At 35.6% G+C, this 57,671-nt stretch carries 63 protein-coding genes and 1 riboswitch (1 of these 64 only partly in view); of the genes, 61 read left to right on the forward strand and 2 right to left on the reverse strand.

Annotation, left to right across the window (positions count from 1 at the left end; all coding sequences use genetic code 11):
* The 10 genes from MKX39_RS07315 to MKX39_RS07360 all read left to right on the forward strand — a co-directional run.
* On the forward strand, window positions 1-452 hold the 3' end of the coding sequence (locus MKX39_RS07315; RefSeq protein ID WP_340768952.1) for a D-alanyl-D-alanine carboxypeptidase family protein. Its footprint begins 508 nt before the window's first position; 452 of the gene's 960 nt are visible here — the last part of the coding sequence; its start codon lies beyond the left edge, outside the window; it ends in the stop codon at window positions 450-452.
* A 106-nt stretch (window positions 453-558) separates the two neighbouring features.
* Window positions 559-1,293 (forward strand): pseudouridine synthase, encoded by a 735-nt coding sequence (locus MKX39_RS07320; protein ID WP_093534815.1) that lies wholly within the window; start codon window positions 559-561, stop codon window positions 1,291-1,293.
* A 99-nt stretch (window positions 1,294-1,392) separates the two neighbouring features.
* On the forward strand, window positions 1,393-1,929 hold the full coding sequence (resA, locus tag MKX39_RS07325) for a thiol-disulfide oxidoreductase ResA (RefSeq protein ID WP_245762618.1): 537 nt from the start codon (window positions 1,393-1,395) through the stop codon (window positions 1,927-1,929).
* Between the two features lie 14 nt (window positions 1,930-1,943).
* Entirely contained in the window at window positions 1,944-3,602 is a 1,659-nt protein-coding gene (resB, locus tag MKX39_RS07330) for a cytochrome c biogenesis protein ResB (protein ID WP_093534811.1), read from the forward strand.
* 4 nt (window positions 3,603-3,606) lie between these two features.
* Complete coding sequence (gene ccsB, locus MKX39_RS07335; protein WP_093534809.1) at window positions 3,607-4,791, forward strand: c-type cytochrome biogenesis protein CcsB; 1,185 nt, start codon at window positions 3,607-3,609, stop codon at window positions 4,789-4,791.
* Window positions 4,792-4,962: 171 nt separating this feature from the next.
* The gene (locus tag MKX39_RS07340; RefSeq protein ID WP_093534807.1) at window positions 4,963-5,679 is read left to right on the forward strand and encodes a response regulator transcription factor; all 717 of its coding nucleotides are present in this window, start codon (window positions 4,963-4,965) and stop codon (window positions 5,677-5,679) included.
* Window positions 5,672-7,456 (forward strand): ATP-binding protein, encoded by a 1,785-nt coding sequence (locus tag MKX39_RS07345; RefSeq protein WP_340768954.1) that lies wholly within the window; start codon window positions 5,672-5,674, stop codon window positions 7,454-7,456. Before MKX39_RS07340 ends, MKX39_RS07345 begins: the two co-directional genes overlap by 8 nt.
* A 45-nt stretch (window positions 7,457-7,501) precedes the next feature.
* Window positions 7,502-8,038: an RNA polymerase sigma factor SigX gene (gene sigX / locus MKX39_RS07350; protein WP_093534803.1), complete on the forward strand. Its 537-nt coding sequence runs from the start codon at window positions 7,502-7,504 to the stop codon at window positions 8,036-8,038.
* A complete protein-coding gene (locus MKX39_RS07355) occupies window positions 8,031-9,278 on the forward strand; it encodes a hypothetical protein (protein WP_340768956.1) in 1,248 nt (415 codons plus the stop codon). Before sigX ends, MKX39_RS07355 begins: the two co-directional genes overlap by 8 nt.
* Window positions 9,279-9,542: 264 nt before the next feature.
* Window positions 9,543-9,675: riboswitch (FMN riboswitch) on the forward strand.
* A 153-nt stretch (window positions 9,676-9,828) separates the two neighbouring features.
* On the forward strand, window positions 9,829-10,422 hold the full coding sequence (locus tag MKX39_RS07360) for an ECF transporter S component (RefSeq protein WP_093534799.1): 594 nt from the start codon (window positions 9,829-9,831) through the stop codon (window positions 10,420-10,422).
* A 728-nt stretch (window positions 10,423-11,150) separates the two neighbouring features.
* Here MKX39_RS07360 and MKX39_RS07365 read toward each other — a convergent pair.
* Complete coding sequence (locus tag MKX39_RS07365) at window positions 11,151-11,399, reverse strand: ferredoxin (RefSeq protein WP_093534797.1); 249 nt, start codon at window positions 11,397-11,399, stop codon at window positions 11,151-11,153.
* 110 nt (window positions 11,400-11,509) lie between these two features.
* On the opposite strand from MKX39_RS07365, the gene MKX39_RS07370 reads away from it, so the two are divergent.
* From MKX39_RS07370 to MKX39_RS07395, 6 genes are all read left to right on the forward strand, one after another.
* Window positions 11,510-12,544: a helix-turn-helix domain-containing protein gene (locus MKX39_RS07370; protein WP_340768957.1), complete on the forward strand. Its 1,035-nt coding sequence runs from the start codon at window positions 11,510-11,512 to the stop codon at window positions 12,542-12,544.
* Window positions 12,537-13,952: a RecQ family ATP-dependent DNA helicase gene (locus MKX39_RS07375; protein WP_340768958.1), complete on the forward strand. Its 1,416-nt coding sequence runs from the start codon at window positions 12,537-12,539 to the stop codon at window positions 13,950-13,952. The genes MKX39_RS07370 and MKX39_RS07375 overlap by 8 nt, the downstream gene beginning before the upstream one ends.
* An 80-nt stretch (window positions 13,953-14,032) precedes the next feature.
* Window positions 14,033-14,641 carry a LysM peptidoglycan-binding domain-containing protein gene (locus tag MKX39_RS07380; protein ID WP_093534791.1) on the forward strand — a complete coding sequence of 203 codons (609 nt, stop codon included), beginning with the start codon at window positions 14,033-14,035 and terminating at the stop codon, window positions 14,639-14,641.
* A 74-nt stretch (window positions 14,642-14,715) separates the two neighbouring features.
* Window positions 14,716-15,348, forward strand: coding sequence for a CBS domain-containing protein (locus tag MKX39_RS07385; protein ID WP_093534789.1), 633 nt, complete (start codon window positions 14,716-14,718; stop codon window positions 15,346-15,348).
* 71 nt (window positions 15,349-15,419) lie between these two features.
* Entirely contained in the window at window positions 15,420-16,187 is a 768-nt protein-coding gene (locus MKX39_RS07390) for a metallophosphoesterase (protein ID WP_340768960.1), read from the forward strand.
* Complete coding sequence (locus MKX39_RS07395) at window positions 16,188-17,198, forward strand: YpdA family putative bacillithiol disulfide reductase (RefSeq protein ID WP_340768961.1); 1,011 nt, start codon at window positions 16,188-16,190, stop codon at window positions 17,196-17,198.
* 211 nt (window positions 17,199-17,409) lie between these two features.
* On the opposite strand, the gene MKX39_RS07400 is transcribed toward MKX39_RS07395, so the two are convergent.
* Window positions 17,410-18,375 (reverse strand): asparaginase, encoded by a 966-nt coding sequence (locus tag MKX39_RS07400; RefSeq protein WP_093534785.1) that lies wholly within the window; start codon window positions 18,373-18,375, stop codon window positions 17,410-17,412.
* Window positions 18,376-18,447: 72 nt separating this feature from the next.
* Between MKX39_RS07400 and prsW the strand changes: the two genes are divergently transcribed.
* From prsW to rraA, 45 genes are all read left to right on the forward strand, one after another.
* Window positions 18,448-19,140, forward strand: a complete 693-nt coding sequence (gene prsW / locus MKX39_RS07405) for a glutamic-type intramembrane protease PrsW (RefSeq protein WP_093534783.1) — start codon at window positions 18,448-18,450, stop codon at window positions 19,138-19,140.
* Between the two features lie 43 nt (window positions 19,141-19,183).
* Complete coding sequence (gene sleB / locus MKX39_RS07410) at window positions 19,184-19,999, forward strand: spore cortex-lytic enzyme (RefSeq protein ID WP_419958320.1); 816 nt, start codon at window positions 19,184-19,186, stop codon at window positions 19,997-19,999.
* A 9-nt stretch (window positions 20,000-20,008) separates the two neighbouring features.
* Window positions 20,009-21,292 carry a PepSY1/2 domain-containing protein gene (locus MKX39_RS07415; RefSeq protein ID WP_340768963.1) on the forward strand — a complete coding sequence of 428 codons (1,284 nt, stop codon included), beginning with the start codon at window positions 20,009-20,011 and terminating at the stop codon, window positions 21,290-21,292.
* 76 nt (window positions 21,293-21,368) lie between these two features.
* Window positions 21,369-22,016, forward strand: coding sequence for a flagellar brake protein (locus MKX39_RS07420; RefSeq protein WP_340768965.1), 648 nt, complete (start codon window positions 21,369-21,371; stop codon window positions 22,014-22,016).
* Window positions 22,017-22,164: 148 nt separating this feature from the next.
* Window positions 22,165-22,839, forward strand: coding sequence for a (d)CMP kinase (cmk, locus tag MKX39_RS07425; RefSeq protein WP_175496167.1), 675 nt, complete (start codon window positions 22,165-22,167; stop codon window positions 22,837-22,839).
* Window position 22,840: 1 nt separating this feature from the next.
* Window positions 22,841-23,428, forward strand: a complete 588-nt coding sequence (locus MKX39_RS07430) for a lysophospholipid acyltransferase family protein (RefSeq protein ID WP_093534775.1) — start codon at window positions 22,841-22,843, stop codon at window positions 23,426-23,428.
* A 93-nt stretch (window positions 23,429-23,521) separates the two neighbouring features.
* Window positions 23,522-24,670 (forward strand): 30S ribosomal protein S1, encoded by a 1,149-nt coding sequence (gene rpsA / locus MKX39_RS07435; protein WP_093534773.1) that lies wholly within the window; start codon window positions 23,522-23,524, stop codon window positions 24,668-24,670.
* 101 nt (window positions 24,671-24,771) lie between these two features.
* Complete coding sequence (gene der, locus MKX39_RS07440) at window positions 24,772-26,082, forward strand: ribosome biogenesis GTPase Der (protein WP_340768967.1); 1,311 nt, start codon at window positions 24,772-24,774, stop codon at window positions 26,080-26,082.
* A 30-nt stretch (window positions 26,083-26,112) separates the two neighbouring features.
* Window positions 26,113-27,132 carry an NAD(P)H-dependent glycerol-3-phosphate dehydrogenase gene (locus MKX39_RS07445; RefSeq protein ID WP_093534769.1) on the forward strand — a complete coding sequence of 340 codons (1,020 nt, stop codon included), beginning with the start codon at window positions 26,113-26,115 and terminating at the stop codon, window positions 27,130-27,132.
* 261 nt (window positions 27,133-27,393) lie between these two features.
* A complete protein-coding gene (locus MKX39_RS07450) occupies window positions 27,394-27,573 on the forward strand; it encodes a DUF2768 family protein (protein WP_340764432.1) in 180 nt (59 codons plus the stop codon).
* Between the two features lie 13 nt (window positions 27,574-27,586).
* Complete coding sequence (locus tag MKX39_RS07455; RefSeq protein WP_340762082.1) at window positions 27,587-28,297, forward strand: LptM family lipoprotein; 711 nt, start codon at window positions 27,587-27,589, stop codon at window positions 28,295-28,297.
* A gap of 355 nt (window positions 28,298-28,652) precedes the next feature.
* Entirely contained in the window at window positions 28,653-30,131 is a 1,479-nt protein-coding gene (gene spoIVA, locus MKX39_RS07460) for a stage IV sporulation protein A (RefSeq protein WP_093534765.1), read from the forward strand.
* A 172-nt stretch (window positions 30,132-30,303) separates the two neighbouring features.
* On the forward strand, window positions 30,304-30,576 hold the full coding sequence (locus MKX39_RS07465; protein ID WP_093534763.1) for an HU family DNA-binding protein: 273 nt from the start codon (window positions 30,304-30,306) through the stop codon (window positions 30,574-30,576).
* Window positions 30,577-30,814: 238 nt separating this feature from the next.
* Entirely contained in the window at window positions 30,815-31,384 is a 570-nt protein-coding gene (folE, locus tag MKX39_RS07470; protein ID WP_093534761.1) for a GTP cyclohydrolase I FolE, read from the forward strand.
* Window positions 31,385-31,451: 67 nt separating this feature from the next.
* Entirely contained in the window at window positions 31,452-31,673 is a 222-nt protein-coding gene (mtrB, locus tag MKX39_RS07475; protein ID WP_093534759.1) for a trp RNA-binding attenuation protein MtrB, read from the forward strand.
* Window positions 31,674-31,729: 56 nt separating this feature from the next.
* Window positions 31,730-32,491, forward strand: a complete 762-nt coding sequence (locus tag MKX39_RS07480; protein WP_340762083.1) for a heptaprenyl diphosphate synthase component 1 — start codon at window positions 31,730-31,732, stop codon at window positions 32,489-32,491.
* A gap of 3 nt (window positions 32,492-32,494) precedes the next feature.
* Window positions 32,495-33,199: a demethylmenaquinone methyltransferase gene (locus MKX39_RS07485; protein WP_093534755.1), complete on the forward strand. Its 705-nt coding sequence runs from the start codon at window positions 32,495-32,497 to the stop codon at window positions 33,197-33,199.
* A gap of 27 nt (window positions 33,200-33,226) precedes the next feature.
* Entirely contained in the window at window positions 33,227-34,192 is a 966-nt protein-coding gene (gene hepT, locus MKX39_RS07490) for a heptaprenyl diphosphate synthase component II (protein WP_340764434.1), read from the forward strand.
* Between the two features lie 143 nt (window positions 34,193-34,335).
* Window positions 34,336-34,782, forward strand: a complete 447-nt coding sequence (ndk, locus tag MKX39_RS07495) for a nucleoside-diphosphate kinase (RefSeq protein ID WP_093534753.1) — start codon at window positions 34,336-34,338, stop codon at window positions 34,780-34,782.
* Window positions 34,783-35,235: 453 nt separating this feature from the next.
* Complete coding sequence (locus tag MKX39_RS07500; RefSeq protein ID WP_093534751.1) at window positions 35,236-36,006, forward strand: CheR family methyltransferase; 771 nt, start codon at window positions 35,236-35,238, stop codon at window positions 36,004-36,006.
* Between the two features lie 256 nt (window positions 36,007-36,262).
* Complete coding sequence (aroC, locus tag MKX39_RS07505; protein WP_093534749.1) at window positions 36,263-37,444, forward strand: chorismate synthase; 1,182 nt, start codon at window positions 36,263-36,265, stop codon at window positions 37,442-37,444.
* Between the two features lie 3 nt (window positions 37,445-37,447).
* Window positions 37,448-38,539: a 3-dehydroquinate synthase gene (gene aroB / locus MKX39_RS07510; RefSeq protein WP_340768968.1), complete on the forward strand. Its 1,092-nt coding sequence runs from the start codon at window positions 37,448-37,450 to the stop codon at window positions 38,537-38,539.
* Window positions 38,536-38,898 carry a chorismate mutase gene (gene aroH, locus MKX39_RS07515; RefSeq protein ID WP_093534745.1) on the forward strand — a complete coding sequence of 121 codons (363 nt, stop codon included), beginning with the start codon at window positions 38,536-38,538 and terminating at the stop codon, window positions 38,896-38,898. The genes aroB and aroH overlap by 4 nt, the downstream gene beginning before the upstream one ends.
* Window positions 38,899-38,920: 22 nt before the next feature.
* Window positions 38,921-40,021 (forward strand): histidinol-phosphate transaminase, encoded by a 1,101-nt coding sequence (hisC, locus tag MKX39_RS07520; protein WP_093534743.1) that lies wholly within the window; start codon window positions 38,921-38,923, stop codon window positions 40,019-40,021.
* Window positions 40,021-41,121, forward strand: coding sequence for a prephenate dehydrogenase (locus tag MKX39_RS07525; protein WP_093534741.1), 1,101 nt, complete (start codon window positions 40,021-40,023; stop codon window positions 41,119-41,121). The genes hisC and MKX39_RS07525 overlap by 1 nt, the downstream gene beginning before the upstream one ends.
* Window positions 41,122-41,136: 15 nt before the next feature.
* Window positions 41,137-42,426, forward strand: coding sequence for a 3-phosphoshikimate 1-carboxyvinyltransferase (gene aroA, locus MKX39_RS07530; RefSeq protein WP_340768969.1), 1,290 nt, complete (start codon window positions 41,137-41,139; stop codon window positions 42,424-42,426).
* A 132-nt stretch (window positions 42,427-42,558) separates the two neighbouring features.
* Window positions 42,559-43,803 carry a tetratricopeptide repeat protein gene (locus MKX39_RS07535; protein WP_093534737.1) on the forward strand — a complete coding sequence of 415 codons (1,245 nt, stop codon included), beginning with the start codon at window positions 42,559-42,561 and terminating at the stop codon, window positions 43,801-43,803.
* Between the two features lie 20 nt (window positions 43,804-43,823).
* Window positions 43,824-44,375 carry a ReoY family proteolytic degradation factor gene (locus MKX39_RS07540; protein WP_093534735.1) on the forward strand — a complete coding sequence of 184 codons (552 nt, stop codon included), beginning with the start codon at window positions 43,824-43,826 and terminating at the stop codon, window positions 44,373-44,375.
* A 12-nt stretch (window positions 44,376-44,387) separates the two neighbouring features.
* Entirely contained in the window at window positions 44,388-44,834 is a 447-nt protein-coding gene (locus MKX39_RS07545) for a YpiF family protein (protein ID WP_340762089.1), read from the forward strand.
* Between the two features lie 158 nt (window positions 44,835-44,992).
* On the forward strand, window positions 44,993-45,496 hold the full coding sequence (locus MKX39_RS07550) for a QcrA and Rieske domain-containing protein (RefSeq protein WP_090561754.1): 504 nt from the start codon (window positions 44,993-44,995) through the stop codon (window positions 45,494-45,496).
* A 20-nt stretch (window positions 45,497-45,516) separates the two neighbouring features.
* On the forward strand, window positions 45,517-46,191 hold the full coding sequence (gene qcrB, locus MKX39_RS07555) for a menaquinol-cytochrome c reductase cytochrome b subunit (RefSeq protein WP_093534731.1): 675 nt from the start codon (window positions 45,517-45,519) through the stop codon (window positions 46,189-46,191).
* 41 nt (window positions 46,192-46,232) lie between these two features.
* Entirely contained in the window at window positions 46,233-47,012 is a 780-nt protein-coding gene (locus tag MKX39_RS07560) for a menaquinol-cytochrome c reductase cytochrome b/c subunit (protein ID WP_093534729.1), read from the forward strand.
* A 69-nt stretch (window positions 47,013-47,081) separates the two neighbouring features.
* Window positions 47,082-47,678 (forward strand): DUF1405 domain-containing protein, encoded by a 597-nt coding sequence (locus tag MKX39_RS07565; protein WP_093534727.1) that lies wholly within the window; start codon window positions 47,082-47,084, stop codon window positions 47,676-47,678.
* 56 nt (window positions 47,679-47,734) lie between these two features.
* Window positions 47,735-48,415: a zinc metallopeptidase gene (locus tag MKX39_RS07570; RefSeq protein ID WP_093534725.1), complete on the forward strand. Its 681-nt coding sequence runs from the start codon at window positions 47,735-47,737 to the stop codon at window positions 48,413-48,415.
* Between the two features lie 403 nt (window positions 48,416-48,818).
* The gene (locus tag MKX39_RS07575; RefSeq protein ID WP_340768970.1) at window positions 48,819-50,030 is read left to right on the forward strand and encodes an MFS transporter; all 1,212 of its coding nucleotides are present in this window, start codon (window positions 48,819-48,821) and stop codon (window positions 50,028-50,030) included.
* Window positions 50,031-50,338: 308 nt separating this feature from the next.
* Complete coding sequence (locus MKX39_RS07580; protein WP_340768971.1) at window positions 50,339-50,824, forward strand: GNAT family N-acetyltransferase; 486 nt, start codon at window positions 50,339-50,341, stop codon at window positions 50,822-50,824.
* Window positions 50,825-51,199: 375 nt separating this feature from the next.
* Entirely contained in the window at window positions 51,200-51,424 is a 225-nt protein-coding gene (locus MKX39_RS07585) for a DUF3953 domain-containing protein (protein ID WP_340768972.1), read from the forward strand.
* Between the two features lie 203 nt (window positions 51,425-51,627).
* On the forward strand, window positions 51,628-52,587 hold the full coding sequence (locus tag MKX39_RS07590) for a DUF3885 domain-containing protein (protein WP_340768973.1): 960 nt from the start codon (window positions 51,628-51,630) through the stop codon (window positions 52,585-52,587).
* Between the two features lie 161 nt (window positions 52,588-52,748).
* A complete protein-coding gene (locus MKX39_RS07595) occupies window positions 52,749-53,099 on the forward strand; it encodes a DUF1428 family protein (protein ID WP_093534709.1) in 351 nt (116 codons plus the stop codon).
* A 720-nt stretch (window positions 53,100-53,819) separates the two neighbouring features.
* On the forward strand, window positions 53,820-54,191 hold the full coding sequence (locus MKX39_RS07600) for a YxiJ family protein (protein WP_340768978.1): 372 nt from the start codon (window positions 53,820-53,822) through the stop codon (window positions 54,189-54,191).
* An 87-nt stretch (window positions 54,192-54,278) separates the two neighbouring features.
* Entirely contained in the window at window positions 54,279-54,611 is a 333-nt protein-coding gene (locus MKX39_RS07605) for a hypothetical protein (RefSeq protein ID WP_340768979.1), read from the forward strand.
* A gap of 151 nt (window positions 54,612-54,762) precedes the next feature.
* Window positions 54,763-55,125, forward strand: coding sequence for a hypothetical protein (locus MKX39_RS07610; RefSeq protein ID WP_340768981.1), 363 nt, complete (start codon window positions 54,763-54,765; stop codon window positions 55,123-55,125).
* 454 nt (window positions 55,126-55,579) lie between these two features.
* Window positions 55,580-56,395, forward strand: a complete 816-nt coding sequence (locus MKX39_RS07615) for a CPBP family intramembrane glutamic endopeptidase (protein ID WP_340768982.1) — start codon at window positions 55,580-55,582, stop codon at window positions 56,393-56,395.
* A gap of 236 nt (window positions 56,396-56,631) precedes the next feature.
* Window positions 56,632-56,907, forward strand: a complete 276-nt coding sequence (locus tag MKX39_RS07620) for a YesK family protein (protein ID WP_340768983.1) — start codon at window positions 56,632-56,634, stop codon at window positions 56,905-56,907.
* A 136-nt stretch (window positions 56,908-57,043) separates the two neighbouring features.
* Window positions 57,044-57,526, forward strand: a complete 483-nt coding sequence (rraA, locus tag MKX39_RS07625) for a ribonuclease E activity regulator RraA (protein ID WP_340768984.1) — start codon at window positions 57,044-57,046, stop codon at window positions 57,524-57,526.
* The last annotated feature ends 145 nt before the right edge of the window (window positions 57,527-57,671 follow it).

The following is a 57,671-nucleotide window of genomic DNA, read 5'->3' on the forward strand; positions in this document are numbered from 1 at the left end:
CTAAAACTTATAAACCAAAGGAAAAATCTGTCTCATGGAGAAATAAGCACAAATTATTACACTACAATAAATTTGCTATTGCCGGAAAAACAGGTTATACAAAAGTAGCTGGGAGAACACTTGTGACTTATTTTGAAGACGATGGAAAAAAAGTGATTGTTGTAACATTAAACCATTCGAATGATTGGAATACGCACTCTTCTCTTGCGACAAATGTTTTTCAGTCATATGACAATGTGAAAGTTGTAGAAAAAGGAAAGTATCGCTTGTTGGATAAACAGGTTATAGAAGTTAAGAAAGATTATTTCCTTTTACTAAAAAAAGAAGAACAAGAGGAAGCCAAAAATGTGTTAATCATTCCACGTAAATCTTCAGAGAAAAAACCTTATCTTTGGAATGTTACGATAAATAATGAGGTCGCATTAAAATTTGAAGTAAAGAAAATTAAATAAATTCTAAAGAAGACAGTTATTATAAAAGACTGTCTTCTTTTAATTTCCCCCAAAGTATGACATAATTCAGTCATATGAATTGGATAGAATGGACGAGGTGAATGTATTGGAAAGATTACAAAAAGTGCTCGCACATGCAGGTGTGGCATCAAGAAGAAAAGCAGAAGAAATGATTACGCAAGGAAAAGTGAAAGTGAATGGTAAAGTAGTCACGGAGCAAGGGTTAAAAGTGTCTGACAATGATGTAGTGGAAGTAGAAGGGGTAAAATTAGAAAAAGAGCAAAAAGTATACTATCTACTTTATAAACCTCGTGGAGTGATTTCTGCAGTATCAGATGATAAAGGCAGAAAAACAGTGACGGACTTATTACCTAATGTAAAAGAACGTTTGTATCCTGTTGGAAGACTGGACTATGAAACGTCAGGAGTGCTACTTTTAACGAATGATGGCGATTTTTCATATGCGCTTACACATCCAAAATATAAAGTAGATAAAACATATGTAGCTCGTATAAAAGGGATACCTTTGAAGGAACAATTACGTCCATTAGAGCGTGGGATCGTTTTAGAAGACGGGAAAACAGCTCCTGCTAAAGTTAAGTTATTATCCTCTGAGCGTAAAGCGGATAAATCAATTGTAGAGATCACTATACATGAAGGGAAAAACCGTCAAGTACGTAGAATGTTCGATGCAATAGGTTTTCCTGTTCAAAAACTAAAAAGAGAACAATTTGGTTTCTTAGGGCTTCATGGCTTAAATGCTGGCGAGTGGAGAGAATTGACTAATCATGAAGTGAAGAAAATGAGAGTGTTAGCAGAGACGGGAAAAATAGGTAAATAAATTTTGAGTGTTCACAAAGCCTTCATAAGTAAGGCTCTTTTAAATTGTAAATTTTGTTATAATTATTCATGATTATGCTTGGAAATGGAGGTTAGCAAATTGGCTCAATCTAAAAAGCAAAGATTTTATATGAGAACCGCTATATTAGCAGTACTCGTCGTAGCTATAGTTTTTACCGTATACTCCAACCTAAATAAAGAGAAAAATGCTGTATTGCAAGTAGGAGATAAAGCTCCGGACTTTGTTTTAGTAGACATGGATGGTACGGAAAGACGTTTGTCTGATTATAAAGGACAAGGCGTGTTTTTGAATTTCTGGGGTACATGGTGTAAGCCTTGTGCAAAAGAGATGCCGGCGATGGACAACCAATACGCAGAATTTACTGATAAAGGTGTTCAAACACTGGCCATTAATATTGGTGAATCAGATCTTAAGGTAAATAGCTTTTTAAATCGATATGGTTTAACTTTCCCTATAGCAATTGATCGCAATAAAAGTGTAATGGAATCATATAATATTGATCCACTACCAACAACATTTTTGGTCAATCCCGAAGGTAAAATTGAAAAAATTATAAAAGGCGAAATGACTGAAGAAGATATTGCGAATTTTATGGATCAAATTAAACCTTCATGAAGGAGTCTTTAAAAATGGACAAGATAGTTTGTACATGTGGAAACGTGAATCCAGCTGGTACAGAATTATGTGAGAGCTGTGGTCGTCCATTAAATGATGAGACAAAAGAAAAAAAAATTGTAGATATGCGCTATGAAGGATCTGCAAGACGGTCTCAAACGTATAATAAGACGATAATTGATAAAGTATGGAATTTCTTTTCCAGTGTAAAAGTAGGTATGTGGATAATTGTTGCTATTTTAGTTGCAGCCGCGATTGGAACGATACTTCCACAAGTATTTTATGTGCCTGCAACAAATGAAACGGATATTGCAGCATATTATGAGCGAATTTATGGCACATTTGGAACGCTATATTATCAGCTTGGCTTATCGGACTTATATAGCTCTTGGTGGTTCCAGGGATTGGTAGGTATGCTAGGGATTTCCTTAGTTATCGCAAGTTTAGACAGAGTCATACCACTATATAAATCTCTAAAAAAACAAAAGACAAAAAGGCATATCAGTTTCTTAAAACGACAACGTGTTTATGGTATTGGTAAAGCTGATGTTTCAGAAGAGTCTCTACTTAAAGCGGAAGAAAAGCTTAAAGAGCTTAAATACAATGTGAAACGTGAAGGTAATGCTATATTGGCTGAACGTGGACGGTTTTCACGTTGGGGGCCATACGTAAACCATTTAGGACTTATCATATTCCTTTTTGGTGTAATGCTACGCGCACTTCCTGGTTTCTATGTGGATGAAACGATGTGGTTACGTGAAGGAGAAACACTTTATGTACCTGAAACCCATGGATACTTTTTAGAGAGTAAAGAATTTATTTATGAGACATACTCGAAAGAAGAATCCAAAGAAGTTTATGGTGAAGCGATTGATCGAGTGGGTACAATTGCAAAGAACTATCAAACAGATGTAGCTTTGTATAAGGGTCCTGAAGGCGCTGTTGCAGGTCATACAGAGGATTTAACATTTGAAAAAGAAGCTTCTATTCAAGTAAATAAACCAATTAAATTCGATAACTTCTCGGTGTTCCAAATGGACTTCCGATTGGATGAGTTAGCAACGATGACTTTCCAGTTACAGGATAAACAAACACAACAATCTTTTGGAGAATTTACAATCGATCTAGCTGATCCACAACCCATTTATGAACTAAATGATGGTTATAAAGTTGAAGTAATGGACTATTATGCAGACTTTACTGGATTTGAAGAAGGGGTTCCGCAATCTCAATCACCGCTTCCTAATAACCCAGCATTTCTAATCAAAATGTATAGCCCTGAATTTCCTAAAGGGGAAACAAGTTTTGTCATGATTAAAGAGACAGTAGAACCTTTAGGGGAAAACCAACATAAAATTGCATTCCAAAGTGTCGAAACAAGAGACGTATCTGGTTTAACAGTTCGTAAGGATTTAACACTTCCACTTCTTGCACTTGGAGGCCTTATCTTCATGATTGGTGTAGCACAAGGGGCGTACTGGAATCACCGTCGAATTTGGATTCAGTTATTAGAAGATGGACAAACGGTTATTGCCGCGCATACAAACAAAAACTGGTTGAGTGTTAAGAGAGATTTGGACAAGGTTACAGATGTAGCTCATCTTCCAAAATATCTAGATCAACAAGATATAGATTCTTTAGAAGAAAAAGTGGATAAAGTGGAAGGAGTTTAACATAATGGATATGGCATCCTTAAGTAGTACATTATTATTTATAGCTTTTGTAGCATATCTTATTGCTACGTTTTTATTTGGAGGAGCAGTAAAATCTTCAAATACTCAAACTACCAAGTCCTTTGATAGATGGGGGAAATTAGCGATTACCGTTACCATTTTAGGATTTATCGCTAATATTGGTTATTTTATCACTAGATGGATTGCTGCAGGACATGCTCCTGTAAGTAATCTATTTGAATTTACTACTGCATTTGGGATGATGGTTGTAGGAGCATTTATTCTTATATACTTTATATATAAAACACCTGCTCTAGGATTGTTTGCTTTACCAATTGCCGTGTTAATCATTGCTTATGCAAGCATGTTCCCGACAGAAATTACACCATTAATACCAGCTTTGAAAAGTTACTGGCTGACTATTCATGTAATCACTGCCGCAATGGGTGAGGCAATTTTAGCAATAAGTGCAGTAGCAGGATTTATATACTTGTTGAAAAATATTGACCTGACAAAAAAATCCAAAGAACGCTTTTGGATTGAGGCAGTTATGTATGTTTTAGTACTTGTTGTAGGATTTGTTGTTTCCACGCTGTCATTTTCACTTGCGGATTACAGTGCAGAGTACTCGTATATAAGTAAAGATGAAACAGAGCATAATATTGAGTATACAATGCCAGCGCTTTTTGGTATGAATGAGTCAGTAGCGATTACAGAAGGTGCATTAGATCCACTTATTGAAATGCCACCACTAGTAAATGCTAAAAAATTAACTACTGTGGTATGGTCGATTCTAATCGGTTCTGTAATCTATTTATTACTTCGTTTAATATTACGTAAGCGTCTTGCAACTGTATTACAACCACTTACGAAAAAGTCTAATTCTCAATTGATGGATGAAATTGGGTATCGTTCCGTATTAATTGGATTCCCTGTGTTTACACTTGGGGCCTTAATATTTGCTATGATATGGGCACATGAAGCGTGGTCGCGTTTCTGGGGCTGGGATCCAAAAGAAGTATGGGCACTTATCACTTTCTTATTTTATGCAGTGTTCTTACATCTTCGCTTATCAAAAGGTTGGGAAGGTAAGAAGTCTGCCTGGATCGCTTTAATCGGATTCATCATAATTATGTTTAACTTGATTGCAGTAAATCTAATTTTAGCAGGATTACATTCATACGCTTAAAAAAGTGTAAGCTTTTATAAATGCTAACTAGACAGAAACGAAACAGAATGTGTGTACTTGTGGAAAGCTCTTTACTCTTTATATAACAAGGGGGGAAGGGCTTTTCTTTCATTTTGGATACAGTAATTGTACAATGTAAAGTAGATGTTGATAGAAAGGTTTGATAAAACTATGTCTGAAACAATTAAACTTCTAGTAGTTGAGGATGAAGAACGTATTCGTCGTCTTTTGAAAATGTATTTAGAGCGAGAAGGTTACGAAGTAGAAGAAGCTGAGAATGGGGAAGTCGCATTAAAGTTAGCCTTAGAATATGATTATAATTGTATCCTTTTAGATATAATGATGCCTGAAAAAGATGGTATAGAAGTGATGACAGAACTACGTGTTCATAAAGAAACTCCTATTATATTATTGACAGCTAAAGGGGAAGAAGCTAATCGCGTAGAAGGTTTTGAACTAGGAGCAGACGATTATATAGTGAAACCGTTCAGCCCTAGAGAAGTGGTGTTACGAGTAAAAGCTTTGTTAAAACGTTCTACTGCATTTGCACCTTCACAAGGATCGTCTATTTCTAAAGAAATAGTAGTTTTTCCACACCTTACAATAGATCATGATGCTCATAGAGTAACTGCAGATGGTGTAGAGGTAGGTTTAACTCCTAAGGAATATGAATTACTTTACTTCTTAGCAAAAGCACCAGACAAAGTATTTGATCGCGAGCAATTATTAAAAGAAGTTTGGCATTATGATTTCTTCGGTGATTTAAGAACAGTTGACACTCATGTAAAACGGTTGCGTGAAAAGTTAAACAGAGTTTCCGAAAAGTCTGCTAAAATGATTGTAACTGTATGGGGTGTTGGGTATAAATTTGAGGTTATAAATGAATAGACTTTGGAATAGTGTTGTCGGGAAGCTATGGGGAACCATATTGCTTCTCGTCTTATTTGTGTTATTTATTGTAACCGTTTTATTACTTGAATTTTTAGGAGATTTCCATACAGAACAAGCAGAGGACACCCTTCGCAAAGAAGCAGTGACCATAGGGAAAATAGTTGAGCAACATGAAAATGTAGAAGATTCGTTTGAAATAATCCGAGATATATTAGGTACAGAAACGAATACATTAATTGTACGTAATTCTGAGTCCATTTTTTTGTCTATCCATGAGGGCCTCAACAAAGAGGTAGTACAGGAAAAGATATTGGATGATAAGGACTTATCTAAAATATATACATCTAATGAACCAATCGTCAAAAAAATGCTAATGCCCGCTATAAATAGTGAGGATCGGATGGAAGATTATATCATTTTAGCCGCACCTTTAGAATCCAATAAAAATATCCATGGTGCTGTTTTTATCTATCAAAGTTTAGAGGTTGTCAGTAAAACGACAAATAGTACTACGAAAATTGTTTTCTTATCTGGATTTATCGCCTTACTTTTAACTACGATGTTCACATTCTTTTTAACTTCACGAATTACATTACCACTAAGATCTATGAGAGAAGCAGCAATCCAGTTGGCGCAAGGTAATTTTGAAACAAAAGTTCCGTATCTTCAAAAAGATGAAATAGGGGAACTAGGAATCGCCTTTAACCAGATGGGTAAACAATTGAAGCATCATGTAGAAGTGATTAACCAAGAAAAGGAACAATTAGCAAGTATATTAACGTCTATGACGGATGCTGTTATTACTTTTGATACGAAATTTGAAGTTCAAGTTAAAAACCCTCAGGCAGATCTTCTATTGGATAAGTGGTATAAAAGTTTGGAAGCAACAGAAGATTCTAAACTTCCTGCTGAGCTCCAGCACTTATTGGAATATGTGTTTGAAGTAAAAGAAGAGTTTGACGAAGAATTAGAGATTAAAGGATCCTATTTTGCAGCATCTATAAGCCTTTTATATTCAAGTGGAAATGTCGTTCGAGGAGCAGTAATCGTGCTTCGTGATATGACGGAACAACATCGTTTAGATAAAATGAGATCAGATTTTATCGCGAACGTTTCACATGAGTTAAGAACTCCTATTTCGATGCTTCATGGGTATTCAGAAGCAATAATCGATAATGTAGTGACCACGGAAGAAGACAAAAATGAAATGATGCGTATTATATATGATGAATCTAAGCGAATGGGAAGATTAGTAACCGAATTGTTAGATTTGGCACGCTTAGAGTCAGGATATCTTAGTATATATAAAGAGAACGTTCTAGTCGTTCCGACAATTGAAAGAATTACGCAAAAATTTGACCAGGCTGCTAAAGAAAAAGATATTGGCTTGTACTTTGAACATAACCTGACAGAAAACTTATCCATGCATCTAGATGAGGATCGTATGGAGCAAGTACTAACCAATTTAATCGATAATGCACTTAGACATACTCCAGAAAATGGTTCTGTTACCGTGCAATTGAGTATGACAGACACAGAGTTCGTTATAAAGGTTATCGACACAGGGTATGGGATTCCGAAAGAAGATCTTCCATATGTATTTGAACGTTTTTATAAAGCAGATAAAGCCAGAACAAGGGGAAAAAGTGGCACAGGCTTAGGATTGGCTATTGCTAAAAACATAGTAGAACGACATGATGGTGTGTTATCAGCGGAAAGCGAAATAGGGATAGGAACATCCTTTATCATTAAATTGCCAATAGAAACCGTGTAACAAATACTTACTTGAAACGACTAATTGATAGAACGGGGGGAGCATATGAATGACTCCGTTTTCCACCGCTTGTATGATACCTATCATCAAGACGTTTTTCAGTTTCTCATATATTTGGTGAAAAATAGACAAACTGCGGAAGACTTGGTCCAAGAAGTATATGTACGAGTACTCAGAGCTTATAGTAGCTTCGAGGGGAAAAGTTCAGAAAAAACATGGCTATTCTCAATAGCCAAAAACATAGCAATTGACCATTTTAGAAAACAAGCTGTCCGGAAAAAGAGATTATTTGACTCATTTGACTGGGAAACGATGCAACTTGCATCTTCAGATATGCTACCGGAAGATTTAGTGCAGCTCAATGATGAGATGAGAACATTATTAGTTGCGTTGGATGATTGTACGGGAGATCAGAAAATGGTTATTATAATGCGGTATTTCCAGGAGCTTTCGATTGCAGAAACATCGGAAATCTTAAATTGGTCCGAAGGGAAAGTGAAGACAACGCAACATCGTGCAATAAAAGCACTTCGTGAGCGATTATCTGATAAGCAAAAGGAGGCAGATGTTCATCATGAGTGAGAAAAAAGCAGAAGACCGTGAATTAGATGAACTATTAAAAAAGATGCCCAAGTTTACAGATAAGCGCTCAAAAGAAGAAATTTACCAGCAGCTTAAGTCAAAAATAGAAACGCAAGAGAAATTTGAGCAACGTAAACGAATACAGGTGTCTATGAACAAATGGCTACCATTTATCATTTCTGTAGCATCTGTATTATTATTAACCGTACTCGTCTCTTCCTATATAAATAACAATGAGAGCTCCACAGCTGATACTGTCGAAGAATCGACCACAGCAGACGATCAAATGAGAACTCTAGAAGTACCAGAGGAATCCTCTATGGATGCTAAAGAAGAAGAATCTGTTGGTATGACAACTATGTCTGAAAAGTTAGCTCCTAATGTAGAATTAGCCCCATTTGATAGGACTTTTACTTCTGTTTATGAGCAGGATTTAGGTGATGGAACGGTATTTCATTTTTCTCTATTGGAAAATGCGCTCACTGTACCAATCACGATTGTCATTCCTCAAGAGAAAATAGAAGCGGATTTTCCAAATATGGAACCTAGTAGCTTAGAATTATATAATCAGTATGCTTTGGAGATTGACGAAACTTCTCTTGGTTTCCAAGAATATCATCCTTACAAAGGCTACTTTATAGCAGAAGGTAAAATATTAAAACATTACTTACCAGCAGATCATGGCTACGATTCTGCACCTGGAACAGCTGTACCATACATCTCTTCAATCAATGAGGTCTTTACCGATTTTGATTCGTTCTTAAGAGTAAATGAAGATGGATCCCCAATCGAATGGGATCAAGTAGGGACTATAGATGAACCTTTGGTGTTAACTGGCACAGAGCAGAAGGTAAATTATTTTGCATATAAGGCTTTTAATCAAGTGACCTATTTAACGCCAAACTTCAATAAAACTTTCAATACACTATTAGAAGCATTGCAGGGGATGAAAAATCCTGAAAATGAAATTTATACTTCTGTTATTCCGAATGATGTAACTTATTCAGTTAAGGAAGATAAGGGACTTGTTGTACATTTTGATGAGCCTTTAGATTTGGAATCACTAAATGCAAGTGAGGCATCCCGTTTGATAGAAGCTTTCTCGCTTACAGCTGCAAGCTTCAATCAAACTATCCGATTAGAGAATATCGTACAAGAAAAATGGAATGAAATAGATTTTTCTAGTCCACTTCCAGTTCCAGTGGGGCCAAATGGTTTTACTATGCAAACAATTCAATAATAAAAAAATGCCAATGCTTATTAACTTAAGCTTGGCATTTTTGTTTTAAGATATATGTGATAGCCCATACATTTGTGAAAATAGCCCATAAGGCTTCGAATACCGCCCATAAGCAATCCGATACAGCCCTTAAATTTTTATTATCGCCCATAACATAAATTTGCCTAGTATTCTCAGTTGCAAACAGGTCTGTTGCATATATTGTTTTAATTTGATAAAATGTTATTAATTCAAGATATATTCTTGGAGGACAACAAAATATTGATTCATCTTCGGGGCAGGGTGCAATTCCCGACCGGCGGTATTAGAAATTTATTTCTTCAGCCCGCGAACCTTAACAGGTTGATTTGGTTAAATTCCAAAGCCGACAGTATAGTCTGGATGGGAGAAGGTGAAGGTGCAGTCGTTTTTCGTATGCTTATACGGATACGCTTATTAAAGTGTACCTTATTTCTCCCTTGAACTTCTATAAGTTCGAGGGATTTTTTAAGTATGCAAACGTTCTGAACCTTTCTTCTTGTGGAGTGAATCGCAAAAGGAGAGAGGATTTATGTTAAAAGGCAAAACGCGAATGCTTATTGCAGTCGCAATGCTGAGTAGTATTTCTTTTGTTTTAATGCTACTTGCATTTCCATTACCGGTTTTACCGGCTTATTTAAAGGTGGACTTTAGTGATATACCAGCATTAATCGCTGCAATCACAATGGGACCAGTTGCAGGAATTTTAGTCGCATTTTTAAAAAATGTGCTAGATTGGTTATTTGCAGGAAGTCCAACTGGTGTACCTGTTGGTCATATGGCTAACTTTGTAACTAGTATCTTGTTTATCACACCTGTGTATTTGATTTATCGCAAAGTTACTTCGTCCAAAGGCATTATGGCAGGACTCGGAGCAGGTACAGTCTCTATGGCTATTGGGATGAGTGTACTAAATTATTATGTATTTTTACCAATGTACGCTTATTTCTTAAATTTCCCTATGGAAACAGGCACTGCTTTGTTTAATACGATCATTTTTGGTATATTACCATTTAATCTTATTAAAGGTATATTAGTAACGATCGTGATGATTGTTTTATTCAAACGAATGAAGCCATTGCTTGATAAAGTAACTAGTTCATATATGAAACCTAATACAAATTAACAAAAAGTTGTTTCTCCACTAGGAGGAACAACTTTTTTTAAAAAGAAAATATACTTGGTTCATGGAGCTGAAAAGAAAGAATGATAATACTGATTTTCGCTTCAGGCGGACGCTTTCCGCGGGCTTGGCTTCAGCCTCCTCGTTCGCTGCGCTTCTGTGGGGTCTTCAGCTCAAGCTACCCGCTGGAGTCGTCACCTTGCGCTACAATCAAATAAACGGGTAGTACCCAACAAGAAGATTTAACATAGCTTATCGCTTAAGTCACAAGAGTGTTAAAATCTTAGAAATGGAAAAGTTATTTGTATTCACTTTTGAATTAAATGTTATTCTCCATTGATAGGTAAGAAGGTAGATTTCTCGTACATTAGTGGAAATAAAGAGAAATAGTAAGTGTTGCCAAAATAAAGAAGCAAACGAGTGAACGAAATTGCATCTTCGGGCTCGCACGATGCGGGTCAGGCAGTCGTTGCGACAGGATGTCGCGTACTTAGACTGTCATCCATCACCTCTAAGAATAAGAAAGTATCTTATCTCTAGTTATCTAAAAACGCCCTTACCTGTTTCTAAATGTTGTAGAAGGGTGAGACAGTCAAACGATAGTAATAAGTCTGTCCAAAGCCATGCGAAAACAATTGAAACGGATATTGACCGACCTAGCGTCTAGTTGTCTGATATTATTAGAATGAAAAATGGTGATTATGACAAAGTCACAACCACCATTCCATATACTATTCGTATTTCAGTGCGTCGCCTTCGAATGATTCATCTGCGACTTTAATAGAATCAGTAGGACAGCCTTCAAAAGCGTCTTCCATATCTTCCATTAGTTCTTCTGGAACTTCTGTTGTACCCATGTTATTATCTAAAATAACGAAGGCAATACCTTCATCATCATAGTCATAAATATCTGGGGCAGCGGCTCCACATGCTCCGCACGCTATACATGTATCTTTATCTACAATTGTATATTTTGCCATTATTATATTCTCTCCTTTATAACTACTAACACGAATATGCTATCGTATTCATTCTAAAGATGTTTTCCCTATATTTCAACCAAAATACTTCAGAAAAGAGAGGTATTCCTATGCATTTTCATCAAATATTACTATTTATTATACATAAGTTATCCGGACAACGTTCTGAGAATGCTCCTTATTATTTATTAAAAGGTAAAAAATCAGGACAAACTATTCAAGATGTGACATATTTTCAACTTCATGCTTTTTTCTCTATTCTCCCACAATTATCGAAGGAAGACTATGATATTGAAATTAATGAGTTGCATAACCGTGGTCTAATTCAGGTAGAGGAATCACTCGTCTATATTACAGAAAAAGGAATAGCTACAGTAGTGGAAGGTAAAGAGTTTCTATTCAATGGCTGGGAATACAGAGGGAGGGAACAATTATTTTGGAAAAGATTGGACTTAGTGATCCAAACTTTGTCCCAGTTCCAAGCAAAAGAGAAAAAATTTGTGCCAAATCAAAAGGATATGGCTATTCAGAATTTCGTCAAGGACTTCCTCATCCAACATAACTTTCGTGAATTTAACTTGAGTAATGATATAAAGCAAGAGATATTCCGATTGCTTGAAAGTCCTTTGTTAAATGATTTACACAGGACATTATTTGTTTATCGACTTAGTGGATATAACAAAACTGGCTTGACTTGGGAACAATTGTCTCGTTACTATGATTTAACTGATATGAACGCAAAGATAAATTTCTTAGAGTGCTTACATAATATATTGGACAATATTGATATAAATACTAGTCCTTTGTTGTTTTCTTTAGCAAAAGGTATTCATCTAGACACTCCTCTCACAGATTCTGCTTTTAAAACGAATAGTCTTTTTGAAAAAGGGTATACAATGGAGGAAATAGCTAGAATAAGAAAGTTAAAGATTAACACAATAGAAGATCATGTAATTGAAATAGTTTCATCCGATAAAAATTTCTCTGTTTCGGCATTTATATCGAGTGAGCAAGTTGAAAAGATTCTTCATTTATCCAAAGAGTTACATACGAAAAAGCTTACTGTGATAAAAAATAGATTACCCGAACTAACTTATTTTCAAGTACGTTTAGCACTAACAAAGGGAGAACAAATTCATGGATAAATTAAATGAAATTCTTCAGAAAAGATTTGGCCATGCTACTTTTCGTGCTGGTCAACAAGAAATAATTGAACAAATAATAGAAAAAAAAGATGTTATCGCAATACTTCCTACAGGAATGGGGAAATCACTTCTCTACCAACTACCTGCTTATCTGATGGAAGGTACTGTGGTTATTGTGTCACCTCTTTTGTCCCTTATGCAAGATCAAGTGGAACAATTGAAAATACTTGGTGAAAAAAGAGTTATTGCTATTAACTCCTTTTTATCTTTTCAGGAGAAGGAGATGGCTATTCGTCGATTAGCTGACTATAAATTCATATTTACTTCTCCCGAGATGCTGCAAAATGAACAATTTAACCTAGCACTTCGAAAACTTTCTATTGCTTATGTAGTGGCAGATGAAGCACATTGTATCTCACAATGGGGCTTTGATTTTAGACCAGATTATTTAAGGATTTCCACTTGGCTCCAATCAATTGGTTCGGTGAACGTTCTAGCCTTAACGGCTACTGCGACAGCCGAAGTGGTGGATGATATTAAAAAAACTCTACAAATGAATGCACCATTTGAATATATTCATTCACTTGATCGACCGGCTATAGCCTATGAAATGATAGAGGTAGATAACCAACAACAAAAAATGAAGTGGATACTAGGCAGAGTCACCTCCACAGAGGGGCCAGGAATAATTTATACACAGTCTCGTAAAAAGACAGAGACATATGCAGCAGCACTGCGAGAACAAGGGATTTCAGTTGGATTTTATCATGCTAAAATGGAACAAAGTGATAGAATATTAATCCAACAACAATTTCAGCAAGGGCAACTAGAGTGGATCTGTGCGACAAATGCATTTGGAATGGGTATACACAAAGATAATATAAGACAAATTATTCATGATCATATTCCAACTTCGATTGCGGGGTACATGCAAGAAGTTGGAAGGGCTGCGAGAGATGGAAAACAAGCAATCGCTTCTCTTTTGTATACTCCAACGGATGTGGAGCAAACTTTTTACGTTACGATGCAAGACTTCCCTGAGGAACAAGACATTCAAATTGCTTACCAATCTTCTTATTCTGAAGTCGAACAAGCAGAAACAACGACCCGAATTCTTACTTACTGGAAAGAACGTTTAAACGAACATGAAACAATTGAATTATTTAAGGATATAAAACAAAAAAAGTGGCAGGATATACAAAAATTTTATACCATGATACGAAATGATATATGTATAAGACAACAACTACTTCATTATTTTGACCAAAGATTGATAGAGAAACCGTACTATTGTTGTTCCAAATGTAAGATGGAAGCTGCGAATATTTTACAAAAACGAACAGAGGAAAAGAATAGTCAAGAAGAATTAAATTGGAAAAAAAGGTTAAATATCCTCCTTCCTACATAATACATTTGATAAGTTTACTTTTTCTACAATATTCGTCATAATAGAAGTAGAAATGATGGCAGAAATGGAGTTTGAGTAAAATGAACCAAGATGATTACCAAAAAAAAATCGACGAACATCGACAATCCATAGGACAAGATGACGATTCTAATAACATGAGAAGAAGTAGAAGTTTAAATAAGAAACCCAAGAAGAAATCTAAGAACCTATTAATTCCTACCGTATTTTGTGTTTTCATATTAATACCAGTTAGTATATTTATCTATGTACAATTTTTCTATCAAGCCGATCCAAACAAGGCGGAAGTAGTGAAAAATGATGCGATACATGTTGAAACACAATCAATTAATAACGGAACAAAAAAAGACGAAACAAAAGAAGAAGTGACTCCAACAGAACCTGTTACTCCTGAAACAACGGAGCAGCAAGCAGAAAAGCCTGCAGAAGTAGTCAAAGAGGAGCCAAAAAAGGTAGTTGTGGAAGAGCCTAAGAAAGAACCAGCGGCGGTGGAGAAAACGGAACCTACCGAAGTTGCTAGTTCTAGAACGCATATCGTAAAGGAAAATGAAACACTATATCGGATAGCGGTCAATTATTATAAGGATGGAAATGCTGTCGAAAAGATAAAGTCTGCTAATGGCCTGTCTTCAAATGAAATTTCAGTTGGTCAAAAGTTAGTACTACCTTAAACATAGAGAAAGAAGGATATTTCTTTTAAATGTTGAATATATAAAGTATATCCTAAGTTGGAAGAGGTGCTAAAATGTTTGTAAAAAGTGTTATGATCCCAAAAGAAAAATGTGTAACAGTTCAAGTAGGTACAATAGTCTCATCGGCTCTTCGTCTACTTGAAGAAAAAGAAATGGATGCTTTACCTATTTTAGATAATGGGAAATATGTTGGTATGTTCAACAAATATCTTTTATATAAAGCTCATTTTTATAGTAAATTGGATAAAGAAGCTTTCATGGAGCAAACGAAAGTTACGGATATTATGACAAACGAAGATGTTTTTGTTGGTTACGAGGATGTTTTCGAAAACGCAATGATTAAGCTTCATGATTTCCCAGTCCTTGCTGTTGTTGAGGAAGGGAAGTTCCTTGGATTAGTTACACGCTATGATGCAGTAGAACAGTTTAAAAGTGCATTTGGTATGAATAGTAAAGGAACGCGTATTACATTTACCTCGGTGGAATCAGAAGGACGGATTCAAAAAATGACAGATGTCCTTCATAAATACCATGCCTCTGTTATTTCAATCGTAACTTTTGATGAGACCGATAAATTATTTAGACGCATTGTATTAAAGATTGAAAATGATTCAAAAATGGATCGAATTTTAGCTGATTTAGAAAAGTCAGGTTTCCGTGTACTACACATTGATAAAGAAGAGTAGAATGATCAATTGCACAAGTGCAGGGCAGGGGAATTTCCCTGTCCTTTTCCATGTTGTTTGGGGGTATAGAATTGGTTGTATGGATTATTAGTGTTTTGTTGTCTATCGTAATTTTGCTTTTCTTATATATGTTATTTTTAGCTTTTCAAACTAACGTTCATACCCATTCTTTGTATATCAATGAGTGGACAAAAGATATTCAATTTCGTGTCTTTTTCATATCAGATATTCACAGAAGAAAAATAAGTGATAAGCTAATTCAAAGCCTCATCGGTAAAGTAGATATAGTTGTAATAGGTGGAGATTTGACGGAAAGAGGCGTTCCTTTAGAAAGAACAAATGAAAATATTAAGCAGCTTGCTAAGCTTGGAAATACTTGTTACGTATTTGGGAATAATGACAGAGAAGTTGGTGCGCAGAACTTAAGTGATATCTTAGAAGCACATGCTGTTTATATATTGGAAAATCGGTCTGTTGAGTTTGAAAAAGATAAATTTTCCTTACGCATTGTTGGGATTAACGATGGTTTCGAAGGGAAAGTAAAAATGTATGAGGCTTTCAAGGATGTTAAAGAATCCGATGTCATCGTTTTTGTCACCCATGCTCCAGCCTATTTCAATAATGCTAAAAAAATAAGTAAGCCACATCTTCTTTTAGCTGGTCATCTTCATGGCGGCCAAATACGCTTTGGACCATTTGGAATTTATGAAAAAGGAAGCTACAGAGAAAAAGAAAATAGTGCTGAACTCATTAGCAATGGTTATGGCACAACGGCAGTTCCACTTCGACTTGGAGCGAAATCTGAATGCCATCTCATTACCATAAGTGGAAGACATTAAGTGAATAAAAGAAAGGAAGTTTTTTGGGTGTATCAACAAGTAGATGTATTAATAGTAGGGGGAGGTCCTTGTGGGTTATCAGCTGCTATTTCTACACAAAATATTGGACTAAAAACCATTGTAATTGAAAAGGGAAATGTTGTAGAGGCTATTTATAATTATCCTACACATCAGACCTTTTTTAGCACAAGTGAAAAATTATCAATAGGTGATGTTCCATTCATAGTAGAAGAGAGAAAACCAAAACGAAATCAAGCTTTGGTTTACTACCGAGAAGTAGCAAAACTTAAAAACATTGATGTTCATAAATACGAACAAGTTCTAAAAGTAGAGAAACAAGAAAATAATTTTTTAGTATATACATCTAAAGAAACTTATTTGGCAACGTATGTAGTCATTGCAACTGGCTATTATGATCATCCAAATTATATGAACATACCAGGCGAGGAATTAGCAAAAGTTCGTCATTATTTCAAAGAGGGGCATCCCTACTTTGGATTAGATATATTAGTAATAGGTGGGAAAAATTCTGCGATAGATGCAGCCTTAGAACTGAACAAAGCAGGAGCCAATGTTACAGTAGCATATAGAGGAAATGAGTATTCACCAAGTATAAAACCTTGGGTACTTCCGGAGTTTGATGGTCTTGTAAGAAATAAGGAAGTACAAATGCACTTTAATACAGAAGTAATAGAAATAGGGGCATCTGAGGTAACGCTAAAGAGTGGTCAAACAGGCGAGTTTCAAATACCGAATGACTTTGTATTTGCAATGACTGGGTATCATCCTGATCATGCATTTATAAGGGAAATGGGTGTGGATATTGACGAAGCTACAGGTAGACCATCCTTTGATGCAGAAACAATGGAAACAAATGTAGAAGGAATTTTCATAGCAGGTGTTATTGCGGCAGGGAATAACGCAAATGAAATTTTCATTGAAAATGGACGATTCCATGGGGATCAGATTGCAAACGAAATTAAAAGAAAAAATAATAAGCAAACTGACTAACCCAAAAATCATCTTATGATGGATATAGAGGAAGTCAATCACAATCATCCGCAAGTATCAGTACATTAAGAGCGAGTATTCAGCAATTGAACGTAAGTAAAAGACGTCTCTCTCCAAATCCCTATAAACACTATTAACCAACATAAAAAAGGTAGCATGACGTAAACTCAGTTACGTCAGCTACTCTTTTTTTATCTTCCTAAAACACAACTCAAAAAATATACTCAATCGCTTTTAGCGGATCAGGATGGTTCAGTGCAATTAGTAAAGCAAGGCGAGCTTTTTGTCCATTTAATCCTTGTGCAAAAATCACACCTGCATCTTTAAGACCTTTTCCGCCACCTTTATAACCATACACATCTTGCGCAATTCCATTAAAGCATCTGGAGACTAATACAATCGGAATCCCTTTATTTAATGTTTCTTCTATCACAGAGACAAGGCGAGGGGGTACATTTCCTTGCCCTAAACCTTCCAATACTATTCCATCATATCCAAGATCAATCGATGCTTGTAGCAAGTCTGGCTCCATTCCTGCATACACTTTAAACAATGCAACTTTTTTATCGATATGCTCAATTGGAAAAACAAGACGATGATTGGGAGAATGGTGAAAATGTACTATTGATTTAGATATAAATCCTATTGGGCCATATTGCGGACTCTGAAAAGTACTAACATTGCTAGCGTGAGTCTTCGTCACATTTTCTGCAGTATGTATTTCATCGTTTAATACTACTAGTACACCTTTCATTTTTGCATCATCCGAAGAAGCCACTTGTATCGCTGATAACAAGTTATATAGCCCGTCAGCTCCTATCTCATTGGATGAACGCATGGCACCTGTAAGGACAATGGGAATGTCCGTATCTACTGTGAGATCCAAAAAGTAGGCAGTCTCTTCTAATGTATCTGTACCATGTGTAATAACAACCCCATCAATATTGTCCGATAAAATATATTGGTCAATAAGCTGTTTTAGCTCCATCATCTCGATAGGTGTTATATGAGGAGAAGGGAGATTAAAAGCATCTATTTCCACAATATTAGCTAATGATCTAAGTTTTTCTGCCTCGATTAAAAGTGGATTTTGATCTGCTGGTACAACAGCTCCTGTTTCTGCATGTACTTGCATGGATATCGTACCACCTGTGTGAATTAATAAAATAGTTTTCATAGTGAGTAAGTACCTCCCAAAATTTGCGTATTTAAGGTATAATAGTAATAATGAAATGGAAGGAGTAAGTTTATGTTTATACTACTTTCCGTTGCAATAGCCCCTGCTTTAGCACTGTTAAGCTATTTTTACTTGCGAAAAGAAATTTCTGCAGAACCCTCCAGATTATTGTTACATACATTTATATATGGCGCCATATTAACGTTTCCAATTTTATTTATTCAACATGTTCTTCAAGAGGAACAGATCTTTTCTTCTCTATTTATCCATCAAGCTATTGTAACGAGTGCACTAGAAGAGTTTTTTAAATGGCTAGTTCTAATTGTCGCTATCTACAAACATGTGGAATTCGATGATCCCTATGATGGCATATTATATGGTGCTAGCGTAGCACTAGGTTTTGCGACTGTGGAAAATATACTATATTTATTGAACTTTGGTATGGATGAAGCTATCTTACGTGCAATTCTACCTGTTTCCAGTCATGCGCTATTTGGTGTTTTAATGGGATATTATATCGGTAGAGCGAAATTTACTACTTTAACTAAATCTCGTTATGAAATATTGTTTGCATTAATAGCACCGCTGTTCTTACATACTATTTATAATAGTATATTAAGTATTACAGGACTAGAGCTTTTATTGATGGTACCATTCATGTTGTTTTTGTGGTTGTTTAGTTTATCCAAAGTTAAAAAAGCTCATGTTCTATCTCGTAGAAAAAGATATGCAAATCATGAATATTATGTAGAAGAAAAAGTCTAGCAAATGCTAGACTTTTTTTGTATAATTTGGCGCATCTTACTCCATGCTAAGAAAAAAGGAGAGATGTCGTTTGAAACAACTAAAGTACATCCTGATTAGTTTACTATTTTGTACATTCAGTTATTCGTTTATCAGTGAGCAACCAACTACCCAGGCTTTTTCTGCTCAGACATTAGAACGAGGTGCCTATGGAGACGACGTTATTGAACTCCAGGCAAGATTACAGTATATCGGATTTTATAAGAGTGAGATAGATGGCAAGTTTGGTTATAGTACCTACTGGGCATTAAGGAATTTCCAGGAAAAATACGGTCTGCCGATAGATGGACTATTAGGACAAGACACTAAGAAAAAACTAGTAGGTGTTTCGGATTACGATAAAGAATTTGTACACGAACAAATAAATAAAGGAAATAGTTTTACGTATTACGGTGGGATTGATCTAGATAAACAAGTAAAAAACAAAAAAGAAGAAAGCACAAATATGCAATTGCCACCACAATATTCGGAAAAAGATTTGAAATTGATTGCAAATGCTGTATATGGAGAGGCGCGTGGAGAGCCTTATGAAGGGCAAGTGGCAGTTGCTGCGGTAATTCTAAATCGTGTTGAACATCCTGAATTTCCAAATACAGTTTCGGAAGTAATCTTTCAACCTTTAGCCTTCACTGCAGTAGCGGATGGACAAATTTGGCTTGAGCCAAATGAACGGGCTAAGGAAGCAGTATTAGATGCACTCAACGGTTGGGATCCTACTGAAAATGCTATTTATTACTTTAATCCGGAAACAGCAACTAGTAAGTGGATTTGGAGCCGACCACAAATTAAAACAATTGGACAGCATATATTCTGTTCATAAGGAGATAAAATGAAAAAAATTATATGGGTTATCGTGTCTACTGTTGCTGTAGTCTTCCTTGTGTATCATTTCTCTGTTCAGTCTCAAAATAATAGGCTTGAGAATGCATTAGCAGTACAATATTCAAATCAATTGACCTCAGCTTCAGAGAAATTGACGAAGCTAACAGAATCTGTAGATCAGACTATGCTGTTTACCGATAAGGAAGCATTAGAGCAGCCTTTAGATGATGTTTGGAGGATTTCCTCGGATATAAGAACTTCGATAAGTGCATTGCCGATAAATAACGAAACATCTGCTATATGGATGAATTATCTAAACAGATTAGGAAATGGTGCTGCACAAGTCAAAGACGGCAAGGTTCCTATTGAAGAATGGCAAAAAAATATGGCTGGTGCTAGAGAAAACTTGCAGGAACTTTCAAATCAGTGGGCATTTACAAACAAAGACGGTGGGAGTAAGGATTATATCGTCAAAGCATTTGTTCAGAACAAATTAGATCAAAATGGCGAAAAGAGTTGGAAGTCGCTAGGTAACTCTGTAAAAGCTTATACAGAAAGCGATTTCCCAATGACTGCAAGTGAAGCGGATCAACAAAAGAAAAAAGATTTACAGCATATTAAAGACGCCGATATTACATCAGAGGAAGCAAAAGAAAAGTTCTTTAAATTGTTTCCAGAATTTAAGGACGCAAAGATTCACATAACGGAAAGCTCACAGGATGCACCTTATCCTTTTTATCATATCCAATTTCATGAAGGTATTCGTATAGGATACGCAGATTTGACTAAAAAAGGCGGACATTTACTATCCTATTTATTGGAAAGACCTTTTGAAAAGACGACTATAACGGTGCAGCAGATGAAAGATAAGTCCGCTGAGTATATTAAAACTTTAGGATTTACTGACACGGAGATGGTTGAATATCGTGAAAATTCGATTGCTTGGCATTTATCATTTGCAAGAAAAGCGGAGGATAACGATGCTTTAATTTATGCAGATGGAATCCAATTAAAGATTGCGAAGGATAATGGAGAATTGCTTGGCTTAAATGCGATGGAATACATTCAAAAAGAAAAAATTGATAAACAAAAAATAGTACCAATCGATAAAGCGGAGCTTTTTTCAAGTAACTTTTCGGTAGAAGAAGAGCGATTAGCATATGTGGAAAATAAACAGCTACAACAACGTTTGGCCTATCAATTGATAGCTGTAAACGAGTCTATTGGCACATATAAAATTTATATTGATACTGAAAACCACGAAATTTTACATGCAGAAAAACTTCCGTAGAGCTTTTTTCTATAGAATTATATCCATTTCAGTGTCATAATAGAAAATATATTATGACACTAAAAGAGGATTGCCTATGAAAATCAAACTTGGAACACAATTAATATTAGAGCCAACCTTTACGGATAAAACGGAAAAATATCAATGTAAAGTTGTGGATTTAGATGATCAATTTATATATATCGACTATCCCATGGATACACTTTCCAATAGAACAGTTTTCCTAATGGATGGTATGCAGCTTAGAGCGAGCTTTGTAGAAGAATCTAAAGCCGTTTATGCATTTCAAACAGAGGTCCTAGGTAAAAAGTCTAAACAAATACCGATGATTAAGCTTGCATTACCGCCGGATTCGGAATTTTTGCGAATTCAGCGAAGAGATTTCGTCCGTGTTAATACTTCTATTGATATATCCGTTCAATTCGAAGAGGAAAGATACCAATTTGTCACAGATGATATAAGCGCTGGAGGAACAGCAATTATTTTAAACTCGCCAGTAAATTTTAAAGCAGGTGATGAAGTCTCCTTGCTAATTCCATTGTTGTTTAATAATGGAGATATTAAATACGTCTCCACACTAGCACAAGTGATTAGAATATGGGATAAAGGTTCTTTAACCATCGCTTCTTTACATTTTACGGATACAGATGACTTAGACAAACAACAAATTGTAAGATTCTGTTTTGAACGTCAACTATTGATCCGAAAGAAAACAATGAGTTAAATCAAAATAGAGGTTACCCAGAAGTTAAACTTTTGGGTAACCTCTTCAAATTTGAAGGAAAAAACAAGTTATATTTTAGAAGCTTGCTTTTTCCTCATTAATGCTGTTCTATGATAAAATGTATAGGAATAGAGTGGAGGCAAATAAAGTGAAAAAACAAATACAAATAGCCATAGATGGCCCAGCAGCAGCAGGTAAGAGCACGATAGCAAAAAAAACCGCAGAGTTATTAGGTTATACATATGTAGACACAGGTGCAATGTACAGGGCAATCACGTATAAAGCATTACAACAAAACATAGATTTGCTAGATGAAGATAAATTAACTGCTTTATTAAAAGAAACTATAATTGAGTTAAAGCCTTCTCCAGAGGGTCAATTAGTATTTCTTGACCAAGTGGCTGTTACGGACGAAATTCGTTCTAAAGAAGTAACATCTTCAGTATCGGCTGTTGCTGCACATGCAACGTTACGGGAAGAAATGGTTAAGAGACAAATGCAAATGGGTAAAAACGGTAGCATCGTGATGGATGGTAGAGATATAGGTACCCATGTATTAAAAGATGCTGAGCTGAAGATATTTATGAGCGCCAGTGTAGAAGAAAGAGCGAATAGAAGATATTTAGAAAACCAAAATAGAGGAATTGAAACAAACTTAGAAGAACTTAAACAAGAGATTGCTTTACGAGACAAGCTAGATAGTGAAAGACAAGCATCGCCATTGATCCAGGCAGAAGATGCTATTTATATAGATACAACATTATTAACAGTTGATGAAGTATCAAATAAAATTATGCAACTAGCAAAAGAAAGGATGTCTTAATTTGAATCTATATTCGTTTGCAAAGACGGTTGTTTTTTCAGCATTAAAACCACTTTATAGATTTGAAGTTATTGGAACAGAACATTTCCCAAAAGATGGAGGGATTTTGTTATGTTCTAATCACATTAATGCTTTGGATCCACCGGTGGTAGGCATACTAGCACCACGACCTGTTCACTTTATGGCAAAAGCAGAATTATTTAATGTACCCCTTTTAAAAGGTATATTACCTGGTGTTAACGCCTTCCCGGTGAAAAGAGGGCTAAGTGACCGAGACGCACTTCGAACAGCTATTAAACTCTTAAAAAGTGGGGAAGTTGTAGGTTTATTTCCGGAAGGAACTAGAAGTAAAGATGGAAAGCTAGGAAAAGGATTTAGTGGAGCAGGGTTCTTTGCTTTACGCGGGGAAGCTAATGTTGTTCCTTGCGCAATAATTGGCCCCTATAAACCTTTTAAAAAGTTAAAGGTAGTCTATGGTGAACCAATTGATATTGCGCCGTATCGTGAAAGAAAAGCTTCTGCTGATGAAGTTACTGAAAAAATAATGGAAAAAATAGCTGAGTTATTAGAAGCACATCAGTCTAAATAGTTAGAATCTTTTCGTTTTTAAAGTGCTTCCTTTTGTAATTCTGTATCAGTTCGCATAAAATAGAATAGAAACGCTGTGAAGGAGGAATATCATATGTCTGAAGAAATGAACTTAAACGACACGAATGAGTTTAAAGAGGGTGAACTAGTAAAAGCAACGGTTGCACAAGTAGATGAAAAGTCTATCATTGTAACAATTGAAGGAGCACCTTTTGACGGGATAGTACCTATAAGCGAACTATCTAGCTTGCATATTGAAAAAGCATCCGACTCCGTTTCCATAGGTGACGAATTAGAGCTAATGATTACCAAAGTGGAAGAAGCTAACTTTGTCCTTTCTAAAAGAAGAGTAGATGCAGAAAAAGCTTGGGATAGATTAGAAAAACAATTCCAATCTGGAGAAATAATTGAAACAGAAGTAAAAGAAGTTGTAAAAGGCGGATTAGTAGTAGATTTAGGTGTCCGTGGATTTATACCTGCTTCCCTAATAGAGGATCATTTTGTAGAATCCTTTGAAGATTATAAAGGGAAGGTAATGACCTTTAAAATTGTAGAACTTGAAAAAGAGAAAAATAGACTTATCCTGTCCCATAAAGCAGTTGTTGAAGCTGAAAAATCTGTTAGCAAACAACAAACATTTGAGTCCATTAAAAGTGGGGATATTTTGACGGGTACAGTACAACGTTTAGCTTCGTTTGGCGCATTTGTCGATATAGGTGGAGTAGATGGACTTGTTCATATTTCACAAATTTCGTACGAGCACTTAGACAATGTTACGGACGTTTTAACCGAAGGGCAAGAAGTTAAAGTAAAAGTATTATCGATCGATCGCGATGCCGAAAGAATTTCTTTATCCATCAAAGATACACTGCCTGGTCCTTGGTCTGTGGTAGAAGAAAAAGTTGCAAAAGGAGCAACACTTACTGGGAAAGTGAAGCGTCTAGTTTCATACGGTGCATTCGTAGAAGTATTCCCAGGAGTTGAAGGTTTAGTGCACATTTCGCAAATTGCACATAAGCATATTAGCAATCCACAAGAAGTTTTAAAAGAGGGCGAAGAAGTACAAGTTAAAGTACTAGATGTTAATAGTGCTGAAAAACGTCTCTCCTTAAGTATTAAAGAATTACTTGAAAATGAAGATAAATACAACATAGAAGATTATCAAATGCCAGAAGAATCACGTGGGTTTTCTATAAGTGATGTATTAGGAGACAAGCTGAAAGGCTTCACTAATAATAACTAACATAATATACGATCTTAAACAGGTGACTTCAATAAAGTCGCCTGTTTTTGTCTTTTTGTTGTATAATACAACATAGACGAAGTTGGAAGGATGAAAAAGTAATGACAAAACCAGTAGTAGCAATCGTTGGTAGGCCTAATGTCGGCAAATCGACTATATTTAATCGAATCGTAGGAGAGCGTGTATCTATCGTGGAAGATATTCCAGGTATTACACGTGATCGTATATATAGTTCTGCCGATTGGTTAACAAATGAATTTAATATCATTGATACAGGTGGTATAGAACTTAGCGACGAACCGTTTTTAGAACAAATTAAGCAACAAGCAGAAATAGCGATGGATGAAGCAGATGTAATCATCTTCTTAACTAACGGTCGCGAAGGAATTACAGCAGCAGATGAATATGTTGCAAAAATTTTATATAAAACGAAAAAACCAATCGTTTTAGCTGTTAACAAAATAGACAATCCGGATATGCGTGAAATGCTTTATGACTTTTACGCTTTAGGACTGGGAGAACCTTTCCCAATCTCAGGTTCTCATGGACTTGGTCTAGGAGATTTACTAGATGAAGTAGCGAAAAACTTCCCAGATGTAGAAGATGTAGACTACGGGGAAGAAGTTATTAAGTTTTCTCTAATTGGGCGTCCTAATGTAGGGAAATCTTCTTTGGTCAACGCATTTTTGGGACATGATCGTGTAATCGTAAGTGAAATCGCTGGGACAACAAGAGATGCGATTGATACGGAATACTCTTTTGATGGTCAAGAATACGTAATGATTGATACAGCAGGTATGCGTAAAAAAGGGAAAGTATATGAAACAACTGAGAAATACAGTGTTTTACGTGCATTAAAGGCGATTGAACGTTCTGACGTTGTTTTAGTTGTTCTGAATGCTGAAGAAGGTATTCAAGAACAAGATAAAAAAATTGCTGGTTACGCTCATGAAGCTGGTAAGGCAGTTATTATCGTGATGAACAAATGGGATGCTATTGAAAAAGACGATAAAACGATGAATGTAATGACAAAGAAAATTAGAGATCATTTCCTATTCTTGGATTATGCTCCGATTGTTTTCGTTTCAGCTAAAACAAAGCAACGTGTTCATGCACTTCTACCAGTTATCAATCAAGTAAGTGAAAATCATGCAATGCGTGTTCAGTCATCTGTTCTGAATGAAGTTATAGAAGATTCTGTTGCAAGAAATCCGGCTCCAACTGATAAAGGGAAACGTCTGCGTATTTACTATGCAACTCAAGTGGCTATCAAACCACCAACTTTCGTGGTATTTGTTAATGAACCTGAGATGATGCATTTTTCTTATGTAAGATTTTTAGAAAATCGTATTAGAGAATCCTTTGACTTTGAAGGAACTCCAATTCGTATTATTACGCGTGCAAGAACTTAATCCTATTAGTTTTAAAGGAGCGAAATAGCGATGGAAAAAGTAACTGTATTGGGTGCAGGAAGCTGGGGAACAGCACTAGCTATGGTTCTTGCAAACAATGAACATGACTGTTTACTGTGGTCCCATAGAGAGGACCAGGCAACAGAAATAACTACAAATCATACCAATAAAAAATATTTACCTGAGACTATTTTACCGACTAATTTAAAGGCTACTAGTGACTTTCAGCAAGCGATTCAACATGCAAATGTTATTGTCATTGCTGTTCCCACTAAAGCTATTAGAGAAGTTTGCCAAAATATGCTACCTTTCTTAGCTGAAAAGAAGCTATTTGTACATGTTTCGAAAGGTATTGAACCTGATTCCTTAAAAAGAATATCAGAAATGATTGCGGAAGAACTGTCAGAGGATGTTACAGAAGCAATCGTTGTATTGTCTGGGCCTAGTCATGCAGAAGAGGTTGTCTTAAAGCATCCAACAACGATAACAGTTGCAAGTGAAAATATGGTTGCTGCCGAAAAGGTTCAAGATTTGTTTATGAACAAATCTTTCCGTGTCTATACTAACGACGATGTTATTGGCGTAGAAATTGGAGCAGCACTCAAAAATGTAATTGCTTTAGCCGCTGGGATAGTAGATGGATTAGGTTACGGTGACAATGCAAAAGCTGCACTCATTACGAGAGGTCTAGCTGAAATATCCCGTTTAGGTATTAGTCTAGGTGCTCAACCTTACACGTTCTCTGGATTAACAGGTATGGGTGATTTAATCGTAACCTGCACTAGTGTGCATTCTAGGAATTGGCGTGCTGGTAATATGTTAGGTAAGGGAGCTACACTTAATACAGTGTTAGAAGAGATGGGTATGGTTGTAGAAGGTGTGCGTACTACAAAAGCAGCATATCAACTAGCTACAAAGCAACAAGTGGACATGCCTATTACTAAAGCTCTGTATTCTGTCTTATTTGAACAGGTCAATCCTAAAGAGGCTGTAGACATCCTTATGCATCGTACAAAGAAGCATGAGTTAGAAGATTATAAAACGTTCTAAAATTGTCACAAATGGAAAGAGTTGTTGTTAAAAACAACTCTTTTTTGACTGTATACTAGAAATATTATTTTTATTAAAGCTTCTTTTCCATGTTCCTTCTGAACTTTTTGTTATACTCTGTCTAGCTCCTGTACAATGTATGTTACAGAAGCCCTTTGTCAGAATTATATAGGCGCTTGCTCAATTCTAGTATGTTATACTTTTTTATTGTAGAAAGGTGTGGAAGTTGTTGTGGTGTTATTAGTTTCATCAATGGATAAAATGTGGATATCGTTTGGATCTATGGGTTGTATGTTTTTAGCTATGGCTTTTATGTTTTTTGTAAAGACAAAACTAAAGAATAAATTATTGAAATTTATATTAGGTTTGATCGCTTACATATTATTGTTTATAGGTTTCATTACGATGATCTATATTATATCTAACCCAACTAAGGCTTAGTAAGGAGATTCCTATGAAAAACTTTAAACTTATTGCTGTGTTCATTATGATAACAGTTTTCTTAGCAGGATGCGGTTATAAAAGTGGTTATGAGCCTGAAAATTTATTGCCATATGAGGACCAACTAACTGCAGTTCAAACTGCTGTTGACAGTTTTCAAAAAGATTCCGGTGGTCTTTTGCCGATAAAAACGCGTGATATGGAAACAGATCAATATATTAAATACCCAATCGATTTTAGCAAAATTATTCCATCAAAGCTTGGAAAAGCTCCTGCCAATTCTTATGAGGCTGGGGGGATCTATCAATATGTACTCATGGATGTAGAAGAGAATCCTACGGTTAAGTTAGTAGACCTACGTATTGCAGATACGTTGCGTGATATTAACCATCGAAAGAGTATAAATGGATTTGGTCCTATAGCTGAAACGATTGTAGATGGCGTATATAAGCTAGATTTCAAAAAAATGGGTTATGACAGCGAGTTAACTGTTCAAAGCCCATATTCTGATACTCAGTTGCCTATAGTGGCTACTGGTGATGGGGAAGTCTATGTAGATTACTCCATCGAATTGAATAGACTACTTCAGGAATCTGATAAGAAAATAGAGCCTGGAGATGATATTCGGTTTTTGTTAACGGACAAATTTGCTATTGTGCCAGCATACTCTCTGCCTTATACGGTAAATGAAAAGAATGAACCTGTTTTTATGATGAATAAATAATAAAAATAGGGCTAAAAGGTATTGTTTCTTTTAAGATAATTCCTTTTTCTATCGTTTTCAAAGATCTTTGAATAGAGTAGTTTAACAGAGGTTGGTTGTGACGGACGTCATGACCGGCATCTGTTTTATGCGTTTGTTTATCCGTTGCTCTCCTAGAAACAGATTTCTACGTTTCGTGATTTAACAGGAGACCTCTGCCTAAAAGAAAAAAAGCGCTATAATTTGTTGAATTATTATGTTTCCTAATGCTTGTTACATATTTACTTTCTTAATCTTTGTAAAAAGACGTTTCGTGCAATATGCATGAAACGTTTTTTTTGTGCATATATTAAATTGCTAAGAAAGGAGAGTATCCATGTCGAGTAAACTGTATGAACAGATAGCAGAAAGAACGAATGGTGATGTGTATATTGGTGTAGTTGGCCCTGTCCGAGTAGGTAAATCGACTTTTGTAAAACGAGTAATGGAGCTAGTAGTAATTCCTAATATTCAAGAAGAGGCCGAGCGTCTACGTGCACAAGATGAATTGCCGCAAAGTTCACCAGGTAATGTGATTATGACAGCTGAGCCTAAATTTGTGCCAGCACACGGGACAAATATACATCTAGGAGAAGACCAGCTACGCTTACAAATCAGACTGGTAGATTGCGTCGGTTACATGATTGACGGCATTAAAACACATTCTGGTGAAGAAGGTCAAAAGTTGGTGCACACCCCATGGCATAGCGAAGCAATACCTTTTGAGGAAGCTGCTAGGATTGGGACAGACAAAGTAATTAGAGATCACTCTACAATTGGAATTGTTGTTACGACAGATGGATCTGTTAATAATATTCCTCGAATGGCCGTTGAAAGTGCTGAACAACAAATAATTACCCAATTGAAGGAAATTGGTAAACCATTTGTTATCGTTCTAAACAGCAAAAATCCAGGTCATTTAGAAACAATTCAACTAAGTGAAGAATTACAAAGACAACATGAGGTTCCAGTAATTGCAACTGCCGTTGATCGCATGACTGCTGAGGAAATTCAATACATACTCCAACAAGCACTCTATGAATTTCCGATCACTGATATTGAATTAGTTAAGCCTGATTGGACAGATGTATTAGAACCAGATCATTTTGTCAATAATGCAATCACTTCCTCGTTACAGGAGTGGCTACAATTAGTATCCAAAATGAAAGACGTAAAGGAATTAGCTTCTAGATTTAAGCAAGTTCCTTTTATACAATCTGCAGAAGTGGTTGAGGCTAACCCTGGCAGAGGATCGGCATGTATACAAATTGGCTTAAAACCCGAAGTATTTCAAGAGGTTTGTGATGAGTGGCTAGATGAGCCTATTGAATCGAAAAAAGACTGGCTGTTATTCGTAAAAGAGGCCTCTACTGCTAAAAAGGCTTACAATAAATTCTCAGAAGCTCTAGAAGCTGCAAAGAAACATGGCTACGGCGTATCATTACCAACTATACAAGATTTTCAGCCGACTGCACCAGAAATTATTAAACAGAATAATTTCTATGGTGTCAGTTTAAAAGCAAAAGCCGCATCTCTCCATATTATTCGAGTGGATATGGAAGCAGAATTTGCTCCATTAATAGGGTCAGAGTTTCATAGTCAGCAATTATTAAAAGATTTAAAACATGGTTTTTTACATGACAGAGATGCTTTATGGCAAACGCAGGTTTTTGGTACTTCCCTAGTCGAAGTTTTAAAAGAAAGTTTGCGATACAAAACAGAGAGTGTTTCTGATGTTGCGAAGAAAAGAATGCGAGAAACGATTGAAAGAATGGTTAATGAAGGTGATCGAGGGATGGTCACATTTATATTGTAAATCCAACACAGGACTTTTTGCGACTATGCAAAAAGTCCTGTTATTGCGTTAAATTGCCCTTTTTTTGAGGAAACTTAGCGAAACTCGTGCAAATAGTGTTGCGTAGGTTTTTCTGTTGTGATACTCTTTTTACAGGATTGAAGCTATCTTCCTTTGAGAGGAGGTGAATGGTATGAATAAAACAGAACTAGTTAACTCTGTTGCAGAAGCTACAGAACTTTCTAAAAAAGACGCTTCTAAAGCTGTTGAAGCTGTATTTGAATCAATTCAAACTGCTCTTGCAGATGGCGAAAAAGTTCAATTGATTGGTTTCGGAAACTTTGAAGTTCGTGAACGTGCTGCACGTAAAGGACGTAACCCACAAACAGGTGAAGAAATCGACATCGCTGCAAGCAAAGTACCTGCGTTTAAACCAGGTAAAGCACTTAAAGACGCAGTTAAATAACTGATGTTGTAGTACATAGAACGGTTATTGTGGAGCTTGCTTCACGGTAACCGTTCTTTTCAATTAAATGCTAATCTATGATTGTTCGATAACTTCTAAAAGAAATTTAAATAATTTAAAGAAATCTAATATACAAATATTTGAAAATGATAGAGCGACCGGGATAAATTTATTTATTATAAGCATTTCATATGCTAAGATGCAATTGGTATAATACATAGTTTTAGGGGGTCTACAGATGACAAATGTCGATCTGAACAAAATAGAAGAAGCGGTCAAAATGATTTTAGAAGCAGTTGGTGAGGATCCTAACAGAGAAGGATTGTTGGATACACCTAAAAGAGTTTCTAAAATGTACGCAGAAATGTTCGAAGGCTTACATCAAGATCCAAAAGAATATTTTAAAACCGTATTTAACGAAGATCATGAAGAGTTAGTTTTAGTGAAGGACATACCATTTTACTCCATGTGTGAACATCATTTAGTTCCTTTCTACGGAAAAGCACATGTGGCATATATTCCTCGAAATGGTGTAGTTACTGGTTTGAGTAAACTTGCCAGAGCTGTCGAAACAACCGCGAGACGTCCTCAACTACAGGAAAGAATCACTTCAAGCGTTGCAGATGATATAATGCAAATGTTAAATCCGCATGGAGTTTATGTAGTAGTGGAAGCAGAGCATATGTGTATGACGATGCGAGGTATTAAAAAACCTGGTGCCAAAACAATTACTGCGGTAGCGCGTGGAATTTTAGAAACAGATGATGTTAAACGCTCAGAAATACTTTCATTCATAAAGATGAAGTAACACCTTTGGATGTCGGCTTTAGAATATGGTATGATGGAAAAAGACTGTGAACAAAGGAGACTATAAAATGTCTAGTTCAGATTATATTGTGATAAAAGCTGAAGAAGATGGAGTTCATGTAATTGGTCTTACAAGAGGAACGGATACTAAATTTCATCATTCTGAAAAACTGGATAGTGGCGAAGTAATGATTGCTCAGTTTACAGAACATACATCAGCTATAAAAATTAGAGGAAAAGCATCCATTCATTCATCGAATGGAATTATACAATCCGATTCTAAAAAGTAGTTATTAATATAACCATATAGACAGATTAAGCGCGGTTGGGAAATGGAGTAAGGTGTATGAACGAAGCATTGATCAAACAACATATAAAGCAATATAAAGAAGCTGTTCTCCATCAAGTTCAACAAAGCACATTGTTGAAATATACTGGGGCTCCTGTCATTGATGAAGAGCGTTTGTTTTTTACACTTTTACCACTTTTTAATGGAGAAGAATGGGAAGAATCCCAAAGAAAGTCTGCTATTGCAGTAACTCTTATCTTTTCTGCCTTAGCTGCTCACGATTTAGTAAAAGAGTTGAATGCAACTAGCAAAGATCAACAGTTACAAGTATTAGCTGGAGATTATTACAGCGGGAAGTATTATCACCTATTAGCGAGCGATGGACAACTAGACTTAATCCAGATTTTGTCGGAAGGTGTCGCGACTATTTCAGAACATAAAACAAGATTTTATGACCGACAAATTTATGGGTTCGATCAGCTCATACAATCCATTCAACTCATAGAATCTCAATCCATTGAACAATTACTTGAGTATTATTCTTTTCATGAGTATGTATTCGTAATGAAAGAGTCTCTCCTCCTCATTGCTTTAAAAAAGGAACTTGCAGCATATGAGCAAGGTGAACAACCATTTTATATTAGTAAGTCAAGTCAGTTACAGGCTAATATTAATATTCTCCAGTTGGAGATAGAAAAGATTGAATCCATACTTATGGATGAGATTAAAAACTCTGAGCTATTAGAAGAACAATTAAAAAGTATAATTCTAGAAAAGTTAATGAAATGCACCTTAGAAAAGCAGTTGAGAGAAGGTTAAGTCGTGGAAAAATCAAAAGAACAGCATGTACATGAAGTGTTTGAAAAGATATCTGATAACTATGATTCGATGAATTCGGTTATTAGCTTTCAACAACATAAAGCATGGCGTAAAGATACGATGAAGGCTATGCAAGTAAAACCTGGAAGCAAAGCATTGGACGTATGTTGCGGGACAGCAGACTGGACAATTGCATTGGCGGAGGCAACTGGGCCAACTGGTGAGGTAAGGGGATTAGATTTTAGTCAGAACATGTTAAATGTGGGATTAGAAAAAGTGAAGCATATCTCACAAATTGAGTTAATCCAAGGAAATGCTATGGAGCTGCCATTTGAAGATAATTCCTTTGATTTTGTAACGATTGGTTTTGGATTACGCAATGTTCCAGATTATACACAAGTGTTAAGTGAAATGAATCGTGTTGTTAAACCAGGTGGGATGGTCGTTTGCTTAGAAACGTCTACACCAGATTCGAAATTATTTAATGGTTTATTCCGATTCTATTTCCGTTATATCATGCCATTATTCGGAAAACTTTTTGCAAAAAGTTATAAAGAATATTCATGGTTACAGGAGTCTGCTAAAGAGTTTCCAAATCGAGCTGAGTTAACTAAGCTATTCGAAAAAGTGGGCTTGGTCAATGTAACGAGCAAACCATATAGCGGTGGGGCGGCAGCTAGACATATTGGCTTTAAAAAAGATATTTAAGTGAGTGAGGTTGTAACCGTGGACAAGATGAAATTAAAGTTACTCTATTCCGATTTGAAATCGGATCTTGATATCATCGAAAAAGAATTAGCTGTAGCGGTAAATTCTTCTTCTCACTTATTGAATGAGGCGTCTCTTCATCTGCTATTAGCCGGAGGAAAGCGGATTAGACCAGTTTTTGTGTTGCTTGCAGCAAAATTTGGAAACTATTCGATAGATTCTATAAAAAGCGTAGCTGTTTCAGTTGAACTCATTCATATGGCTTCCCTCGTCCATGATGATGTAATAGACGATGCAGAAACTAGACGAGGCAGAGAAACGGTGAAGGCACAATGGAATAATCGGGTCGCAATGTATACAGGAGACTTTCTTTTTGCCAATGCAATTGAATACATAACAGATTTACAAAATACATATGCACATGAAGTGTTATCTCATACGATGGTAGAACTTTGTATTGGGGAAATTATTCAAATTGAGGATAAGCACTATTTAGAACAAACAGTTCGTGACTACTTACGCCGGATTAAACGGAAAACGGCAATATTAATTTCAGCTAGCTGTGAGTTAGGAGCAATTGCTTCCCAAGCAGATGAGGAAACGGTCAAGCATTTGAAATGGTTTGGCTATTACGTCGGTATGTCATTCCAAATCATAGATGACATTTTGGATCTTACATCTACAGATGAGGAGTTAGGTAAACCTGCTGGATCTGATCTTGCACAGGGGAATATTACATTGCCTGTTTTATACGTTAAAAACGATCCAGATATTGAACCATTATTAAAAGAAATTTTAGCAGGGACAATAAGTGACGAGAATCGACAAATTCTGTTAACTAAAATTCGGGACTCAGATGGCATCAATCGAGCTAAACAAATTAGTAATCTTTATTTGCAAAAAGCGCTAAATGAAGTTAAGCAATTGCCGGCAAATTCCGCTAAAAAATCATTACAAAACATTGCATTGTTTATGAGTAAAAGGAAATTTTAAATGGTATTTTGTTCAGTTACCTGCCTTTAAAACCTAAACTTTAGCTACCGTCTATTAATTTAATTTGAAAATAATGAATTATAATGATAATATTTGTAACGGTGGAGAATAAGTCCATTATATATATTCGAGGAGTGTTAACTATGGAAAAAACATTTTTAATGGTAAAACCTGATGGCGTACAACGTAACTTAATCGGTGAAATCGTAGGTCGTTTTGAAGCAAAAGGATTCCAATTAGTTGGAGCAAAATTAATGCAAATTCCTACTGAACTTGCTGAAGAGCATTACGGCGAGCATAAAGAACGCCCATTCTTCGGGGAATTAGTAGAATTCATCACTTCTGGACCAGTTTTTGCAATGGTTTGGGAAGGGGAAAATGTTATTTCAACTGCACGTTTATTAGTTGGAGCAACAAACCCTAAAGAATCAGCTCCAGGAACTATCCGTGGAGATTTCGCATTAACTGTAGGGAAAAACATTATTCATGGTTCTGATGCTCCTGAAAGCGCTGAACGTGAAATTGGATTATTCTTCAAGCAAGAAGAGCTAGTATCATATAAAAAAGATGCTAACAACTGGATTAACTAATCCAGAAAATGGTTGTTTATGACTTCGGTCATAAACAACCATTTTTTTATTTAGGATTAAGAAATTATGGAAAATTGTCTGGTGAACAAGCTTCATTCTCCTCTTCGTTGAACTCAAGTCATTACAATCAGTAGCACTAGCTCAACCATAAGATTAAGCATTGCCTTTCGCTTAGATGATAAGAGTAGTCAAAGAAAGCGGCTGAAGGCGTGCCCACGGAAAGCGTCCGCTCGGAGCGGAAATTCAATGGCAAGGACTGGTGTCTTTTTTGTCCGGTTCTTCTTATTTTATAAAAGTAAGATATAACAGATGAAAAGAGCTATATCAGAGCCACTCGGTTTCAATTTATAAAAAAATAGGCAAATGCTCACATTTATCAGTCTTTTTAGTATGTTCTAAATGCTATGTATACGATATACTAGATAAAGGTTTTCAGAAAGGGGCGAAATCATTTTGCCGGATTACATAAAATTTGTGGATTCCATAAAGAAAAAAACAGGCATTGATCTTGCAGCATATAAAGAAGCGCAGATGAGACGCAGACTAACTTCTTTATATGAAAAAAAAGGTTATAAAAACTTTGTTGAGTTTTATCAAGCACTTGATTCCAACAGGGATTTGATGAATGAGTTTCTAGATAGAATGACGATTAATGTTTCAGAGTTTTATCGGAACGCAAAACGCTGGGATATATTACAAACTAAAATATTTCCAAAATTATTAGAAACAAATAAACGATTGAAAATTTGGAGTGCCGCATGCTCTACTGGTGAAGAGCCTTATACCATTGCGATGGTTTTGTCCAATCATGTTCCTTTATCTCAAATTGCCATACATGCAACAGATTTAGATGAAAATGCAATTCAACGTGCAAAAGTTGGTATTTACCCAGAACGTTCACTAGCTGAGGTACCAATTGACATTAAAAATAAGTACTTTGAGACACAAACACCATTTTATAAGATAAGTGATTCCGTTAAAAAGACCGTCACATTTAAAAAACATAACCTATTGAAAGATACATATGATAAAAATTTCGATTTGATTGTTTGTCGTAACGTCATGATTTACTTTACAGAAGCTGCAAAAGATCAAATTTATCAAAACTTTAGTGATTCTCTGCGACCTGGAGGAATTCTATTCGTCGGTAGTACAGAACAGATATTCAATCCAGGTAAGTACGGGTTTGAAACCGAAGACACCTTTTTCTATCGGAAAAAATAAGTGGAACTGTCCGATGCATTTCGGGCAGTTTTCTTCTAAGCAAAGATAAAGGTTAATAGGTTCCATAAATTAAGTAATACAGGAAGTGAAGCGTTAATCGATCATGATAATCGATTAATGAGGATGGAAGAACTTCAGTGGTTTTTGTTTGTGTAAGAGGCTTTCGTAGGCTCTTGCGCTTTTCTTCTATACATGGCACCAAAATTTTGATATAGTGATAAACAAATACTTTAGCGAGTTGAAGGAGGAAAGTGTTGTGAGATACTTAACTGCAGGTGAGTCACATGGACCACAACTAACAGCGATTATTGAAGGATTACCAGCGCAATTGGAAATAACGAGTGAAATGATAAATAAAGAGTTAAAACGTCGACAGGGTGGACATGGTCGTGGAAGACGTATGCAAATTGAAAAAGATACAGTAGCTATAACATCAGGTGTACGTCATGGGAAAACGTTAGGCTCTCCAGTTTGTCTAGTTGTAAACAATGATGATTGGAAGCACTGGACAAACATTATGGGAATTGAACCGCTTGGAGATGAAATCGATCCAGAGGATATTAAAAGACAAATCACTAGACCACGTCCAGGACACGCCGATTTAGTTGGTGGTATGAAATATGGTCATCGTGATTTACGTAATGTTCTGGAGCGTTCCTCCGCACGAGAAACTACTGTAAGAGTGGCAGTAGGAGCCGTTGCAAAAGAGTTGTTAAGCAAACTAGGAATAACTATTGTGGCTCATGTTACGAAAATTGGTGGGATTGAAGCTAATTTGGATTTGGCTAATGGAAAGACAATAGAAGAAATCCGTACAATTGTAGAAGATGATCCTGTTTATTGTTTAGATCCTCAAGCCTCTGCACAAATGGTAGAAGCTATTGATAATGCCAAAAAAGCAGGAGATACAATTGGTGGAGTAGTAGAAGTAATTGTTTCTGGGATGCCAGCTGGAGTTGGAAGTTACGTCCATTATGATCGTAAACTAGACGGTAAACTCGCAATGGCGATGATGAGTATCAATGCATTTAAAGGAGTAGAAGTAGGGTTGGGATTCGAAATGGCTAATCTTTTTGGAAGCCAAGTTCATGATCAGATTTCTTGGAGTGCAGATAAGGGGTATACACGTGATACAAACCGTCTAGGGGGTCTAGAAGGCGGCATGTCCACAGGAATGCCAATTGTAGTACGTGGTGTGATGAAACCAATTCCTACGCTTTATAAGCCACTTCAAAGTGTTGATATTGATACGAAGGAGCCGTTTAAAGCAAGTATTGAAAGGTCTGATAGCTGTGCGGTACCAGCAGCTTCAGTAGTTGCAGAAGCTGTTATTGCTTGGGAAATTGCACAAGCGGTTCTAGATACTTTTCATGGAGATAAACTAGAAACATTACTTGCAGATATAGAGAGTCATAGAGCTTATACAAAGGGGTTTTAATTGATGTCTATCCAAGTAAAAACAAAAGACTCCGTCTATGAAGTTTATCTAGGAGAAAATATTCTACAATCCTTTTGTAGTAGAGAAACAGATAAATTATCCAAATATGATCAATTGGTCATAATTACAGATGAACATGTGTGGAGTTTACATGAGGAATATGTCCGCAGTAATTTTACGCTACCATTTAAAATTTATATTGTTCCTAATGGTGAATCCTGCAAAACATTTGAATCCTATTATCAAGTCCAATCATTTTTGTTAGATGCAAATTGTTCTAGAAATTCTGCGCTTCTGGCATTAGGGGGAGGAGCAGTTGGGGATTTGACTGGGTTTGTAGCAGCAACCTTTATGCGTGGTATTCCTTTTTACCAAATTCCAACGACTATCTTAGCACATGATAGTGCCGTTGGGGGTAAGACTGCGATCAATCACCCGAATGGAAAAAATATGATTGGAGCTTTCTATCAACCTACGGAAGTAATATATGACTTTCATTTTTTAAAAACGTTACCAGAAGGAGAAATTCGCTCAGGATTAGCGGAAGTGATCAAACATTCAGTGATCAGTGATGCTAAATGGATGGATGAATTTCTTAATCTTCCAAACCTATTGGCAATCGAAAATAAACAATTATTGCATTGGATTGAAAAAGGAATTCGTGTTAAAGCGCATATTGTTGAGCTGGATGAAAAAGAACAGTCTTACCGAAAATTTTTGAATTTTGGCCATACATATGGTCATGCGATTGAGGCCTCTGTAGGTTATGGGCAAGTCACGCACGGGGAAGCTGTGATGATCGGTATGATTCCAGCATTAATGCTAAGTGAGCTTCACGGGAATGTGGAAAAGGGCTATGCAAGAAGGGTTTATGACCTAGCAAATAGACTTGGGTATAATTTTACACACGTGCTTCATTGTTCATTTGAAAGCTTATCAAAGTTTATGCAAAAAGATAAAAAATCGATGAATGGAGAACTCCACTTTGCATTGCTTCAAGAAATAGGGCATCCATTTATGCAGAAAGTTTCGGTAGAAGAGATTAAACGTTGTGATAATCAGCTACGACAATGGGTGAAGGAGGAGAACAAATGATTAGAGGAGTAAGAGGAGCAACCACCGTATTAGCAGATTCAAATGACTTAGTTCTGCAGGAAACAAGACGTCTTGTGGAAACAATGGCAAAATCAAATGACATTTTACCCGAAGACATTGCTTCCGTGATCATTTCTACTACGCCGGATATAACTTCTGCATTTCCGGCACGTGCCGTTCGAGGCATAGAAGGATGGGCATATGTACCGGTAATGTGCACCCACGAGATGAATGTACCAGGGGCTTTGGAAAAGTGTATTCGATTACTCATGCATATAAATACAGATAAAAACCAACAACAAATCGAGCATATCTATTTAAATAATGCAGTCGCATTAAGACCAGATTTACTTAAATAATTTATAGAATTGAGGGGTTAAAATGAAATTTAAGCAACAGATTAATGGGTTACATGCATATCAGCCTGGAAAAACTACCGATGAAGTGAAGAAAATGTTCAACTTAGAGAAAGTGACGAAACTTGCATCCAATGAAAATCCTTATGGTGCTTCACCAAAAGTTAAAGAATACTTTGCAAACGCAAATATAGATTTTGCTATCTATCCAGATGGATATGCATCAAATTTAAGAGCTGCTGTGGCAAATCATTTGAACGTCTCTGAAAAGCAATTATTATTTGGCAATGGATCTGACGAAAATATTTTGATTGTATCAAGAGCTATTTTACGACCTGGATTGAATACTATTATGGCGGATTTAACATTTGGTCAATACAAGCACAATGCGGTTGTGGAGGGAGCAGAAGTACGTGAAATACCCCTTACTAAAAATGGAGAACATGATTTAAATAACATGCTAGCAGCAATTGATGAAAATACTGCAATTATTTGGGTGTGTAATCCAAACAATCCAACAGGGACTTTAATACCTAGCGATAAATTGAAACAGTTTATCGAGAAAGTGCCAAATGACGTATTAATTGTTTTAGATGAAGCATACACAGAATACATAACAGATAGTAACTACAAAGATTCTCTTGGATTATTAGAAAACCATCCGAATGTCTTAATAATGCGTACATTTTCTAAGGCATATGGTCTGGCAAGCTTCCGTATTGGATATGCTATTGGCTCGGAATCAGTAATAGCTCAGCTAGAACCAACTCGTGAGCCATTTAATAATACGGTTATAAGTCAGCAGGTAGCACTTCTTGGATTAGAAGATCAAGCGTTTATCAATGAATGCAAAGAGAAAAATAATGCGGGGAAAGCTCAGTACGTGACTTATTGCAACGAAAGAAATCTGCATTATTTCCCTTCGCAAACAAATTTTATCTTAATGGAAGTGAAGGCAGATAGTGATGCAGTTTTCCAAGGTTTGATGAAGCGCGGATTTATAGTTCGAAGTGGAAATGCATTAGGGAAACAAGGGTATTTACGTATTACCATTGGAACGGAACAACAAAATAGTGAGTTATTAGAAAAGCTTGATGAGGTTCTTAAAGAGGAAGGCGTTTTATAATGCAACAAAACGTATTCATTATAGGACTCGGATTAATAGGTGGATCCTTGGCACTAAGCTTAAAGCGCAATAAAGATGTGAAAATAATTGGATATGACGCAAATGGCCAAACGTTAAAAACAGCGAAAAGAATTAGTGTCATTGATGAGATAGCGACCAATCTAGAAGAGAGTAGTGCCTTTGCAGATGTCATTGTTTTTGCTACTCCCGTGAGTGAAACGATTCGTTTGATGAAAGAATTACCGAAATGGCAATTGAAGAAACAAGTGATTATTACAGATACAGGAAGCACAAAAAAAGAAATTATGAAAGTCGCGATATCATTAAAGGAGCAGGGCATAACTTTTATAGGGGGTCACCCTATGGCTGGCTCTCACAAGAGTGGTGTGGAAGCTGCTAGACCAATCCTGTTTGAAAATGCCTATTATTTGCTAACCCCTTTTGAAGATGAAACTGATGAGCGTGTTCAAGTGTTGATCAATCTATTGCAGGTAACGAAAGCGAAGGTAGTACAAGTCGGAGCAGAAGAGCATGACCATATGACCGCTGTAGTTAGTCATTTCCCTCATTTAGTTGCTGCGTCTCTCGTGCATCAACTGTCTTTCGAGAATGAACAATATCCATTTACGAAACAACTGGCGGCAGGAGGATTTCGTGATTTAACAAGAATCGCTTCTGCCAACCCTATTGTTTGGAGGGATATAACGCTTCAAAATCGGCAGGAATTAACGGATCAATTGAAAGCGTGGACTAATGAAATGATTAAATTACAAGAACTGCTTTCATATGCGGATTCTAGTGATATAGAAAATTATTTTAATGTTGCTAAAAAAGTACGAGATGATCTTCCTATTAATACGCAAGGCGCGATGTTTAGTGTATTTGATCTATATGTGGATGTACCAGATTATCCTGGTGTTATATCTGAGATTACAGGTTATTTGGCAAAAGATAATATAAGTATTACAAATTTACGAATCGTAGAAACTCGTGAAGATATTTTTGGTATTTTAGTTATCAGTTTTCAATCAACAAATGATCGTGCTAAAGCGGTAGAATGTATTGCAAATAATACAACATTTGAAACATATATTTCTTAGGGAGGGAAGACATTGTTGACTAGTAAGAAGTTAGATTATGTACAGCCCTCTTTGAAGGGCACTATTCGTATACCGGGAGATAAATCCGTCTCTCATCGCTCTATTATGTTTGGCGCTATAGCTGAAGGAACTACAACAGTTGAGGGTTTCTTACAGAGTGATGATTGCTTAAGTACAATTGATTGCTTTCAAAAGCTTGGAGTGGATATATCCATAGAAGGGGAGAAAGTAACGATTAAAAGTGACGGGATTGTGAATTGGAAGGAACCTGACGAAATATTGTATACGGGGAATTCCGGAACAACTACTCGTTTAATGCTCGGAATTTTAGCAGGCTCCTCCGTGTCCTCCGTTTTAATAGGGGATGAATCTATTCAAAAACGTCCAATGAGAAGAGTAACGGATCCTTTAAAAGATATGAATGCTAAACTAATCGGGCGAGAGAATGGTCAGTTTACACCAATTGCAGTTGAGGGTACTCAATTACAAGCTATTCGTTATACAATGCCTGTAGCTAGTGCGCAAGTGAAGTCTGCCATTTTACTAGCAGCTTTAAATGCAGATGGAGAAACTATAGTGGAAGAACTAGAAACATCTCGGGATCACACAGAGAAAATGTTACAACACTTTGGTGCAACCATTGCAGTAGATGGTAAAATGATACGTTTACAAGGTGGACAAAAGTTAACAGGAACTCATGTGGTCGTACCTGGAGATATTTCCTCTGCTGCCTTCTTTTTAGTAGCTGGCGCAATTGTTCCTAATAGTAAACTTACTTTAACAAATGTAGGTTTAAACGAAACAAGAACAGGCATTATGGACGTTCTGCAAGCAATGGGTGCATCCTTTACAGTGAATGACTCAGAAAACAGTAGTCATGAAGAAATGGGTACAATTGAAATTGAATCTTCTAATCTTGTAGGTACTGAAATTGGTGGAGAACTTATCCCACGACTAATTGATGAAATTCCTATTATTGCCCTACTTGCTACCCAAGCTACTGGAAAAACTGTTATAAAAAATGCAGAAGAGCTCAAAGTGAAAGAAACAAATCGTATTGATGCAGTAGTGAATGAATTAAAGAAACTGGGCGCAAATATTACTGCCACCGATGATGGGATGATAATAGAGGGACCCACGTTACTCCATGGTGGGGATCTGCTTACTTATGGAGATCATCGTATTGGAATGATGGCTGCAGTAGCTTCTCTAATCACTACTGAACCCGTAACAATTGATAATGCAGGATGTATTGCTGTTTCTTATCCAACATTCTTTGAAGATATTTCTAGTGTTATCAAGTGATACTTGCATGACTAACTGATTTTAGGATATTTAAGATGAAACAGACACCCTCTTTTTCCAAAGAGGGTTTTTTTCTTGTTCAAAAACAAATGTTCTTGTAGGATAAAGGTATAATGAAAGTATGGTGATAATATGGACAACTTTACTCCCTTTATCCACGCGATGGAAGAAGGAAACATAGAAAAAATTAGTACAATGCTTGAAAGCTTTTTATTGAATGGCGATCCCGACGAGCAATACCAGTTAGCAGATCTATTAACACAATCTGGTTTTTTACAGGAAGCTATTTCAATCCTAGAACATCTTCAGTTTTTATTTCCTGAGGAAAATCAATTGAAAATCGATCAAGCCCAGCTGTATTTAGAAATGGACAAAGAAGATGAAGCACTAGAAATGCTAACGACTATCGAAAAAACAAGTGACGCGTATCCGCAAGCACTACTTACGTTAGCAGACTACTATCAAATGCTTGGACTATATGAGGTTGCAGAACAAAAGATAAACGAAGCACTGACACTTTTACCTAAAGAGCCTTTGCTTTTGTATGCTAAAGGTGAATTATTGTTTGAAACCGGCAGATACTTAGAAGCAGCACGTGTGATGGAGGATCTACTGCCCCATCAAGAATCACTTCAGGCTATCGATTTGTCCCTTAAACTAGCAGAAATTTATAGTGCAGGAGCAGCCTATGAAGAAGCGATTCCATACTACGCATTAGCGCTTGAAAAGGAAGTAGCTCCAGACGTACTATTCCATGCAGCTTATGCATCGTTCCAAGTGCAGCAATATGAAACTGCTGCCAAGCAATTGGAGGACCTCCTTCAAATCGATCCTGACTACTTCTCAGGCTATATGTTACTTGCAGAGACCTATGCGATGCTCGAAAAAAATGAGGATGCTCTAAAAGCAATTACAGATGGAATCGCTCGTGATGAGTTTGAAAAAGAATATTATTTATTTGCAGGTAAAATTTCCTTGAAATTGGGTAAAGTGAAGGAAGCAGAAACTTTTTTAAGAGAAGCAATTGCATTGGACCCAGAATATATGGATGCTATCTTCATTTTATCTTCGTTGTATTCAACAGAAGAAAAAGATGAAGAGTTAGTGGAGCTCTATGAAACGTTGAAGCAGGAGCATTTTGAATGGTCTGCCATGTATCCGTTTTTGGCAACCGCTTACGAAAGATTAGAATTGTATGAAAAAGCATACGAATTTTATCAGCTTGCATATACTGAACATATAGAGGATGTTCCATTTTTAGAAAAGTATGTTTATTTCCTTCTAGAGGAAGGGAAAAGGGCAGAAGCAAAAGAAGTTGTACTGATTTTACAAAAACTTCAACCGGAAAATAGTGAATGGTTTGAAATGTTCGAATAAATGAGGGAAGGAGAGGTTACGTGACTGCTTCTGTTTCAGTTGGTGAGAAAAAAGAATTTGTTCGTTGGTTTTTGAAAAAGTATCAGATGAAAAGAAGAGAGTGCGTGTGGATCTTGAATTATTTAATAAGCCATGAGACATTGTTAAATAATGTACACTTCGTAGAGGAGGCACATTATTGTCCTCGAGCAATGATCATGTCTGTGACTACGTCCTCAGGTATACCTTTTAGATTTTACAAGGGAAGTATTATGACCGCTGATGCTGAAAAATCTTTCCATGATTTACGATTACATCCAGAAGAGGATATGTATATTCAATTAAACTTTCAAATGATGCCACCGAGTCCAGAGTATCTTGCAGTACTAGAAGAGAATCCTTATATGCCAAAATATTTACAGATCAATGAGAAGGATAAAATGATAGCTGAGGATATAGTTAGTGAAAGCTTGTATTCATTTCAAGTAGAGCAATTAAAAAAGCAAATTGATAAAGCAATTGATGATAATAACAAAGAAAAGTTTATGGAACTTTCTTCGTTGTGGAAGCAAATACAACATAAAGAGATGTAGGAGAGGTTACAAATGCATTGGAACGGAAAAGATAGCACAGTTTTTCAAGCACAAAAAGAATATATAGATACAGCAGTGATTCCACTTATACAGATTGATGGTTCTGATGAAGGTTTCCGTTTTGCAGCCTCAGCAGCTGAATTCACATTGTCATTAGCAAACGTAATTGAAAATCAGTTCAAAGGGAGGATTGTTTTATTTCCTTCCTTCTCTTATACAAAGAGTCAGGACAAGCAATCGATATTTGAAACGTGGCAAGAAGAACTAAACAAAGCCTCATTCAAACACATCTTTTACGTTACTTCTGATAGAGACTGGAGTACAATGGGAGAAGAACAAAATATTATATGGATTCCATCTATTCCACTGGACTCCATGGACCAAAAAATGAGAAACTCAGTATTAGAAGATCAATTACGACAACTTATTCCGATTTTTGCGAAAATATGGGCGAATTAGTGACAATTTGGAACATAATTTGTCTATAAAGTTTATAATTCGAGGAAATCGAATATTGACCTTCCTTTTTTATTGATATATCATGTATATGTCCTAGTATTATTATTCAAGCAAGTATGTCCATTGGACTGAACCTTTAAGTAAGAGGGGGGAAAAGGATGAGTAACAATAAAGTATCAAGACGTCAGTTTTTAAGTTACACCCTAACAGGTGTTGGCGGATTTATGGCAGCTGGAATGCTTATGCCAATGGTACGATTTGCAGTTGATCCTGTATTGCAGAAAAAAGAAGGCGGAGATTTTGTATTAACGGAGAAGAAAATTGCCGATATTACAGAAGTTCCAGAACGTGTTGACTTCACTTTTGAACAAGTGGACGCATGGTACAAGTCTGATATTACCAATGCAGCTTGGGTATACAAAGAAGGCGATGAAATTATCGCACTTTCTCCAGTATGTAAGCATTTAGGTTGTACAGTAAACTGGGAAGCAGACCCAGCGCACAAAAATCAATTCTTCTGTCCATGTCACGCTGGTCGTTACGAGAAAAATGGTAAAAATGTACCAAAAACACCACCTCTAGGTCCGTTGGATCAATATGAAGTTCGTGAAAATGACGGGTTCTTAGAAATTGGGAAAGCTATTCCTAACACATTAGTTTAAAGTAAGGGGGTACGACATCAGTGCTTAATAAAATCTATGATTGGGTGGATGAACGTCTTGATATTACTCCTATATGGCGTGATATTGCAGACCATGAAGTACCAGAACACGTAAACCCTGCACATCATTTTTCGGCATTTGTATACTGTTTCGGAGGATTAACGTTCTTCATCACGGTAATTCAAATTCTTTCAGGTATGTTCTTAACTATGTATTATGTACCTGATATTGAAAATGCATGGGAATCTGTTTACTATCTTCAAAATGAAGTAGCATTCGGTGAAATTGTACGTGGGATGCATCACTGGGGAGCATCACTTGTAATTGTTATGATGTTCTTACATACATTGCGTGTATTCTTTACTGGTTCTTATAAAAAACCTCGTGAACTAAACTGGATGGTCGGAGTACTAATCTTCGCTGTTATGTTAGGTTTAGGATTTACAGGTTACCTATTACCGTGGGACATGAAAGCATTGTTCGCAACTAAAGTAGGTATTGAAATTGCAGCATCTGTTCCATTTGTTGGTGGAATTATTAAAACGCTTTTAGCTGGTGATGAAACAATCATCGGTGCACAAACATTAACAAGATTCTTTGCGATTCATGTGTTCTTCTTGCCAGCTGCTCTATTTGCATTACTTGCAGCTCACTTTATCATGATTCGTCGTCAAGGTATTTCTGGACCACTTTAATGGGTAAATGGAACAGATAATTGTTACAAGGAGGGGACACTATGCATCGCGGAAAAGGCATGAAATTCGTTGGAGACTCACGTGTACCAGATCTTTCTAACCGTAAGAAAAACACTCCAAAAGACTATTCTGAGTATCCAGGCAAAACAGAAGCTTTCTGGCCTGACTTTTTACTTAAAGAATGGTTAGTCGGTGCGGTATTCTTAGTTGGTTATTTGGTATTAACTGTTGCACATCCATCGCCACTTGAACGCCCAGCTGATCCAGCTGACACAGGTTATATTCCAGTACCAGACTGGTATTTCTTGTTTTTATACCAATTATTGAAATATGAATTTGCTTCAGGACCATTTAATATTATTGGAGCAATCGTAATGCCAGGATTGGCTTTCGGAGCGCTATTATTAGTACCATTTTTAGATACAAGCAAGGAAAGAAGCCCATGGAAACGTCCATTACCGACAGGATTCATGCTTCTAGCAATTGCTTCAATCATTTACTTAACATGGGAATCTGTTGTAAACCATGACTGGGAAGCTGCTAAAGCTTACGGTGAGATTAAAGAAGAAGTATCAGTCGAGTTTGATGAAACTTCCGAAGGTTATCAACTTTATCAAGGTTCTTCTTGTATTGGGTGTCACGGTAACTCCTTTGAGGGTGGTATCGGTTTACCATTAGTAGGATTAGAATATACTGCTGAGGAAATCGTTGAAATCGCTCATGAAGGTAAAGGCGGTATGCCTGGTGGAACATTTACAGGTACCGAGGAAGAGTTACAAAAACTAGCTGAGTATATCACTACATTACAACCAGCAGAATAATTTTAACAAATGAAGAGAGTCAGGAAACTGACTCTCTTTTTTTCTTACACAAAAAGGGAGTCCAAATAAATGAAAGAATTGCTAATGTATATAAAACTAGTTCTTTTTAACAAAACATTTATGTGGCTATTATTCATAGTAAATCTACTTGGCACTATTTATGGCTACATTTGGTATGAAGGTCAGTTGTCCCAAACGGAGGCAAAATTCCTACTATTCGTTCCTGATAGTCCTACAGCAAGTTTGTTTTTTACAATTGCTTTATTTGCTTGGTTATTAAAGAAAAACTGGAAGTTGATTGAAGCTCTAGCTTTAATCACACTAGTTAAATATGGGTTATGGGCTGTAGTCATGAATATTTGGACATATGTTGAAAATGATTATCTAGGTTGGATGGGTTGGATGCTCGTAGCATCGCATTTTGCAATGGCTGTTCAGGCTATTCTCTACATTCCTTTTTATCGCTTTAGATGGATACACATCATAATAGCTGCTATATGGACATTACATAATGATGTGATTGATTATGTTTTTGATCAGATGCCAATATATAGTAGTCTAGATAAGTATGCTGATCAGATTGGTTACTTTACATTTTGGCTATCTATTGCTTGTATTTTGTTAGCTTCCTTTATTTATCAACAAAGGTCAAAGCGTATTAGTTGAATGTCTCTATTATTCCTATTAAAATAAGAAGTATAGATTATAGAGGGGGAAAAAATTTGGCTTCTTATCTTATATACTTTGCGATAATTCTGTTATTGCCTTTGTATGCACAAATGAAAGTTAAAAGAACATATAAAAAATATTCAAAAGTTCGTTCTACATCCGGGATGACAGGGGCTCAAGTAGCAAGAACAATTCTTGACGCAAATGGTTTAGCTGATGTTCAGGTTGTGGAGAGTAGAGGGTTTTTAAGCGATCACTATAATCCAATGACAAAAATAGTGGCATTATCTTCTCATAATTTCCATGAAGCTTCTGTTGCAGGTTCTGCGATTGCAGCACATGAAGTCGGTCATGCCATTCAACATAAAGAATCATATTCGTTTTTAAATTTACGTCATAAATTAGTGCCAGTAGCTAATATTTCGTCAAATGCTTCTTGGGTTTTCATCATGATCGGTATGATAGCTAGTTTCCCTAATCTGATGTTGATAGGGATCGTGTTATTAGCTGCTGGTGTTGTATTCCAAATTGTAACATTACCTGTAGAATTTAACGCTTCGAGTAGAGCTATGGATCAAATGGTTTCTCACGGCATTATTCGCAATGAGGAAGAACGTCACGCGAAAAAAGTATTAAGCGCAGCTGCTTTAACTTATGTTGCTGCTACAGCAGTTGCTGTTTTAGAGTTATTACGTTTAGTATTAATCTATACTGGAATGAGTCGAAACGATTAATAAAGTATAAAACATGGAGGGCGATGACTGTAGTCATCTCCCTCCATTTTTGTTTGCAAATTAATTGCAAATGAATTGTTCACTTGTAACATCATCTAACTAATTCGAAAAAAGGGTCGATTTTTCCTCAAGTGTTTTAGCACTTCAACATAATTATTAATTTTTTGGGCTCTGTTAAAGAAAAAGGTTGATAATCGTTATATATTGCGAAGAACAGCCATTTAATTTAATAAAGATTTAAGGTACAATCAAGTTAATATTCAAACGTAATATGATAAGTCATGTTATCCCCCAGTGATTTTTGTCATACAGCGTACATAAAGGAGCAAAGTTTCATGCATAATAGTCCAATTTAACACCCTTCATTTTTTTCAGGCAATTCAGAAGAAAATGGGGGATAATATTGAAATCAAATCGTAATTTTCTTTTTTTAATGATTGGCCAATCATTAGCTAATATAGGCGACGTGTTGTACATTGTCGGTGTTATTAGCATTATTTACAGTTTAACCGAGTCAGCTACCGCATCAGCCTTCGTTCCGTTTACCATTACTTTTTCTATGTTTATTTCAAGTGTTTTAACACCACTGCTAATAGGTAAGTACAATTTGAAACGTTTATTAGTTGGTTCACAAATAGGAAAAACATTTTTTTTATTGGGCTTAGGATTTTTTTTGATGATGGGTTTTAATTCAAATAACTATTATTTCATATTTGTAGCGATTGGTTTGATTGCTCTTCTTGATGGTTGTGCGAATCCAATTAGACAAACTTTAATTCCTTTTTATGTAGCGGAAGAAAGCTTAGTAGAAGCAAACGGAATAGCAGAAACAGTTACACAAACTATCCAAATAGGGACTTGGTTTTTTGGAAGTATGCTATTAATCGTATTCAGTCCAAACCAACTAATCTGGATAGTTACTGTACTATTTATTTTTTCAAGCATTTTCTTGAGTTTGTTAAAAAATGTAGAACACAAAGAAGAAAGACAAGAAAAAAAATGGTCTCAATTAACCAAAGGTTGGCGAACTATTAAACGGACACCGTTATTAAAAACAGTGGTCCGTATCGAATTTTTTGAAACTATTGCTGGCTCAGTTTGGATAGCAGCAATAATATTGGTCTATGTCGAACAGGCTTTAAAGGCGGAAGAATATTGGTGGGGTTATATTAATGCAGCTTTTTTTATAGGCTTAGTAGTCGGAAGTTTATTGTGCATTAAGTTTTCCTTGTTTGTAGATAAAAAACGTCACGTTTTTATCATTACAGGAGCGTTTATGACTTGCATTTTTACGGTTGTATTTGGATTGACGAGTTTCCCTGTAATCGCAATGGTGCTATCCGTCTTAATTGGGCTTTTTGGACAATTGAAAAATATACCCCAACAAACATTAATTCAAACAAGCGTATCCAAAGACCAATTAGCAACTGTTTATACTTCTCTTGGCACTATTGGAACAGGCACATTTGGAATTGCCTCGCTAACAATGGGTATTCTTTCAGATTACTTCGGTGTACGTAGTATTTTTATTGTTTCTGGTATTTTACTTGCAATAGTTAGTATTATGGCTTTAAAGAATCAGAATTTGTTTAGAAAAACGATGGAGTCAGAATAATATATTTAAAAGAGAGAAGTAATTTTACTTCTCTCTTTTAATTCAATCTCTTTCTTCATAAATACGCGTTACCCTAATCACGATTTAAGGTGAATATATACGACTTAAGAAAAGAGTTAGCTATATTTCGGTAAGGAGGAGCCGTGTACGTAAATAGTGCAAGCAGGGCTCTTTGAGGGGGGAGGAACACAATCTAACGCAAGGTAGAGAGGTTCCCTTCTACTCGCCTAGTTTAATAAGAAGGTTTTTCTACGATTATGTTGAATAAGTTAATATATGTAAGTTATTGAACAAAAGGAGGACTTTATATGAGTATTACGATTCGTAAGATGCAGTCCGCAGATACAAAACAAGTTCAAAATATAGCGAATACAACTTGCAATGCTACATATGAGGGCATAATTCCATTAGAGGTACAAAATAACTTCTTAAATTCAGCTTACAATGATGAAGGTATGAAACAACGTTTAGAACGTTCTATTCTTTATGTTGCGGAAGTTAATGGTAAAGTTGTCGGTTTTGCAAACTATTCCCAAGTAAGAGATGGTGGGATTGTTGAATTAGCTGCTATCTATCTTAATCCAGAGTTTCAAGGGAAAGGAATAGGTACTGCTTTATTACAACAAGCAATTAATGAATTAAAAGGTACAAAAGAGATTTATATAAACGTTGCAAAAGAAAATAAGATTGGAATGACCTTTTATGAAGCGAAAAGGTTTGAAATTGTAAAAGAGTTTGATGATGAATTAGATGGGCATATTTTAAGAACAGTACGGATGGTTAAGAAAATATAATTATTAAGCGTAGCTTTACTTCAAGAAGGGGTAAAGCTTTTTCCTAATTGTACTAAAGTCGCAGGGTAGCTGAATAAAGAAGATTGAAAGGAAAGTAATTTACAAAAAAGGGATGGGAAGTAAGCTCGCTATTATACCAGTAAACATGGAGATGAAAGCTATACAAAAAATAAATCAATAATTTGGTGGATAGTGAATACCACAGTTTGGGGAATAGTGAGTATGATTCTTATTGTTTGGTGTTTTCATAATCACTTTGGATAACTGGTGGTTTCAAATGTACTTAAACAAACGTCCTGCATTACTTGAACAACGGTAAACTCCTTTCTTCTCAAGTAACTCTGCAGATAGTGAATAATTCGAGGGGGAATTGAGTTGAAAATTATTAAAATAATTCTTGCTTTAGTTGTAATGGCGGTTTCTACATACGGCTTATTTACAAAAGATTTTTCGTATGGTCCAATATCATCTTTATTGCTTGGAATTTTTATTGCAATTATAGGAATAGAGGAATTTAAAAATAAAGGTAAAAATAGTTGGGGAATGTTTTTTATACTAGTCTCTTTATTAGTTATTGTGGTGGCTCTATTTAGTTTCTAATAGAATTGAGAGAGAGATTCTCAGCTAATTCAGTGTTAAGTTCTAAACAATAACCATTTCTATTAAAGTTAGCGAAGGATTGTACTTAAAGTAAAGCCTTTTTGCTTATTGAACTAAAGTGGCAGTTTAGTTCAACAAGGAAACTTATAAAGAGATGAAGCTGACTGAAAATTATTCGAAATTAATATAAGGGAGCTATTCCAATGAAGGAAATATTGAAGTACATAGACAGCAATTTTCCAAACCTAACAAGTAAAATGCATCTAAGGTTTGAACTAGGTGAGCCATATGAAAACGGAACTAAAAAAAGAATAAACCAAGTTGTAACAAGAGTTACTACATTATTTGAAGAATTGTTCAAGAAAGATGATATTATTTATGTTTATATAAAAGATTGGGAAGTAACCGAGGACATCATGTTTGGAAATACTTCTCCAGAATACCTGTATGATTTACTCAGTAAACAAAATATAGAAGAGGAAACTTTGTTCGATATAGATGAGGATTATGATGAGTTAACTGGTAAAACCATAGAAATCAAGAATGAATACAAAGTGAAACTTCTATTCTCACAATTAAATTTTATTCCTTACAAGGAAATACTTGAAGGTATAGGAAATTATGAACAAGGAAGAGAACCTTCTATTGGACAATCTGTTTATTTTATAAGCACCCAGAAGGATATAATATTTCATATGTATGATGACCGAGGTTGTGATGTTTTCAGCATAAAAAAAGATAATCTTTTACCTTTATATCATAAGTATAGAAAATGGATCTTAGATTATAATCGTATTGAAATTGACCATTCCCTTGGTGTAGGGTTATTCAATTGCTATGAAACCTCTGAAGAAAAGGAAAAAAGACTTAAGGCAAACAGAATAAAAATAAAACAAACCCAAATAAACTTATCGCAGGTGAATACATGTCACATTACCCATGTACTTGCAATACCAAATGAATTTGCAAGAGAATGTATTAATGAGATAAGTGAAACAGGATTTAATATTGCCATTGAAGATAAAAAATTCGATTATTCTACAATTAAAGTAACTAAAACAGAAGCTTTGGCACTTGTTGATTATCAAACTGAGCTTATGTTTTTATATTCCCAAAAATATAAAGGTATTTATAAAGGATGGTCAGTAATAAAAGCTTTTTAATTAGAAGTGTTGAAGTATTAATTATTAATTCCCTTTATCATACAGGACGACGAGGACTAAACGCCTCTTTGTTGAACTTACTGAACTAATGGGTGCTTTACTTTAAGAAGGAGAAAGCTTTTTACTTGTTTAGTTGAAGAAAGAAAGGAAAGGAGTCTTTTATGTACAATGTATTGTATTTATATCCAGTCTTGAAACAGAATAAGGAACGGTTTATAGAAATTAATAAAATGGCCTCTGTTATTTACAAGGAATATGGTGCGATTGAAGATGATACTTACCAAAGCACTTTTATTGATGCTATCTATGGTTGTAAAGGGATGGATTCATCGGTTGAACTACAGGAAAATGAAACTTTGATGTGCTCAGTTTCTACATTCAATAATAAACATCATCACGATGTTGTTCTGAAAGAAGTTGACGCTGATCCTAGAATTGAAGAATTATATAATGAGATGCTTAACGTTATTGATATGAGTCGAGTAGTTCGAGGTGAGTTTGAAAAGGTTTAATTATAAAATAGATACTCTTCTTATTTCATTAAGTCGGGATTTAGGTCTTCCAAGAAGGGATTAATGCCCTTTTTGTTGAACTTGTTTAACTAAATGGACAGCTTAGTGGAAAAAGGAAATATAATAAAATGGGGGTTTTAATATAGCAAAACGATGGGGATTTACATATATATTTTGTAACGATTTAGAGAAAATGAAGTGGTTTTACTCAGACATACTTCAGTTAATACTTATATGGGATGATAAAGGTTCCATAGCTTTTAAAATTGGTGAACACTAATTAAACATTGATTACAATGAAGAATTTAACCCACCATCAAGAAAGTTTTCCATTCAACCAGGCTGGAAAGGTGGAACAGAACCAAGGATAGGTTGGTCGTTAGAATGTGATAAAGAAAATTTCGGAAAAATTGTAAATTCCGTATTAATAAATGATATAACAAAATATTACAATAAGCCCATATGGAAAGGATATTGGAGTTTTCCTATTTTAGACCCTATGAATAATACAATAGAAATCACATGTTCATGTACTGAAAAGATTATCCACTAATAATCATGACATGAACTAAGGAGGATAAGTATTATACATTTTTCACTAACGGATGCTTTACTTCAATAAGGGGTAAAGCCTTTTTTCTTATTCAATTAATGCCGCAGGTTAGTTGTATAGGGAAGCATGATAAAATAGGTAAATGACATACTTCAACGGGTGAAAATATGGATAATATTATAGATCAACTAAATGAAATTAAAAACGAATTAGAAAAGCCAATTCCATACAGGGATACAGATAAAATACAAGTAGATTTTCGAACAGAATTTTTAAGTTTATCTGATGAAGAGGATTGTCTAACGGGTGATTTTAATAATTACTGTATGAATATAGCTGGAACTCTAAGTTATGTTTTAGCGGGTAAAACAAATAAAGTTCCACAAGGTCAAATTGAGATGTTGCAGAAATCTTTCTTTGATTCCTTTAAACAATATAAGTTTTTTGAAGACAAAATTGAAATCTATAACGATTTCTTTCGGGAATATAAAAACTTTGAACAAACCAGAACATTGTTATTACATCTGTTGTCTAAATAAGCATTTCTTATTAAACAGCGGCTGCCTATAGTGCTAGCTGTTTTTTATTTAACTAACGAATCAGGATAGTGAAGGAAGGGGAATTTTATGAAGAGTAAAAGAACTTTATTGTCGGCTATAACAATTTCTGTTGCCTTTTTAATTGTTTTTTTAATTTATAATTCTTTTTCGTCTGTGTTAACTGTAACTGATTTTACTGTCACTGAAAAAGGGTATTCTAACGATAACAATGAAGCATGGATAAAGGGATTTAACCCTAATGCCCCAGTAGGACATCAAGAAGAGACTAAAGTAATTGTTAGGGAACCAATGGTAATGAATTTAATTCAGAAAGATAAGACGTATTACGTAAGATACACGATAAAAAGAAATGGTTTAATTTTTCTTAGTGGTATTGAAACTATTGAGGATCCCAAATAAGCTTAGTTATTCAAATAACGGATCCTTTACTTACAGAAGGGGTAAAGGCTTTTTTCTTATTGAACTAAAGCAGCAGTTTAGTTTAACAAGAGTTGAATTATTGAATACCAAAATAGATTTTATCGTCTAATTGAAAAGAGGTTAAAGTATTATGAAATTAAATTTTTTATATTTAACCTTAGCAGTATTTTCGATATGGGTAATCATTGGTTGTTCAAATAAACAAGTTATAGAAAATACAAATGATACGGATAATTATGGAGATGTTAGGGCAGTAGCATGGGAATTTATAAATGAAAAAGGTTGGTATGACAGGGCTAAAGAAGATTGGCAAAGTGCGAAAGTGAAAAAAACGAATGCTGATAATAGTTACGAATTTTTGGATAAAACTTATGATGGAAAAGAGGTATTAATGGTTTCGTTCGAAGATAAAGATAATGTTGTATTCGGTACACCTTTAATCCTCGTTGACCCCATAACCAATGAAGTAATTGGCTATATGCCAAGTGAATAAAATAAATTTTATTAAGCTAACGGGTCTTTACTTCAAAAAGAAGTAGAGCCTTTTTTCTTACTGAACTAAAGAATCAGATTAGTTGAAGAAGGAATAACTAGAGGGAAGTAGAATATATTTAAAAGGTCTTTTCTCTTAAATTAAGTACGTGTTCATAATGATAAATTATGTTGATCAATAGCTCTTTTTCCTTAACATTGGGGGAGGTGTGAAAGGAGTAGTTCATGTGAAATCTAATATTTCTCTAGATAATAAAGTATTAAAAATTGTTGCCCGAAGTCTTCTTATTTAACAGATTGGCGAAAGAAGAATTAAAGTCATATGAACATTTTACTGAGGAATATGAAACAATTTACTTAAAAGGTTTTTCACCCGAAAAGATTTAATAATAATCTATTAAAAAGAGAGGAGAATTCAAATAGATTCATCAAATTTCAGGATTAGCAGGTTAATTTTGTACTTTGTACTCGTGTCATTATTCCTCTTTGTATCGGGTAATATCGGACAATATTTGATAGAAAAACAAGATATGGATCGACAAATAGGCATGCTCTTACAAGGAGTAATCTTTACTGGGTTAACGCTTTTTATACTTTATATACTTAAAAGAAAAAACCCAGACGTTTTTAGTAACATTGGCTTGAAAGGTGTAAAATCATCATCTAAGTTGATAGTGGGAATTACTTTGCCTTTTACTTTAATTCTATTAGGAATTTTAACGGCTTATATATTTGGTGGCATTGAAAATGTTAGATTTAATTTTACATCAAGTGTTATAATTGCCATTTTAATCAATGCACTGACAGCATTTATGTATGAGGCATTTCCAGAAGAAGTCTTTATACGTGGGTTAATATTTCAAGAGTTGAATAAGAAATTTCGCTTCATCATCTCATTAATATTGCAACCGTTGATGTTCATTTGTATTCCGATTACTGTAATGGCATTGGAGTCAATATTCTTTAGTGATCCATTTGTAATAACTATAGATTATATTATATTGCTCCTCACTTTTGGAATTGCTCTACAGCTATATAGAAAGTATACAGGAACATTATGGATGAGTATTATTTTCCATATTGTTTATCTTGAAGTGGTTCGATATATTTCTATGGGTGGTATTTATAACCCGGATGTCGCTCTTATAGAGTTTGATGAGGCATTTGGAGGATTCATGACTCTATACTTGTCATTTTTGTTTATAGTGGTATTTAGTATAGTGGTGTTGTCACTTTTATTACTAATTGAAAGCAGAAAAAATAAGTTATAAAACTTAACTTATTTTTTCTGTTTTTAGTCGTTTAACATTTGAAAAAACACTTATTCAACCAAACGGGTGCTCTAGTTGAGTATCTAATGCGGCGGTTTATGGTAATTTGTTTAATATTGGAACCTCTGGTTATTTTAAACGTATTAAATTAAAGTAACAGATTAGTTGAAAAGTGTTGTTTAACTTGTGTTCAACAATCGTGCCAGTTTGTAGAAAACATAACAGGAGGTAAATAAATGGATGCTTTGATGTTAGAGGGATGGACTCTTATATTGCTTTGCGGAATTGTGTTTGCAATAGTGATGTTTATTACGTCCCGTAAAGTTTCAAGAAAATCTTTAATTTCCACTTCTACTGTATTAAGTCTAATTTGTATCGGGGTAATTATTTATAGCGTAATTGGAGTTGGTGGTTGGGATGGTATGGGACTGGGTTTATTTATGATTACTATTTTAGCAGGAATATGGATAGGTACTGTTATTGGAGCTATCTCAAGGAGTTCAAATTTATAAGAATGTCATCTCGTTTTTCACTTATTAATGTTTACTCTTTTATCCGCTACCGTTACTTCCAGAGCATGACTATTCTATACACCCGATTGCGGAAAAATGAATTTGATATTTATTAAAATATTAGGAGGAATCCATTATGTTAGACTTTAAAACTACTGATTTATGCGACGACTATTCAGATGAACTACAAATTAGCGATATCGCATTTCGTTCTTTCGGAAAAATGACGCGTTTTTCAGGAAAAATTGAAACTGTAAGTGTGTATGAGGATAACGTGCTCCTCGTTGAAGCACTTGAAAGTGTACAGGAAGGCTCCGTAATTGTTGTAGACGGTGGTGGTTCTAATCGATGCGCACTTCTTGGCGATCGTTTAGCGGGCATAGCGCAGTTAAGAAAGTTATCAGGCGTTATTATTAACGGTTATGTTAGAGATTCTGTTGATCTTGCTAAAATGAATGTTGGTATTCTTGCGTTAGGAACAAATCCCCTGAAAAGTAAAAAAGATGGAACAGGCGAGCGCAATGGCAAATTCCACTTTGGTGGAGTCGACTGGAATCCAGGAGAGTATGTTTATGTGGATGAGGACGGGGTTATTATTTCTAAACAGCCTCTTTTATAAAAAATAGAGTATTTACTAACGCTGCATAGAATTTTAAAAATGCCCTTTTCCATTTGGATAGACATATGGGGAGACAGGAACAAGGGTTTACCCATAAATATCAAATATATTGATAGGTATTCTATCTCAAAATCCGTATAGAGTG

The sequence above is a fragment of the Psychrobacillus sp. FSL K6-1464 genome (genome assembly GCF_038003145.1).
In the GTDB taxonomy this organism is placed as follows: Bacteria; Bacillota; Bacilli; order Bacillales_A; family Planococcaceae; genus Psychrobacillus; species Psychrobacillus psychrotolerans.

What these genes read in the sequence shown, in the direction of transcription:
- resB (WP_093534811.1), top strand. Translation starts at nt 1,944, where the DNA reads ATGGACAAGATAGTTTGTACATGTGGAAACGTGAATCCAGCTGGTACA.
- ccsB (WP_093534809.1), top strand. Translation starts at nt 3,607, where the DNA reads ATGGATATGGCATCCTTAAGTAGTACATTATTATTTATAGCTTTTGTA.
- MKX39_RS07340 (WP_093534807.1), top strand. Translation starts at nt 4,963, where the DNA reads ATGTCTGAAACAATTAAACTTCTAGTAGTTGAGGATGAAGAACGTATT.
- MKX39_RS07345 (WP_340768954.1), top strand. Translation starts at nt 5,672, where the DNA reads ATGAATAGACTTTGGAATAGTGTTGTCGGGAAGCTATGGGGAACCATA.
- sigX (WP_093534803.1), top strand. Translation starts at nt 7,502, where the DNA reads ATGAATGACTCCGTTTTCCACCGCTTGTATGATACCTATCATCAAGAC.
- MKX39_RS07355 (WP_340768956.1), top strand. Translation starts at nt 8,031, where the DNA reads ATGAGTGAGAAAAAAGCAGAAGACCGTGAATTAGATGAACTATTAAAA.
- MKX39_RS07360 (WP_093534799.1), top strand. Translation starts at nt 9,829, where the DNA reads ATGTTAAAAGGCAAAACGCGAATGCTTATTGCAGTCGCAATGCTGAGT.
- MKX39_RS07365 (WP_093534797.1), bottom strand. Translation starts at nt 11,399, where the DNA reads ATGGCAAAATATACAATTGTAGATAAAGATACATGTATAGCGTGCGGA.
- MKX39_RS07370 (WP_340768957.1), top strand. Translation starts at nt 11,510, where the DNA reads ATGCATTTTCATCAAATATTACTATTTATTATACATAAGTTATCCGGA.
- MKX39_RS07375 (WP_340768958.1), top strand. Translation starts at nt 12,537, where the DNA reads ATGGATAAATTAAATGAAATTCTTCAGAAAAGATTTGGCCATGCTACT.
- MKX39_RS07380 (WP_093534791.1), top strand. Translation starts at nt 14,033, where the DNA reads ATGAACCAAGATGATTACCAAAAAAAAATCGACGAACATCGACAATCC.
- MKX39_RS07385 (WP_093534789.1), top strand. Translation starts at nt 14,716, where the DNA reads ATGTTTGTAAAAAGTGTTATGATCCCAAAAGAAAAATGTGTAACAGTT.
- MKX39_RS07400 (WP_093534785.1), bottom strand. Translation starts at nt 18,375, where the DNA reads ATGAAAACTATTTTATTAATTCACACAGGTGGTACGATATCCATGCAA.
- prsW (WP_093534783.1), top strand. Translation starts at nt 18,448, where the DNA reads ATGTTTATACTACTTTCCGTTGCAATAGCCCCTGCTTTAGCACTGTTA.
- sleB (WP_419958320.1), top strand. Translation starts at nt 19,184, where the DNA reads ATGCTAAGAAAAAAGGAGAGATGTCGTTTGAAACAACTAAAGTACATC.
- MKX39_RS07415 (WP_340768963.1), top strand. Translation starts at nt 20,009, where the DNA reads ATGAAAAAAATTATATGGGTTATCGTGTCTACTGTTGCTGTAGTCTTC.
- MKX39_RS07420 (WP_340768965.1), top strand. Translation starts at nt 21,369, where the DNA reads ATGAAAATCAAACTTGGAACACAATTAATATTAGAGCCAACCTTTACG.
- rpsA (WP_093534773.1), top strand. Translation starts at nt 23,522, where the DNA reads ATGTCTGAAGAAATGAACTTAAACGACACGAATGAGTTTAAAGAGGGT.
- der (WP_340768967.1), top strand. Translation starts at nt 24,772, where the DNA reads ATGACAAAACCAGTAGTAGCAATCGTTGGTAGGCCTAATGTCGGCAAA.
- MKX39_RS07445 (WP_093534769.1), top strand. Translation starts at nt 26,113, where the DNA reads ATGGAAAAAGTAACTGTATTGGGTGCAGGAAGCTGGGGAACAGCACTA.
- MKX39_RS07450 (WP_340764432.1), top strand. Translation starts at nt 27,394, where the DNA reads ATGTGGATATCGTTTGGATCTATGGGTTGTATGTTTTTAGCTATGGCT.
- MKX39_RS07455 (WP_340762082.1), top strand. Translation starts at nt 27,587, where the DNA reads ATGAAAAACTTTAAACTTATTGCTGTGTTCATTATGATAACAGTTTTC.
- spoIVA (WP_093534765.1), top strand. Translation starts at nt 28,653, where the DNA reads ATGTCGAGTAAACTGTATGAACAGATAGCAGAAAGAACGAATGGTGAT.
- MKX39_RS07465 (WP_093534763.1), top strand. Translation starts at nt 30,304, where the DNA reads ATGAATAAAACAGAACTAGTTAACTCTGTTGCAGAAGCTACAGAACTT.
- folE (WP_093534761.1), top strand. Translation starts at nt 30,815, where the DNA reads ATGACAAATGTCGATCTGAACAAAATAGAAGAAGCGGTCAAAATGATT.
- mtrB (WP_093534759.1), top strand. Translation starts at nt 31,452, where the DNA reads ATGTCTAGTTCAGATTATATTGTGATAAAAGCTGAAGAAGATGGAGTT.
- MKX39_RS07480 (WP_340762083.1), top strand. Translation starts at nt 31,730, where the DNA reads ATGAACGAAGCATTGATCAAACAACATATAAAGCAATATAAAGAAGCT.
- hepT (WP_340764434.1), top strand. Translation starts at nt 33,227, where the DNA reads ATGAAATTAAAGTTACTCTATTCCGATTTGAAATCGGATCTTGATATC.
- ndk (WP_093534753.1), top strand. Translation starts at nt 34,336, where the DNA reads ATGGAAAAAACATTTTTAATGGTAAAACCTGATGGCGTACAACGTAAC.
- aroB (WP_340768968.1), top strand. Translation starts at nt 37,448, where the DNA reads ATGTCTATCCAAGTAAAAACAAAAGACTCCGTCTATGAAGTTTATCTA.
- aroH (WP_093534745.1), top strand. Translation starts at nt 38,536, where the DNA reads ATGATTAGAGGAGTAAGAGGAGCAACCACCGTATTAGCAGATTCAAAT.
- hisC (WP_093534743.1), top strand. Translation starts at nt 38,921, where the DNA reads ATGAAATTTAAGCAACAGATTAATGGGTTACATGCATATCAGCCTGGA.
- MKX39_RS07525 (WP_093534741.1), top strand. Translation starts at nt 40,021, where the DNA reads ATGCAACAAAACGTATTCATTATAGGACTCGGATTAATAGGTGGATCC.
- MKX39_RS07535 (WP_093534737.1), top strand. Translation starts at nt 42,559, where the DNA reads ATGGACAACTTTACTCCCTTTATCCACGCGATGGAAGAAGGAAACATA.
- MKX39_RS07545 (WP_340762089.1), top strand. Translation starts at nt 44,388, where the DNA reads ATGCATTGGAACGGAAAAGATAGCACAGTTTTTCAAGCACAAAAAGAA.
- MKX39_RS07550 (WP_090561754.1), top strand. Translation starts at nt 44,993, where the DNA reads ATGAGTAACAATAAAGTATCAAGACGTCAGTTTTTAAGTTACACCCTA.
- MKX39_RS07560 (WP_093534729.1), top strand. Translation starts at nt 46,233, where the DNA reads ATGCATCGCGGAAAAGGCATGAAATTCGTTGGAGACTCACGTGTACCA.
- MKX39_RS07565 (WP_093534727.1), top strand. Translation starts at nt 47,082, where the DNA reads ATGAAAGAATTGCTAATGTATATAAAACTAGTTCTTTTTAACAAAACA.
- MKX39_RS07580 (WP_340768971.1), top strand. Translation starts at nt 50,339, where the DNA reads ATGAGTATTACGATTCGTAAGATGCAGTCCGCAGATACAAAACAAGTT.
- MKX39_RS07590 (WP_340768973.1), top strand. Translation starts at nt 51,628, where the DNA reads ATGAAGGAAATATTGAAGTACATAGACAGCAATTTTCCAAACCTAACA.
- MKX39_RS07595 (WP_093534709.1), top strand. Translation starts at nt 52,749, where the DNA reads ATGTACAATGTATTGTATTTATATCCAGTCTTGAAACAGAATAAGGAA.
- MKX39_RS07600 (WP_340768978.1), top strand. Translation starts at nt 53,820, where the DNA reads ATGGATAATATTATAGATCAACTAAATGAAATTAAAAACGAATTAGAA.
- MKX39_RS07605 (WP_340768979.1), top strand. Translation starts at nt 54,279, where the DNA reads ATGAAGAGTAAAAGAACTTTATTGTCGGCTATAACAATTTCTGTTGCC.
- MKX39_RS07610 (WP_340768981.1), top strand. Translation starts at nt 54,763, where the DNA reads ATGAAATTAAATTTTTTATATTTAACCTTAGCAGTATTTTCGATATGG.
- MKX39_RS07620 (WP_340768983.1), top strand. Translation starts at nt 56,632, where the DNA reads ATGGATGCTTTGATGTTAGAGGGATGGACTCTTATATTGCTTTGCGGA.
- rraA (WP_340768984.1), top strand. Translation starts at nt 57,044, where the DNA reads ATGTTAGACTTTAAAACTACTGATTTATGCGACGACTATTCAGATGAA.